Annotated in this window: 46 protein-coding genes and 1 pseudogene (1 of these 47 running past the window's edge); 30 read left to right on the top strand and 17 right to left on the bottom strand. The window is 61.7% G+C overall.

Features of this window, described 5'->3' with window-relative positions:
- The 4 genes from R2855_07205 to R2855_07190 all read left to right on the top strand — a co-directional run.
- A protein-coding gene (locus R2855_07205; GenBank protein ID MEZ4530805.1) for a mechanosensitive ion channel family protein crosses the window boundary here: on the top strand, positions 1-953 show its 3' portion. It extends 172 nt beyond the left edge of the window; 953 of the gene's 1,125 nt are visible here — the last part of the coding sequence; its start codon lies beyond the left edge, outside the window; its stop codon occupies positions 951-953.
- Between the two features lie 242 nt (positions 954-1,195).
- A complete protein-coding gene (locus R2855_07200) occupies positions 1,196-2,848 on the top strand; it encodes a hypothetical protein (GenBank protein ID MEZ4530804.1) in 1,653 nt (550 codons plus the stop codon).
- A gap of 130 nt (positions 2,849-2,978) precedes the next feature.
- Positions 2,979-4,064, top strand: coding sequence for a sugar ABC transporter permease (locus tag R2855_07195; protein ID MEZ4530803.1), 1,086 nt, complete (start codon positions 2,979-2,981; stop codon positions 4,062-4,064).
- A gap of 21 nt (positions 4,065-4,085) precedes the next feature.
- The gene (locus R2855_07190; protein MEZ4530802.1) at positions 4,086-5,015 is read left to right on the top strand and encodes a carbohydrate ABC transporter permease; all 930 of its coding nucleotides are present in this window, start codon (positions 4,086-4,088) and stop codon (positions 5,013-5,015) included.
- Between the two features lie 17 nt (positions 5,016-5,032).
- On the opposite strand, the gene R2855_07185 is transcribed toward R2855_07190, so the two are convergent.
- Positions 5,033-6,466, bottom strand: a complete 1,434-nt coding sequence (locus R2855_07185) for an MFS transporter (GenBank protein MEZ4530801.1) — start codon at positions 6,464-6,466, stop codon at positions 5,033-5,035.
- Positions 6,467-6,560: 94 nt separating this feature from the next.
- Between R2855_07185 and soxR the strand changes: the two genes are divergently transcribed.
- Positions 6,561-7,043 carry a redox-sensitive transcriptional activator SoxR gene (gene soxR, locus R2855_07180; protein ID MEZ4530800.1) on the top strand — a complete coding sequence of 161 codons (483 nt, stop codon included), beginning with the start codon at positions 6,561-6,563 and terminating at the stop codon, positions 7,041-7,043.
- Between the two features lie 35 nt (positions 7,044-7,078).
- On the opposite strand, the gene R2855_07175 is transcribed toward soxR, so the two are convergent.
- From R2855_07175 to R2855_07160, 4 genes are all read right to left on the bottom strand, one after another.
- Positions 7,079-8,263, bottom strand: a complete 1,185-nt coding sequence (locus tag R2855_07175) for an amidohydrolase family protein (GenBank protein MEZ4530799.1) — start codon at positions 8,261-8,263, stop codon at positions 7,079-7,081.
- Between the two features lie 115 nt (positions 8,264-8,378).
- Positions 8,379-9,833 (bottom strand): MFS transporter, encoded by a 1,455-nt coding sequence (locus R2855_07170; GenBank protein MEZ4530798.1) that lies wholly within the window; start codon positions 9,831-9,833, stop codon positions 8,379-8,381.
- A 21-nt stretch (positions 9,834-9,854) separates the two neighbouring features.
- Entirely contained in the window at positions 9,855-10,871 is a 1,017-nt protein-coding gene (locus R2855_07165; GenBank protein ID MEZ4530797.1) for a GNAT family N-acetyltransferase, read from the bottom strand.
- 331 nt (positions 10,872-11,202) lie between these two features.
- Positions 11,203-12,024 carry a GNAT family N-acetyltransferase gene (locus tag R2855_07160; GenBank protein MEZ4530796.1) on the bottom strand — a complete coding sequence of 274 codons (822 nt, stop codon included), beginning with the start codon at positions 12,022-12,024 and terminating at the stop codon, positions 11,203-11,205.
- Between the two features lie 708 nt (positions 12,025-12,732).
- Between R2855_07160 and R2855_07155 the strand changes: the two genes are divergently transcribed.
- From R2855_07155 to R2855_07110, 10 genes are all read left to right on the top strand, one after another.
- A complete protein-coding gene (locus tag R2855_07155; GenBank protein MEZ4530795.1) occupies positions 12,733-13,182 on the top strand; it encodes a PqqD family protein in 450 nt (149 codons plus the stop codon).
- A gap of 110 nt (positions 13,183-13,292) precedes the next feature.
- Positions 13,293-13,613, top strand: coding sequence for a hypothetical protein (locus tag R2855_07150; protein MEZ4530794.1), 321 nt, complete (start codon positions 13,293-13,295; stop codon positions 13,611-13,613).
- A gap of 232 nt (positions 13,614-13,845) precedes the next feature.
- On the top strand, positions 13,846-14,013 hold the full coding sequence (gene rpmH / locus R2855_07145; protein MEZ4530793.1) for a 50S ribosomal protein L34: 168 nt from the start codon (positions 13,846-13,848) through the stop codon (positions 14,011-14,013).
- 124 nt (positions 14,014-14,137) lie between these two features.
- A complete protein-coding gene (gene rnpA / locus R2855_07140; protein MEZ4530792.1) occupies positions 14,138-14,479 on the top strand; it encodes a ribonuclease P protein component in 342 nt (113 codons plus the stop codon).
- 73 nt (positions 14,480-14,552) lie between these two features.
- Positions 14,553-14,774 carry a membrane protein insertion efficiency factor YidD gene (yidD, locus tag R2855_07135; protein MEZ4530791.1) on the top strand — a complete coding sequence of 74 codons (222 nt, stop codon included), beginning with the start codon at positions 14,553-14,555 and terminating at the stop codon, positions 14,772-14,774.
- 402 nt (positions 14,775-15,176) lie between these two features.
- Positions 15,177-16,319 carry a YidC/Oxa1 family membrane protein insertase gene (locus R2855_07130; GenBank protein MEZ4530790.1) on the top strand — a complete coding sequence of 381 codons (1,143 nt, stop codon included), beginning with the start codon at positions 15,177-15,179 and terminating at the stop codon, positions 16,317-16,319.
- 108 nt (positions 16,320-16,427) lie between these two features.
- Positions 16,428-17,234, top strand: coding sequence for an RNA-binding cell elongation regulator Jag/EloR (gene jag / locus R2855_07125; protein ID MEZ4530789.1), 807 nt, complete (start codon positions 16,428-16,430; stop codon positions 17,232-17,234).
- Positions 17,235-17,355: 121 nt separating this feature from the next.
- Positions 17,356-18,339: a PfkB family carbohydrate kinase gene (locus R2855_07120; protein ID MEZ4530788.1), complete on the top strand. Its 984-nt coding sequence runs from the start codon at positions 17,356-17,358 to the stop codon at positions 18,337-18,339.
- Positions 18,340-18,495: 156 nt separating this feature from the next.
- Entirely contained in the window at positions 18,496-19,893 is a 1,398-nt protein-coding gene (gene mnmE / locus R2855_07115) for a tRNA uridine-5-carboxymethylaminomethyl(34) synthesis GTPase MnmE (protein MEZ4530787.1), read from the top strand.
- 66 nt (positions 19,894-19,959) lie between these two features.
- Positions 19,960-20,229, top strand: a complete 270-nt coding sequence (locus R2855_07110) for a hypothetical protein (protein ID MEZ4530786.1) — start codon at positions 19,960-19,962, stop codon at positions 20,227-20,229.
- Positions 20,230-20,381: 152 nt separating this feature from the next.
- On the opposite strand, the gene R2855_07105 is transcribed toward R2855_07110, so the two are convergent.
- The 3 genes from R2855_07105 to R2855_07095 all read right to left on the bottom strand — a co-directional run bounded on the left by R2855_07105 (position 20,382) and on the right by R2855_07095 (position 21,685).
- Positions 20,382-20,666 (bottom strand): hypothetical protein, encoded by a 285-nt coding sequence (locus tag R2855_07105; protein MEZ4530785.1) that lies wholly within the window; start codon positions 20,664-20,666, stop codon positions 20,382-20,384.
- A gap of 161 nt (positions 20,667-20,827) precedes the next feature.
- Positions 20,828-21,259, bottom strand: a complete 432-nt coding sequence (locus R2855_07100; GenBank protein MEZ4530784.1) for a hypothetical protein — start codon at positions 21,257-21,259, stop codon at positions 20,828-20,830.
- A gap of 27 nt (positions 21,260-21,286) precedes the next feature.
- The gene (locus tag R2855_07095) at positions 21,287-21,685 is read right to left on the bottom strand and encodes a VOC family protein (protein MEZ4530783.1); all 399 of its coding nucleotides are present in this window, start codon (positions 21,683-21,685) and stop codon (positions 21,287-21,289) included.
- A 147-nt stretch (positions 21,686-21,832) separates the two neighbouring features.
- Between R2855_07095 and R2855_07090 the strand changes: the two genes are divergently transcribed.
- From R2855_07090 to R2855_07075, 4 genes are all read left to right on the top strand, one after another.
- Positions 21,833-22,639, top strand: coding sequence for a class I SAM-dependent methyltransferase (locus R2855_07090; GenBank protein ID MEZ4530782.1), 807 nt, complete (start codon positions 21,833-21,835; stop codon positions 22,637-22,639).
- A gap of 303 nt (positions 22,640-22,942) precedes the next feature.
- Entirely contained in the window at positions 22,943-24,010 is a 1,068-nt protein-coding gene (locus tag R2855_07085) for a serine hydrolase (protein MEZ4530781.1), read from the top strand.
- A gap of 183 nt (positions 24,011-24,193) precedes the next feature.
- Positions 24,194-25,288: a serine hydrolase gene (locus R2855_07080; GenBank protein ID MEZ4530780.1), complete on the top strand. Its 1,095-nt coding sequence runs from the start codon at positions 24,194-24,196 to the stop codon at positions 25,286-25,288.
- A gap of 39 nt (positions 25,289-25,327) precedes the next feature.
- On the top strand, positions 25,328-26,989 hold the full coding sequence (locus tag R2855_07075) for an ABC-F family ATP-binding cassette domain-containing protein (protein MEZ4530779.1): 1,662 nt from the start codon (positions 25,328-25,330) through the stop codon (positions 26,987-26,989).
- On the opposite strand, the gene R2855_07070 is transcribed toward R2855_07075, so the two are convergent.
- Positions 26,990-27,475 (bottom strand): DinB family protein, encoded by a 486-nt coding sequence (locus tag R2855_07070; protein ID MEZ4530778.1) that lies wholly within the window; start codon positions 27,473-27,475, stop codon positions 26,990-26,992.
- 532 nt (positions 27,476-28,007) lie between these two features.
- On the opposite strand from R2855_07070, the gene R2855_07065 reads away from it, so the two are divergent.
- Positions 28,008-34,133 (top strand): hypothetical protein, encoded by a 6,126-nt coding sequence (locus R2855_07065; protein ID MEZ4530777.1) that lies wholly within the window; start codon positions 28,008-28,010, stop codon positions 34,131-34,133.
- A gap of 109 nt (positions 34,134-34,242) precedes the next feature.
- On the opposite strand, the gene R2855_07060 is transcribed toward R2855_07065, so the two are convergent.
- Complete coding sequence (locus tag R2855_07060; GenBank protein MEZ4530776.1) at positions 34,243-34,587, bottom strand: cupin domain-containing protein; 345 nt, start codon at positions 34,585-34,587, stop codon at positions 34,243-34,245.
- A gap of 112 nt (positions 34,588-34,699) precedes the next feature.
- On the opposite strand from R2855_07060, the gene R2855_07055 reads away from it, so the two are divergent.
- From R2855_07055 to R2855_07035, 5 genes and pseudogenes are all read left to right on the top strand, one after another.
- Entirely contained in the window at positions 34,700-35,509 is an 810-nt protein-coding gene (locus tag R2855_07055) for an endo alpha-1,4 polygalactosaminidase (GenBank protein ID MEZ4530775.1), read from the top strand.
- 97 nt (positions 35,510-35,606) lie between these two features.
- Positions 35,607-36,467, top strand: a pseudogene (locus R2855_07050) (aminotransferase class III-fold pyridoxal phosphate-dependent enzyme).
- 95 nt (positions 36,468-36,562) lie between these two features.
- Positions 36,563-36,991, top strand: a complete 429-nt coding sequence (locus tag R2855_07045; GenBank protein MEZ4530774.1) for an aminotransferase class III-fold pyridoxal phosphate-dependent enzyme — start codon at positions 36,563-36,565, stop codon at positions 36,989-36,991.
- A 400-nt stretch (positions 36,992-37,391) separates the two neighbouring features.
- Positions 37,392-39,317 (top strand): SH3 domain-containing protein, encoded by a 1,926-nt coding sequence (locus R2855_07040; protein ID MEZ4530773.1) that lies wholly within the window; start codon positions 37,392-37,394, stop codon positions 39,315-39,317.
- Positions 39,318-39,525: 208 nt separating this feature from the next.
- The gene (locus R2855_07035) at positions 39,526-40,515 is read left to right on the top strand and encodes an LLM class flavin-dependent oxidoreductase (protein MEZ4530772.1); all 990 of its coding nucleotides are present in this window, start codon (positions 39,526-39,528) and stop codon (positions 40,513-40,515) included.
- Positions 40,516-40,848: 333 nt separating this feature from the next.
- On the opposite strand, the gene R2855_07030 is transcribed toward R2855_07035, so the two are convergent.
- Positions 40,849-41,076, bottom strand: coding sequence for a hypothetical protein (locus R2855_07030; protein MEZ4530771.1), 228 nt, complete (start codon positions 41,074-41,076; stop codon positions 40,849-40,851).
- 296 nt (positions 41,077-41,372) lie between these two features.
- A complete protein-coding gene (locus tag R2855_07025; GenBank protein MEZ4530770.1) occupies positions 41,373-42,191 on the bottom strand; it encodes a hypothetical protein in 819 nt (272 codons plus the stop codon).
- Positions 42,192-42,308: 117 nt separating this feature from the next.
- On the opposite strand from R2855_07025, the gene R2855_07020 reads away from it, so the two are divergent.
- The gene (locus R2855_07020) at positions 42,309-42,908 is read left to right on the top strand and encodes a hypothetical protein (GenBank protein ID MEZ4530769.1); all 600 of its coding nucleotides are present in this window, start codon (positions 42,309-42,311) and stop codon (positions 42,906-42,908) included.
- A gap of 71 nt (positions 42,909-42,979) precedes the next feature.
- On the opposite strand, the gene R2855_07015 is transcribed toward R2855_07020, so the two are convergent.
- On the bottom strand, positions 42,980-43,786 hold the full coding sequence (locus R2855_07015) for an META domain-containing protein (GenBank protein MEZ4530768.1): 807 nt from the start codon (positions 43,784-43,786) through the stop codon (positions 42,980-42,982).
- A 232-nt stretch (positions 43,787-44,018) separates the two neighbouring features.
- Between R2855_07015 and gltX the strand changes: the two genes are divergently transcribed.
- Complete coding sequence (gene gltX / locus R2855_07010; protein MEZ4530767.1) at positions 44,019-45,548, top strand: glutamate--tRNA ligase; 1,530 nt, start codon at positions 44,019-44,021, stop codon at positions 45,546-45,548.
- Between the two features lie 20 nt (positions 45,549-45,568).
- A complete protein-coding gene (locus R2855_07005) occupies positions 45,569-46,465 on the top strand; it encodes a sulfurtransferase (GenBank protein MEZ4530766.1) in 897 nt (298 codons plus the stop codon).
- Between the two features lie 42 nt (positions 46,466-46,507).
- Here R2855_07005 and R2855_07000 read toward each other — a convergent pair whose 3' ends face one another.
- A complete protein-coding gene (locus R2855_07000; GenBank protein ID MEZ4530765.1) occupies positions 46,508-48,595 on the bottom strand; it encodes an APC family permease in 2,088 nt (695 codons plus the stop codon).
- A 454-nt stretch (positions 48,596-49,049) separates the two neighbouring features.
- On the opposite strand from R2855_07000, the gene R2855_06995 reads away from it, so the two are divergent.
- Complete coding sequence (locus R2855_06995; GenBank protein ID MEZ4530764.1) at positions 49,050-51,992, top strand: prealbumin-like fold domain-containing protein; 2,943 nt, start codon at positions 49,050-49,052, stop codon at positions 51,990-51,992.
- Positions 51,993-53,652: 1,660 nt separating this feature from the next.
- Here R2855_06995 and R2855_06990 read toward each other — a convergent pair.
- The 3 genes from R2855_06990 to R2855_06980 form a co-directional block, all read right to left on the bottom strand.
- The gene (locus R2855_06990) at positions 53,653-54,255 is read right to left on the bottom strand and encodes a hypothetical protein (GenBank protein MEZ4530763.1); all 603 of its coding nucleotides are present in this window, start codon (positions 54,253-54,255) and stop codon (positions 53,653-53,655) included.
- 213 nt (positions 54,256-54,468) lie between these two features.
- Positions 54,469-54,948: a hypothetical protein gene (locus R2855_06985; GenBank protein ID MEZ4530762.1), complete on the bottom strand. Its 480-nt coding sequence runs from the start codon at positions 54,946-54,948 to the stop codon at positions 54,469-54,471.
- 334 nt (positions 54,949-55,282) lie between these two features.
- Positions 55,283-56,464 carry a DUF309 domain-containing protein gene (locus tag R2855_06980; GenBank protein ID MEZ4530761.1) on the bottom strand — a complete coding sequence of 394 codons (1,182 nt, stop codon included), beginning with the start codon at positions 56,462-56,464 and terminating at the stop codon, positions 55,283-55,285.
- Positions 56,465-56,657: 193 nt separating this feature from the next.
- Here R2855_06980 and R2855_06975 point away from each other — a divergent pair.
- Positions 56,658-57,671: AAA family ATPase (locus tag R2855_06975; GenBank protein MEZ4530760.1), on the top strand; the 1,014-nt coding region annotated here is incomplete at its 3' end.

Below are 57,671 nucleotides of genomic sequence, written 5' to 3'. Positions count from 1 at the left end.
TCGGTCTCATTGCCGCGCAAGTCGTTTCCGCCCGTATCGCGCATCTGGACGGGACCTGGGTCGACACCTTCGACCATGGACTGAAGATCGGCACGATCGTGTCCCTGGTCTGGCTCGCCATCACGGCGGTGAACGTCGTCGAAGAGCAGATTCTCAAGAACGACGAGAAACGCGAGCGCGACCCGATCGACCGGCGTCGCATCAGGACCCAGATCACGCTACTTCGGCGGCTGATCGTTGCTTCGATTATCGGGATCGGAGTGGTCGCGGTGCTGTTGACCTTTCCAGCGGTGGCGTCGCTCGGCACCACGCTGGTTGCGTCGGCTGGGCTCATCTCCATCGTTGCCGGTCTTGCCGCGCAAACTTCGCTCACCAACGTCTTCGCAGGAATTCAGCTGGCGCTCAGCGACACCGTCCGCGTCGGCGATGTAGTGGTTGTGGGAACGCAGTCGGGGACGATTACCCAGCTCACGCTCACGCATGTCGAAATGCGGCTCTGGGATGGCCGCGTGTTGATCCTGCCCTCGGTCCTCTTCATCAGCCAGCCGTTCGAGAACTGGACCCGCAATCGCAATCAGATCGGCGGCTCAGTCTTCATGGATGTCGATTGGGATACCCCGGTCGACGAAATCCGGCAAGAGGTGACGCGGATTCTCGAAGGAACCGATCTGTGGGACGGCCGGCGCAATTTCGTGCTGATCTCCAACATGACCGGCGCGACGATGCAACTCCAGATCGGCGTGAGCGCCGCGAACCCGGAGAATCTCTTCGCGCTTCAGTCGCTGGTGCGCGAAAAGGTGACGGAGTTCCTGATTCAGCAACATCCCGACAGTATCGTGCGCAATCGCACCCAGGCACTCCAGCAACCAGCGCTTACCCCTGCGCACGGTCCGGTGGAATCCAAACTGGACGACATGGAGCCGGGTGGCGACACCGACCGCATGCATCGATAGTCCGACACCGGGATTCCAGCATCGGCGCACGAAGCCGATTCGCCGTGCGGCATTTGACGTTGCGCCCGGGCTCTGGAACACTATCCCCATCTGGATGAACACAAACGGGGTGAGATGAGCGCCTCGCACAAGATGTGCCTGGCCAGCACCACCCGAGTGTCATCGCGCAGATCGCCCGTCGTCAACGGGCACGACTGTGTTTCCAACGGCGGAGACACGAATATCGACACAAGGAGGCGTGAATGCGACACGACAAGACTGTGAACTCTCCCCTTCGCGTGAACCGGCGAACCGTGCTCAAATCGGCCACGGGCGCCGCGGCCGCCATGTGCGCATGGGGTGTTGCCGGCAAGTCGTACACTCGCGCGCTTGCGCAGGATAGTGTTCGGCAGCAGATCATCGCGATCCCGGGAGCGGGCACCCAGCCGACCGATGCCGATATGCAGAAGGTCGGCGAGCTTTGCCTCGAGGCTACGAAGGCCAATGTCCAGCCCGGTGAATTCCAGGGACAGAAGCTGACCTTCCTGGGCCTCAACAATGCTGGGCTGCACAACCTGGTGTTCCGGCCGCTGTTGGCAGCCTGGGAGGAATACACCGGCGCGGAGATCGAATGGATCGACCTTCCACAGGGCGAAGTGTTCGCGCGGGTGCAGCAGAGTATCGCGTCTGGCACCGTCGATTGGGACATTCTCGAAGGCGGCGCGCCATGGGAAGGTGACATTCTGGGTGGCGGCTGGTCGTCGGTCATGCCCGACTGGGTCAAGACGCAGATCGAAATCGATGACTACGTCAACCTCGTCAAAGCGCCGGTTGGCACCTGGAACGGTGACACCTATCGCATCTCCATCGACGGTGACTGCCACAACTTCAACTATCGCTCCGATATCCTCGGCGATCCTGATCTCGCCAGCCAGTGGACCACGGAAAGCGGTGGAGACGGCGAATGGGGTGTGCCGACCACCTGGCAGCAGGTGCAGAAGCAGTCCCAGTTCCTCAGTGGGAAACAGTTCGAGGGACAGGATACGTATGGGATCCTGGACGAATGCGCGCCATGGGGCGGGTTCGGTTGGTACTTCTTTGCCAGCCGCGCGACGGCTTACGCCAAGCATCCAGACGCCAAGGCATGGTTGTTCGATCCGACAACCATGAAGCCGTATGTGAACAGCCCAGCGTTTGTGCGAGCGGCGCAGGACATCATCGACAACCTTCCGTACGCTCCCGCCGACCAGGTGAACGCCGATGGCAACCGCACCTGGCAAGAGCAGTTCCTGGCGGGAATCGGCGCCTATGTGCACTGGTGGGGTGACGTCGGATCGAACGTCTATACCAACGATGTTTCCGTGGTGCAGGACAAGGTGATGTTCAGCATCCTGCCTGGTTCCGATGACGTCTACAACAATGCGACCGGCGAGTGGGAGACGCTCTCCAGCGGGCCGAACTTCTCGCCGAACGAGGCATATATCGGCTGGGGTCTCTATGTTGCCAAGCGCACCGAAGAGGCGGGCAACAACAAGGCTGCGTGGAGCGCCGCGGCGCATCTCGGCGGCAAGGACATCTCCCTTTGGATGGCCCTCTATCCATCCGGGATGCAGTGCTACCGCAACAGCCAGTTCAACATCGATGAGTGGGCGTCGATCGGACAGCCGATCGAGTTCGTGCAGTCTTATCTCGACTCGCAGCAGAACTCGTACAACCATCCCAATGGCGCGGTCGAGCCGCGCATCCCCGGCATCTTCCAGTACTACAGCCTGGCGGAGACGGAGCTTGCGCAAGCCTACAGCGGCCAGAAGACCGCCCAGGAGGCGCTCGATGCGGCCGCAGCAGCCTGGGAGGATCTCACGGATCAGCTCGGCCGCGAGAACCAGATCCAGCTCTATCAGTCCGCAATCGGCTGAGCTGCGTCGCTATCGATTGTTCTTGCAGTGCGCCCGGCGTCATGTCGGGCGCACGCGCGAATGGGCCGCTGGACCTCCCCCGACCCGCAAGCAACTTCATTGCAGGAAATGACGAGTGCACGAATCAGCGATGGCTGACTATTCGGTCGGCGGTGTCTCGAAAGAGCGCGAACGACTGGGCAAGCTGGTGATCTGGATCGCGACGCTCGTCGCGCTCATTCCGCTTGCGCTGCAGATCGCTCATGAGGTTGGCTGGACGGATCGCGGTCTGTCCAATTGGCGGCCGGTCGCCTACGCGTTCGTCCTCTGGTCGGTCATGCTCTGTGTGGGGTTGGTTCTCAGCCGTGGCCAGAAGGGAGAACAGGCCGTTTTTCTCCTCCCGGCCACGTTACTCACGATCGCGTTCGTCATCTTCCCCACGATCTACGCGTTCTTTATTGCATTTAGTGACTGGAATCTGAGCGCGGTCAGTGATCGCAGTTTCAATGGGCTTGGCAACTTCCGCAAGCTCTTTCACGACAGCGGCTACTGGAACGCCATGCGCAACATGGCGTACTACGTTGCGGCGGTGCTCGCGCAGTATGTCATTGCCTTTGGACTGGCGCTCTTGCTGAATCAGGATATTCGCGGGCGGAAATTCTTTCGTGTCGTGTTTCTGCTGCCCTTCATGCTGAGCCCCGTCGCGGTGAGCTTCATGATCGGCAAGACGATCATGAACAGCCAGTATGGTCCCTATCTTCTCCTGCTCGACGCCCTCGGCATCGACCGATTTCCGCTGTTCGAAAGCGCCTGGAGCGCGCGCCTGATGATCATGATCATGGATGCCTGGTACAGCATCCCGTTCATGCTGGTGCTCCTGCTTGCGGGCCTGCAGGCGATGCCGCGTGAGGTGATCGAGGCGGCGCGCGTCGATGGCTCGTCGAGTTGGCAGACCTTTCGAGACATGACGTTTCCGCTCATGCTGCCGGTCAGCGTAACGGCGGTCATCCTTCGCGTGATCTTCGAGCTCAAATTGCTCGATGTGGTGAAGGTCGTGACCGGTGGCGGTCCGGGAAACTACACCGATACCGTGACCCTGTTCATCTATCGCGAGGGGATCGAGCGGACAAATGTCGGTTACGCCACGGCATTGTCCACCTTCTATCTCTTCGCAATCATTCTTCTGCTGACCTTGCTGCTCTGGCTGGTCAACAAGTGGATGGCGAAGTTCGCCTAAACCAGGCGCGAGGTCGCACGCATGGCAACACAGGTCCCACACGAGATCATCGAGCCGAGACGGGCGAGACCATCGATTGGCCGGCCAGTCGGTCGGTTCCTGACGTATGCCATCCTGATTCTCTGGGCGTTCATCTGCCTGTTCCCCCTCTACTGGACGGCTACCACCGCGTTCAAAGAAGCAAAGGACATCTACGCCTTCAAGCTGATTCCCTGGGTCCAGTTCGAGCCGAGCTGGAAAGGCTATCAATCGCTCGGGCTCTCTCCCGACACGATTCACATTGCATCCACGACCAGGGACCAACTGATCAAGCACTATCAGAATTCAGTGGTCATCTCTCTCAGCGCGGCGTTGCTCACCACCGTGGCGGGTTCACTCGCGGCCTACGGGCTTTCGCGCTTCAGCTACAAGTTCGGGCCATGGCGCAACAAGGACATCTCCTTCTGGTTTCTCTCACAGCTGATTCTTCCGCCAATCGCGCTGGTCATGCCGCTGCTGGTGCTTTATCGAAAGGAATCGCTGGCGCTGCTCGACACACGGGCCGGGCTGATCCTGGTGTACATCATCATGACGCTGCCGATTGTGGTGTGGATCATGCGCGACCAGTTCAATTCCATTCCGAATGAACTGGAGCAGGCTGCCCTGGTGGACGGCGCCGGAATCTGGCAGACATTTCTTCAGATCGTCGTGCCAATTGCGACACCGGGCTTTGTGGCCTCGTTCATCCTGGCGCTGGTGCTCTGCTGGAACGAGTATTTCTTTGCGGTGACGTTCGCTGGCGCGAGAGCCCCGACATTGCCGATCTTGCTGGCGGGACAGACCGGTTCGCAGGGCACCCGTTGGTGGTCGATCGGAGCGCTGGCCACCATCACGATTCTGCCGTTGGTGATCATCGGCATCTTCCTCGAGCGCTATATCGTCAAGGGGCTCACAGCCGGGGCGGTCAAGTAGCCGCAGCGGACAGTTCCTTACGCGTCGCTGGTCGAAATCACGCCCGCGCCGCTCACCCGCACCCGGCCACTCAGGAGCACTGCTCCGAGCGCGAGCGCCCAGGCGATGCCAAAGCAGATGAGATATCCGGCATCGACGTTTCGGCTCTCCATGGCGGCAAAGGCGGTGCCGGTCAACGCGAGCGTTACCGAGACTGCCAACGCCTCGGACACCTGCAATGCCGAGCTGTTCTTTCCCTGTTCCGCTTGTGTCGAGAGCTGCAGCGTCAAGAGCGATAGTGACGAGTAGATCAGGCCCATCCCAAACCCGGAAAAGCCCCAGCCGAAGACGCCGATCAGCACCGGAATCTGTTCCCAGATCAGCAGCGCCACGCTGGCGATCCCGATACAGAGCGAAACCGCGCCCGTTCGCACGAAGGTTGCCGGCGCGATCCGTGTATCCAGTCGCCCACGCAACCACGATCCTGCGAACCAGGTCACTCCCCCGATGGTCAAGATCGATCCGGCCATCGCCGGTGAAAAGCCGCGCTCCCGGTCGAGCAGCAGAGGCAAATAGATCTCCGCGCCGATAAACGCCGAACCCACCAGACCGCGCAAGATGAAGACGGTGGGCAGTCCCCGTTCGGCACGGAAGGTGCCGTCTGGCAGCAAACGCGGACTGCTCAACGCGAGTCCGGCTATCGAGGCGGCAATCAGGGAAATCCCAACGATGTCCCGTCGCTCGCCACCGTAGTGCAATACTGCTGCGCCGATCGCGGCGAGCAACGACCAGCCGATCTTGACGATGGCGCCCCGCTTGTCCCAGTTTGGGTCTGGCACGGTGTCATCGAGCATGCGCAACGCAGGGCGCACCAGAATAGCTGCCGGGATCGCCAGGATTGGCATGCTCAGAAACACCCAACGCCAGTCGAGGTGTTCCACGGTCAACCCGGCGATCGTCGGTCCGACGATGGATGGGACCACCCAGGCCGCCGAAATGGCGACGAACACCCCCGGACGCAGCGACTCCGGATAGGCTCTCCCAATCACCACGTAGAGCGAGACGAGCAACAGGCCTGATCCAAGCCCATGCACCGCGCGTCCGATGACGACCATTTCCATTACCGGCGCGGTGCCGACCAGCAGCATGCCGATGATGAAGAGCGTCACCCCAGCCAGCAACGCGCCTGCCGGTCCGCGCCGGTCGCACCAGATGCCCGCGGCCACCATACCGATCACGCCAGTGGCCATCGGCACCGCGAATGCCATCGCGTACAGCGAAAGACCATCGAGCGCTTCGGCCACTGTCGGCATGGCGGTGGTGACTGCCAGCGATTGGTAGGCGAGCAAGACGACCAACGACACCATGCCAAAGGTCACGGTGCGGAACTGGCGCGCATCGGGAGCGGCGACGGGTTCGGGTTCCCTGGATTGCTCCTCGATCGGGAGCTCGATGGCGATCGCTTCGGACACTGGACGGAGAAACCTCATCGTGCGGTCGCGCCGAGCCACGCTGGCGGCGCGAAGTCTCATCATGCTACAACCTCAATCGTTGTTGAGGTCAAGCATGAGCCAACCGCTCGATCATCGAACCGCGATAACGTCCGAACTGACCGTGGGCCAGCTTGCCGAACGGAGCGGCGTGGCGGTGTCCGCGCTTCACTTCTATGAACGACAGGGACTCATCGCCAGTCGCCGCACGTACGGCAACCAACGACGCTACCGGCGCGACACCCTTCGCCGGGTCGCATTCATCCGCGTGGCGCAACGGGTGGGGATGTCGCTCGCCGAGATCAAGGCTGCCCTGGACGGACTTCCCGAGGGCCGGCCACCGGGGAGAGCCGATTGGCAGCGCCTTTCGAACAGTTGGCGCGCCGAGCTCGATCACCGAATCGCGCAGATGGAGAAACTGCGCGACGAGTTGACCGGCTGCATCGGTTGCGGCTGCTTGTCGCTCGATACCTGCGTGCTTTTCAACCCCGACGACACGCTCTCCGGGGAAGGTCCCGGTCCGCGGCGACTACTTGTGGACACCGACGAGTCCGCGTAGCCTGAAGATCGGGGTACGGCGCTGCAGGCGGGTGGCTACGCCACGTACGCGCCTTCCCGGGCTACCACACGACCACCCTTGAGCACCAGCCATCGCGCTGGTCGTTCGAAGATCGGCTCCAGGTGGTTCTCGCCCTCGACGATCACCAGGTCGGCGTTGCTCCCGACCTCCAAACCGTAGTTCTCTACACCGATCACATTGGCTCCGCCATAGGTGGCGATATCGAGCGCCAACTGGATGTCCGCGTCCCGCCGGAAGTTGTTGCGATAGGCGACCAGGAAGGTGCGTAGCAGCATGTCCGGCATATTGAGCGGTCCCCAGGCGTCGCGAATTCCGTCGTTGCCGGTGCACATGCGCACGCCGGCCTCACGCAGCTTCTTCACTGGCGGGGGGACCCGCGGACCGCTCGGCCCGTGGCTCATGATGGCGATATCGTTTTCCACCAGAAGGTCCACCAGTCCGCGGAACCGATCTTCGTCGACCGTGCCGAGACAGAACGCATGGCTGATGACCACCCGTCCCTGGAACCCGAGCCGTCTGGTCCGTTCGGCGATCTCTTCCACGTCGAACGCGCCCAGCTCGCCCGGTTCGTGCAGGTGGATATCGATGTCGCGGTCGTATTTCTCCGCCAGCGCGAAAATCGCGTCCAGCTGTCCCTTGGGATCGCGGTCGATGGCCGACGGGTCGAGTCCTCCGACCACCTCCGCTCCCATCCGCAATCCTTCTTCGATGAGCTCCAACGTTCCGGGCCGAATGAGCAGACCGCTCTGGGGAAAGGCGCAGATCTGAATCGTGATGGCATGCTTCAGCTCGTCTCGCGTCTGCAGCACTCCTTCGAGTCCGGAAAGCCCGATCTCGGTATCGATATCGACAAAGGTGCGCACATGCGTAGTCCCGGCGGCGATCATCCGTTTGGCGACTGCGGCCGATTGCGCGTGGGAATCGATACCGCGGTCCATGCGCAGTCGCCGCTCGTTGGAGATCATCTCCTCGATGGTCGACCCGACATCGTTCGGATACCAGCCGAGCCCGAGCAGCGTCTTGTCGATATGCGCGTGCGCGTCGACGAACCCGGGAAAGACCAGACGCCCGCCGCAATCGATCACCTCGCCCGAGCTATCGAGCGTGCCGACCAGCCCGACTGCAACGATGACCCCATCTTCGACCAGCAGATCGATGAAGACCCCGTCCGGCGCGCGCAGATTCCGAAGCAGCGTCATTTGCACTCCTGTCGCGATGCAAGATCAACGCATGACCCAACAGGTTCATCGTATGCGATTTCGTGCCATCCCGTTGTAGATGGATATCGGGTTCGCACGATGCCGTTCCTTGTCCCTATTGGGATGACATTGCCGGCTTGCGTGATTTCAAGATGACCCGTACTCCTGCGCTTGCTGGCCGCACCAGCAAGCAGAGCGACAGAACTGCGCCCAGCAGCATTGTCATGCCGGCGATTGTGAGCGCGACGGTCGCCCCTTTCGCAAGCGCCTCGGATTGCGTTTGACCAGAGGCCCGATTCGCTACGCCATGAAAAATGGTCGGCACGATCGCGATGCTCAGCGTCATTGCCGCCATGCGCGCCAGGTTGAGCACGCCCGAGGCACGGCTCGAGAGCTCGGCTGGAACCGATCGCATAGGAATCGTGTTCGCCTGCGAAATGGTCATGCCAACGCCGATGCCGACTATTCCCAGGAGTCCTGCCGTGACTGCGATTCCTCGACCGATCGTGACGCCCGTGACCAACAGCATCGATCCGGTCAACAGGAATCCAACAGCCATCATCCGGGGGGGACCGATGCGTTCCGACCATCGGCCAGCCAGGGGAGCGGAAAGTGTCAGCCCCAGTGCCAGCGGAACCAGTGCCCGCCCCGCCTCGGACGCACTTTCTCCCAGTCCATCCTGCAGATAGACCGAGAGCGGCAGCATGATTCCGCCATAGCCGAGATTGAACACGATCATGCCCATCATGCCACCGACAAAGTGCCGGTCACGAAACACCGAAAGGGGCACCATCGGATTCGCCGTGCGCCGTTCCCACTGGATCAGGGCGATTGCGGCGATAGCGGCAATGCCAACGGCGCCTATTACAGAACCGCTCATCCACGATCGGTGCCCGCTCTCGATAAGGGCGAACGCGCTGGCGCTCAGCGCAATGCCAGAAAAGAGGATGCCTGGCAGATCGACCGGCACATGGCGCGCCGATCTCGGCACGGACGGCAGGTATCGCCTCAGTCCCCACAGCACCCCGATGCCAACTGGCAGGTTGATGAGGAAGACGCTTTCCCAGCCGGCCAGCTCGACCAGAACGCCACCTACAAGCGGACCGGTGAACGCCGCAAGCCCTCCGAGCGCGCTTGCAATGCCAAATGCAGCGGCTCGCCGCTCCGGAGCGAACAACACCACCACGAGTGCCAGCACCTGGGAGAGCATCGCCGCACCTCCGATGCCCTGCAGCACACGCGCAGCGATCAACAGGAACGGACCACCCATCCACCCCGCAAGCGCGCAGAGCGCCGACGAGGAGACGAAGAGCGCGGTGCCAAAGGCAAAGACTCGTCGCTGACCGAATCGGTCGCCAGCCCACCCGAACAGCAGCAGCGGCACGGTAAAGGCGATGAGATAGATATCGATCACCCATTGAACGGCTGTCAGGTCCGTATCGAAATCATCACGAATCGACCGTTGCGCCACATTCAGCACAGTGCCATCGAGCAAGAGCATGAACATGCCGACACAAACGGCAATGAATCCGCGCCACGCGGAAGGGCGCGGTGAGCGCTCCAGTTGCATGAGAGTTCCTTTGCCTACGTGCTAGAAGTCGATGATGTCGAGATAGATCGGTCGCTGTCCGTGTGCGGGAAGATCGGTCAACGGGCGAAGATAGAGATCGCCCTGTATCTGCGCGGACGCGATCTTGCTGGTGGCTTCAGCGAGTTCTGAATCGGTCTCGAATGGAAGCGCGACGTGATCGATGCGGCAGTGACAGGCCAAATTCGAGATGTGCAGCAACAGGCTCCGCAGCGCCCTACTGGAGCGGTAGCCCACCATCGTTACTCCCCACTGTTGGACGACCGTGTTCGGCCGAAGCGTGGGGAAGACCGACGCCGCTTCTGGCGCGATGTGATGCACCAGCACTTTCTGGACATAGGTCCAGTCCCAAATCGCGGCGCACGCCACGATACGACCTTGCTCGCGCTTGACGAACAAGCGGTCGAGCCCGACCGTTGGAATTCGTTCGAGCGCCTGCCGGAGCGATGCAGCAGTCATCGCGGCGTAGAAGTCGTGACCTGCCCAGGTTTCGTTGATGAGCTCGGCAATCTCGTCGAGCTCCCCGCGCCGCGCAGGCGAGACGCCGTTGTCGAGGCGCATATCCGTGTGTTCGACGATCATGAAGTTCACGACGAGCGACGCTCGCTGCCGAAAACCGAACTGTGAGAAGAGTCCGATCGAGGCTTCGTTTTCACGCAGGATGATTGCCGAGGAGAGGTCGGCGCTCGCAGCCAGCAACTCTTCATCGATTCGGGCGCGCAGCTTCCGAGCAACACCGGCTCGACGGAACATTGGCGCAGTGAAGTACTGGAATTCGTACGCCACTCGGCGCAACTGACCGGCAACGAGCAATTCGCGCACGGCAAACGAGGCAGAACCGGCGAGTTGTCCGGCTTCTTCGGCCACCAGCGTGCGCGAGGATTCATAGGCATGAGCGCGGGCGAAGAAATCTGGCTCGTTGACGAACGAGAACTCGATGCCATCGGTTCCCTGCGGGGTGTCCCGCATGTGCTGCTGCAGAATGGGGGCGTCGTCGTAGCGGACATCTCGCGTAATCACTTGAACCTCTTCTCCTGGTGTATCCCATTAGTTCGAACGCTCTGGTCGCCAGGAGACCCCGCATCCAAACCGGGGCCCGACTGGCGCCAACACCGGCTAACCGGCGCACATTCACTGTACGTAAAGAGGGATGGCCTGGAATCGGCAAATGTGCCTAATCAACTTGCGGATCGATACGTATCCGCCAATGTTGAACTCGAACAAATGGCGTAAGTAGCCGGAGTCGGCATTGCGCAGACGTCCCTGGCCCGGAGTTCGACATGAGTACCCGAATTGGCTGAGGAAGTAAGGCACGTTTCAGCCGAAACGGCCGGAGTTGGTGATTCGGACGCTATCCGACCATTCTGTCTCGGAGCGCAGCTGGAAGCTCGAGACTGATCTGACCCGAGCGCCCTGCCCAAACCTGACCGAGATTTTTCCCGTAGCCGATGACGTCCATCCCGCGCCGTTCCGCCATCCAGGCGGTCGGTTGCGCTGTGTCGCTGACGTCCCAGAGATCAGGCGGGTGATTCAGCTCCAGACCGACCTCGGACAGGAGGATGGCCGTGCGTTGCGACGTTGCGCCCCGCTCGATCAGATGGCTCATCAATGCCGCGCCCCATGGCATGTGAGCATGCCGTGCCATGACGATGGTGAACGCCAGATTCCGCTCGGGCGCCAGCAGCCGCGCGCGGTCCATGAACGTATCGAAGAATGCGCCGCCCACACCCTTGCCGCGCGCTTCCGGCGCGACCGCGACGTACCCCAGCTCGACGGCCACACATGGCGCGGTGACCATACCCAGTTCGCGACTGACCAACTCCTCGAACGGCAGCACGAAGATACGCGACCGTTTCGGTTGGCGCGGATTGGGAATGATCGAGAAATAGTGCTGCCGGCGAATCCGATTCCAATGGTAGTAGTGCAGGGTCATCGCGCCGATCGGACGTCCGGTATGGTCATCTTGCCGCCAAACCTCGATGATCGGCCGGGCCGAATGCATGGGGTCCAGCCAATCGACCGATTCCGATCGGCCCAACAACGACCAGGAATCGAGCGCGAACTTGGCAAGACGGTATCCGCTGAAAAAGGAACGGCCGAGGTAGTCCAGGGTACGAACCGCCTCGCCTTCCTCTTCGACACGGGTAACGGTGCGTACCAGCTCGGTAACCATCCGGATCCTCCATCCGAGCGCAGCAGGAGCGTTCGAACAACGCGGGGAACCCGGCGCCGAGCGCCGAGGGCACAGCCGATCGGATGGATTGCGCACAAGCTGGGCGGCCAGGCCCAACTCGGGTCAAACACATCGGGGCTGTGTTCGGGGTGAACGTATGGTAGTGCACGTTCAGACCGTTTGTACAGAGGATTCGATTGCTGAGTGGACCGGAAAACCCCAGTGTTTATGCGGGATTTTGTGCCGTGGTGGCATTTTGCGGTAGGCAGGTCCGTTCGCTGGACGCGAACACACGCGTTCGTACACGGGTACGTACAGAGCGAATGCGTTGGTCCCGTGGGCACAGCGCGTGGCACGCGCTGGTTCCGTTGAGAAAACGTTATCTGCAAACTGCAGGTGCGCAATCGCCCAAGGGTGCGTGTGCGAGCGTCGTCGACACTTCGGGTTGCCCGGTCGCGAGGGCGTGACACGGATTCGGCAACTCAGGCCCGTTTGCGAGTTCCTGTCAGGATGCCAGCGAGTGCTCGATGGTTCGCCGCCAGGCCATTGCTTTGCTCCGCCACCTTGGAAAAGATTGGCCAGACATAGTAGTATCCGCGTCCGGCGAACCCGGAATAGCCGGAAGAACCGGAATAACCGGAACTCGTTCAGCTTCCGGCAACCATCAGTTCGAGCAACCCTCCGTGTGCGGCAGGAGTGAAGTCTCTCGTGAGCGAAAACATCCAGGAAAAGGCAACAACACCCGGCGATATCTATCAAGCAATACCGGCGGCGCGTCCGTTGAGCGATTTTGCGGTCGAACGGGTAGGCGATGACCTCGTCATTCTCGATGGCGAGTCGATGCAGTACCACACGCTGAACCTGGCGGCGGCCCAGATTTGGCAGGCATGTGACGGCGTCAATTCGACGAATCGCATTGCGAGTGAGTTGGGATTGCCCATCGAGTTGGTGGAATCCACCGTGAGTGAATTGGGTGAGGCGGGGCTGTTGCAGTCGCCGAGCGCTCAGTGGGACTCGACGCTCAACCGCCGGCGCGCGTCCAAGTTGATTGCTGCTGGGCTTGTTGGCGCGTCGGACTGCCTGTGTCAAGTCCATAACTGTACCCGATGCTGCCTCAGCCTTACGCTATTGGCCAGTGTGCCTGGGTTCATGCGGTAGTGGCATTCGCGTCTTGTGCCGCTTCAACTTGTCATTGAGACCGTCACTGGCGGGTCAGGCTATGCTGCATAAGCGGCGGTACCGGCCGCAGGAGATGCTGTGTCTGCTTCGTGGTTCTTTGCGGTCAAAAGGCACAAGATGAACTCTGTGATAACGGTTCCACTGCAACTGGAGGAGTCGATTCAGACGACCCATATCTCGCCACCGACGAGGAAGGCAACGTCGACCTCGAAGCCATCGACGCCCTGGAGCAGGAAGCAGCGCCCGAGACCGAAGCTATTGAGCCGATAGTCGAAGAGGTGGCTCCAGTCGAGGTCGTCGAGAGCCAGCCAGCCCCTGTGGAAGTCGTCGAATCTCAACCCGAGCCGACTGAGATCGTGGACACCAGCAGTGAGGGCGAGCAGGAGATCACCGAAGAGCAATCCAGCTGATATCGTCGCTGGAGAGCTGACAAACGCTACGAGAGCGCGAGCGAGGCGGGCCGTTCGGTCCGCCTCGTTCATCGTTCTGGCGGAATCGGCCTTGACGCTTTTGGGCGACTTTCGTAAACTTCCACGCTGCCGCTGCGTCATCGCAGCGGCGCGTTTTTGTGACCATCGACGCTCGATACCAGCACGAACCAAGAGATCGCTCAGCTAATCGGGCGACGGGAGCACGGAGACCATGACCAAGCGAACCTATCAGCCGAAGCGAATCCCTCGGTTGCGCGAGCACGGCTTCCTGGCCCGCATGTCCAGCAAGGGTGGCCGGGCTGTACTGCAGCGCCGCCGCGCCAAGGGCCGCTGGAAGCTCACCGTCCGCGACGAGAAGAAATTCACGCAGAACAAGTAGGAGAGCGGAAATAGGAAATCGGAAATAGGAAATAGCGCACGCCGCACGGCCAACTAGCGTAGCCCGAGACGGGGCAGTTGTTTCTACCATTTCCCATTTCCTATCTCCCATTTCCGCGCACGTCATGGACCGCTCGCTCCGCCTTCGCGAAGACTGGGAGGTCCGCAATGCCCGATCACGAGGCAGGGCCCAGGCGTTGGGTCCCCTCGTGATTCGTGTTTTCGCCCATCCCGACGATCCGCGCCCGAACCGGTATGCGGTCATCGCCGGCAAGAAGGTGGGCAAAGCGCACGAGCGCAACCGATGCAAACGCCTCGTGCGCGAAGTCCTGCGCGAGCTGCATCCAACGTTGAAACCGGGGCACGATATCGTGGTCATCGTGCGGGGCGGCCCGGACGAGCTGACCGGCCTCGAGGTCGCGCGAGAGACCCTCACCACATTGTTTCAGCGCGCGCGCCTTCTCTAGCGGGTCCCGGTGACGTATTCTCTGGAACGGACCATGGCAGGCGCCTGAGCGCACGCACTATCATCCCCACATTATGAAGATCACCACCGTCATTCCCCTGGCGTTGCTCCGTTTCTACAAGATCTTTCTTTCGCCGTTCTTCCCTTCGGCGTGCCGATTCCAGCCGACCTGCTCGGTCTACGCTTACGAAGCCATCGAGAAGCACGGCGCCATCAAAGGTTCCTGGCTCGGCTTGAAGCGTCTTCTCCGCTGCGGCCCCTGGACCCCAGGCGGCTACGACCCCGTCCCAGACTAGCAGGCGGCACGCGGCAGACAGCAGGCAGAGGCGTCGAAGATCGGTTGTGCTCAGATGAGGCGTCGCCCATGAGCACAATTCGCCTATCGTTCTCCGCGTGCTGCGTGCTGCGTGCTGCGTGCTGCGTGCTGCGTGCCGCGTGCCGCGTGCCGTGCCGCTGGACCAAAACCCCGTGGTTCTTTATGCTTACCGCTTAGCCGCTGGATCGGCGGATCGGCTGCGCATGCGCGCCGGTTCGGTTCGCCCGGGAGCAGTGGTGGGTAGGTAATCGCCGAATCCGGCATTCCGACGGTGTGACAACCATGTGTCGACTCGCTTCATGGCAGCGGTTTGCCGTGCGCGCGCCGGTGCTCGCTTCGGCGCCAGGTTCCAAGAACTCGTCCTCGACCGCGCGGAGGCTTCGTGCTCGAATCGTTTGACCTAGTAAGCGGCATCCTGCAGCCGTTGCTGTCCATACCGTCGTTTCCTTCGCCTCCCGGTTGGAATGCGTTCGTCGATCTTCTGGAACGCGCGCTCAATTTCCTCGCGGTTCATCTGCATAGCGCCGGACTGGCGGTGATCGTCTTCACGATCATCATCAAGACCCTGCTGCTGCCGCTGACCATCAAGGCGACGCGTTCGAGCCGCGCGATGCAGGAGCTGCAGCCGAAGATCAAGGAACTGCAGAAGAAATACGCCAAGGACAAGCAGAAGCTCTATCAGGAGACGACCAAGCTCTACAGCCAGTATCAGGCCAACCCCATGGCCGGCTGTCTCCCGATGCTCATCCAGATGCCGATCTTCCTCGGTCTCTATCGGGCCATCCTGCATCTGTCCAATGGCAACGTGGATTTCCCGATCTCAGATCTCTGGGCTGGCGGCTTCCTCTGGTTGCCCAGTCTCGCCGAGCCAGATCCGTACCACATCCTCCCGATCATGGCGGGTGTCTTCCAGTTCATCCAGACCAAGATGATGCGTCCGGCCGGGATGGGGAAATCGTCCGATCCCCAGCAGGCCATGATGAACACGATGATGAATTTCCTGCCCATTACCGTGGTGCTCTTCGGATGGAGCTTCGCTTCCGGCCCGGTCATCTACTGGGTCACGCAGAGCGTCTATTCCGTCGTGCAGCAGTGGCTCATCACCGGCTGGGGCTCCATGAAGGACTGGTTCCCCTGGTTGCCCGAGCTGCCAGAGCATCGTCGGCTGGGCTATCGGCCACCGCGTGACCCATCGGAATTCGTGGTCCTGAGTGAGGACGGCACGCCGATCCGCCCGAAGGGTGTCATGGGTTGGTTCCAGGCCAAGATGGAAGAAGCGCAGGCCCAGCAGGCAGCCCGCCAGGGCGCAGTGACCGTCGACGAGGAGATCGAGGAAACCCCGGTCAAGACCGCGCGGGTTACCACCACCTCCAGGAAGGGAAACAAGCGGCAACAGCACGAACGCAATGTCCAGGCGCAAGCCGCAGCCGACGGCGCGGATGATGAAGCGCCGGCCACCAGGTCCAATGGGCATTCGGCCAAGGGCGCTCCGAAACGGACACGCTCGACACGCAAGACCTCCTAGCGGGGGTTGCGGAGACCAGGAACGCTTACACCCCTCGAGGTCGAGACGTGATCGGCCGCAGAGGGAAATCCGAAAGATCGAGGGAGCTCGAAGCAAATGGCGAACCGGATGACAAGTGTCGAAATTCAGGCCCTGTCGGTCGATGAGGCGATCCGCCTCGCGCTCGAACAGCTCGACCTCGACGAAAGCGATGTCGATATCGAGGTCCTCTCAGACGCTGGTCCAGATGAGGATGCCGAAGCGCTCGTGCGTGTGACCGCCAAGGGGATGGCCTCTCAGCCAATCCCCAGCGGCAAACCGAGTCAGAAAGAGACGGGACGTCCCAAGTCCCAGCGGCGCGCGCCCGGCGATCGACCCTCACAGCGGGGCGAAGGACACCGGCGCGATCGCCAGCCGGCTCCTCCTCCGCGTGTCTACGATCCAAACCGCGCCGACACCGAGGACGAGGCGATTGCCAAGGAAATCGTTGCCGAGCTGCTTGGGCATATGGGCATCGTGGCCGAGGTCGTCGCCACGGACAATCCGTCGTCGATGGATTCCGGCGAGGAGGATCCCCCCACGATTTTCATCGATGTGCTGGGGCAAGATCTTGGCTTGCTGATCGGCCGACGGGGCGAGCATCTGGCGCATCTGCAATACATCGTGAATCTCATTGCCAACAAGCGCCTGGGTGACTACACCCGGGTCATCGTCGATGTCGAGGCCTATCGCACCCGGCGCGAGGAGTCGCTCATCGCGCTGGCCGAGCGGGTCGCACGCCAGGTTTCGCGCAGTGGACGTCCAATCGTGCTCGAGCCAATGCCGCCCAACGAACGGCGTGTGGTGCATATGACCCTGCGGGAGCATCCCGAGGTGGCCACCGAGAGCAACGGCGAGGGCCAGGACCGGCGCATCACAGTCATGCCGCGCGGCTGATCGGACCCCGGTCGTCGCGGCCTACCCCTTTCGAAGCAATTCAGAGCGCGGTTCGGCGTTGTTCATGGACAACGCCGGGCCGCGCCTTCACAATGGCGCAACGAAGCAGGAAGCGAGGGCCATGGTGTCAGAGACGAACGGTGAACGACGAGCGGCCAAACCGGCGACGCAAAAACGGCAGCCGTTGACCGGCGACCGATCGCTGTCCGGCATGCAAACGTCCCGCACGCCCGAATATCTGGTAATTGGCCATATCTGCGGCGATATCCATCCCAATGGCAAGGTGGTCCTGGGCGGCACGGCGCTTTATTCGGCGCTGACGGCTGCCCGGCTCGGGTGGCGAACCGCGGTGCTCACCCGCGGCGTCTACGGTCGTGAGGTGGAGGGATACGAGATCCCTTCGCTGGAGGAGTACGCCGGAGAGCTGCAGATCATCGTGCAGGATGCCGACACCACAACGATGTTCGTCAATGAATACACGGGTGGCCGCCGCACGCAGAAGCTGCCGCATTGGGCAGGACCAATCGACCTGCGGGGACTACCACCCCACTGGCGCAACGCCAAGATCATTCACCTTGGCCCGATCGCGCAGGAGATCGACCCCAAGCAAACCGGATCGCTCACGCCGTTCTTTCTTGGGGCAACCCCGCAAGGATGGATGCGCGACTGGCCGAAACCAGGGGGTGGCAAGGTGACCCAGGGGCATCTGCGCTTGCCGAAAGAGCTGGTCAGCCGGCTCGACTGCATCATCGTCAGCCAGGAGGAGATCGCGCTGTGCCGTGACACCGTCGAGGCGGTTGGTGCAAACCGATTGGGCGTCATCACCATGGGCCAGGATGGCGCCAAGGTGATCTATGGCGGTCAGCGGGCCAACATCCCGGCGTTCAAAGTCGATGTCGCCGACCACACCGGCGCGGGTGACACATTTGCTGCGTCGTTCTTCATCGGCGCTACCGATCGGACCATCTCGGCAGTGAAGGCGGCCCGCTTCGCCTCCGCGGTATCCGGCATGAGCCTGCGCGAGATTGGGATGCACAGTATTCCCACCCGCGCCGAAGTCGAGGCCTTTATGCGCACTGCCGAAGAATTGCCGATCAGGAGTTAGTTCATTCGGCTACAGGCAAGAGGCAACAGTCAGCAGACGCCACGCAAGACCAGCCACTTCGCCAACCAAGTCCTGCAACAATCCAAGCGCCTTTTGCCCGTTGCCTCTTGCCTTTTGCCCTTTGCCTTTTGCCCGTTGCCTCTTGCCTCGAACCCCATGCTCGATTCCGCCACCATCGCCGCCATCAGCACGCCGCCCGGTCTGGGCGCGCTTGGGGTGATCCGCATCAGCGGTCCCGACGCCGCGGAGATCGCCGCTCGGGTCTTTCGTTCGGCGCGAGGCACATCGCTCCACCTGACGGCCAAGCAATCGCATCGCGTTTTCTATGGTCAGGTCGTCGATCCAGCCACCGATGCGCTCATCGACGATGTGCTCCTGACCTGGATGGCGCACCCGCACAGCTACACGACGGAAGATACGGTCGAAATCTCGTGTCATGGCGGACGCCTGCCGCTGCAAGAAACGTTGCGTGTGGTCATAGCCGCCGGAGCGCGGCATGCCGAACCGGGTGAATTCACGCTCCGGGCATTCGTCAATGGCCGGCTCGACCTGGCCCAGGCCGAAGCAGTGCTCGATGTCATCTCCGCCCGTACCGCGGAGGGGCTGCAACTGGCGCTCGGCGACTTACGGGGCGATCTGACCCGCCGATTGATCCCGGCTCGCGACGCGATCGTCTCCCTGTTGGCCTATCTCGATGCCGCGGCCGATTTCCCGGATGACGAGATTCCCGCCACCGACATCGACGCCGATCTCGCCGTGGCGATCGAGGCGCTCTCGGCGGTGATCGCCGGCTCGCGTGCCGGCCAGCTTATACGGGACGGTGCGCAGATCGCTCTCGTGGGACGGCCGAATGTGGGCAAGAGCAGTTTGCTCAACCTGCTGCTGCGTCACGACCGGGCGATCGTCACGCCCATCGCCGGCACCACCCGCGACGTGGTTGCCGAAAGCGCGGTCATCGACGGAATCCCGGTGACGTTGCTCGATACGGCCGGTATCGCCGAGACGGTCGATTTGGTCGAGCAACTCGGTATCGAGCGAACCCGCCGGGCGCTCGCAACTGCGGCTGCGGCGATCCTGGTGCTCGACGGGTCGGATGCGCCGAACGAGTCCGATCTGGAAATCGCGCGCACACTCGCCGAGCGTGTGTCTGCGTCGGGAGCCAGCGTCGCCATCGTGATCAACAAGACCGATCTGCCGGTCCAGGCGTCTCAGGCTGACGTGCTGGCGCTCTTGCCGGATGCTCCCGTGGTTCCGCTCTCTTGCGCCACGGGTGATGGCTTGCCCGCCCTGGAAACGGCCATCGGCGCGTTGTTGCGATCAGATCTGTCCGAGCATGCGCAGCCCGCGTTGCTCAACGCTCGCCAGCAATGGGCGATCGAGCGCGCGCTCGAGCATCTTCAGCTGGCATCCGATACCCGCTCAGCCGGTTTCCCGCTCGATCTGATGGCCTCAGACGTTCGTGCTGCTCTGCATGCGATCGGCGAGGTCACTGGCGAAGCTGTCGACGACGCGGTGCTTGCCGAGATCTTCAGCCGCTTCTGCATTGGGAAATAGCTCCACCAGACTACACTTCACCCGATCGGCGACTGACAGCGCGCCGGCGTCACAGGGAGCGAAACGGTGTCGGATCAGCGCGAGATCATCGAGGTCGAGGACTATCGTGTCATCGATGTGCGCGAGCAGCCGATCGACGATGCCGAGCCGCCCCCGTCGCAATCCATGCCGCCGCCGCAGTTCACCGGGCGCGTCTACACGTCTTCTGGTGGAGGCGGGTGTTGCCTCGGGCTCTCCGCCACGCTATTGATCGTCGGGATCATCTTCGTTCTCGGGCTGTGCGCCTTTGTCATGCTGATCGCGCGTCTGGTCGGCTGGGCGATTCCAGGACTATGAGTCAGACGCTCGCCACCATTCGCCGATTTCGGCCGGACGATCAGGTTGCCGCCCGCGCGCTCATCCTTGCCGGGTTGGGCGAGCATTGGGGTTTCATCGACGAAACACTCAACCCAGATGTGGACGATATTGCCGCCCACTATCCTCCCGAGTCAGCCGATTTCTTTGTTGCCGAAGACCCTGTTGGCGTCATCGTCGGCACAGCCGGATTGCTGCGGGAAGATGCCGAAACGGGCCGCATCGTCCGCATGAGCGTCGCCAAGTCCGCACGTGGCCAGGGACTCGGCAAACGCCTGGTCGCGCAACTCGAAGCTGCTGCCCGTGCTCGCGGCTATTGCCGACTCGTCTGCGAAACCACCCACGATTGGACCGACGCCATCGCGCTCTATCTCGCCACTGGTTTCACCGAGCTCGGCGTCTGGGACGACGACCGGCATTTCGAAAAACACCTGAGCTCGCTCCCGAATCCTGAACAACTCATCCCTTGCCGTCGCGAACAGCTGAGCATATTGACTCAGCCTGACACACCCACATTCTCACGGCCTCACGCCTGCAAACGTTCTCCGGACTCCGGACTCCGGCCCCCAGCACCCCGCCCTCACCCCATCCCAGCCGGCTGCGGCCGGTTCAAGACCAGATCGAATGCGGTGCGGGCGATTTCTTCGCCTTCGCAGCGCACGATCACGGCAAACCGTCCTTCCCGTTCGAGTGTGGCTGGACCAAGGCGCAGCGCAAGCGGCACCACCTGATCGGTGCCATCTTTCAAGGATGCTGGGCGCCCGACGCGGATTTCCGCTTTTACGGGTTGCTCCAGCAACGCCTGACCGTCTTCGTTCTCCAGTTGAAGTTCCAACGCATGCGGCCGGTTGGTTTCCGTCCAGGGAACCACGACCCGAATGGCCGTCTCGAAGCTGCGCGTGACGGGCGCCTGCGTGGTCGTCAAGCGAGCCCAGCCACCGCCAAGAATGTAGAGTTTGCCATTGGCAACCTGCGCCGAATCGACGAGCAACAAACAATCGACGCGCGGCACAGATCCCCTCGAATCGTTCGGGCTCGACTACCCGATTGGCGTGCATATCTCGATCAATACACCGTGCGGATCGCGCACCCAGGCGACCGTTTGTCCCCACGGCTTCAGTTCCGCGGGAACCAGGAGATGCGCGCCGGCATCCAGTGCCGCGGCAACCGTGGCATCGACGTCCGGCGTCGTAAAGGCAAGTTCGGTGCCAAATGGCGGATTTGCCAAAGAATGACGCAGGAAGCCATGGGCGAAATGGGACGCTCCAAGCGCTTCCGAGGCAAACGAAAGCGTGGTCGACCCGGTCTGCAGTTCGCCGTAGGAGCCATCCGGCGATACAAAGCCGGGCTCGAATCCAAATGCGCGCGCATAGAAGTCGAGCGCGGCCTGAACCTCGGGAACATAGACGATCGTATAGCCGAATCGGACGTCACTCATGGTGTCTCCAGTCTACCAATCTCGGCGGGACGCGCATTGTGGAGCAACCGTAGAACTGATGTTCGCGTCTGTCAAGCGTTTCCGGTGCGCCGCTCTCTGCTACATTGACCGAATCGAAATCGATTCTCGGCCGGGAGGCCCGTTACGGTGAACCAGAACCCGACTCAGCTTGCCACTGCCGGCGAAGCGTATGAGCCATTGACCGGACGATGGAGCCGCATGGTGGCGCCTCGTTTTCTCGATTGGCTCGATGCTGGGAAGAACGGTCGTTGGCTCGATGTCGGGTGTGGTACCGGCGCGTTGATCCAGGCGGTGCTCGATGTCGAGCAGCCGAAGGAGATTGTGGGAGTCGATCCCTCTTCGACCTATATCGCCTATGCCCGGCGACAGATCGAGGATGCGCGCGTGCGTTATGAAGTTGGGGACGCGCGCGCGCTTCCGGTCGCTTCCAATCAATACGACGCCGTCGTCTCCGGCCTGGTCATCAACGTCTTGCCCGCGGCTGGCCAGTTGAGCGCGGTTCGGGAGATGCTGCGTGCCGCTCGCCGTGGCGGCGCGGTGGGAGCCTATGTCTGGGACTATGCGGGTGGGTTCGCGCCCCGCGCGAAGTTCTGGGAAGCAGCTTCCGCCATCGATCCAGATGGAGCAGCTTCCGTCGACGAACGCACGGTCTATCCCATCTGCGATCCCGTTCGACTCTTGCGGCTCTTCCAGTCCGCCGAGCTCAACGCCGTCGAAACGGGCGCCATCGAATTCGACGCCGAGTTCGTCGACTTCGACGATTACTGGACCCCATTCCTGGCGGGCTACGGACCCGCCAGCAGGTTCCTGCTCGGGCTGCCGCACGAGGCCCAGGCTCGGCTGCGGGAGCGGCTGCGCGCCGAGCTCGCCCCGGTCGAGAGCGCGGCATTCCGTCTCCCCATCCGGGCGCTCACCGTGCGTGGCGTCAAATAGCCAGCGGCTGCGGCATTCCCAGGAGTCACCCCGCGAGCGATCTGCAACTGGAGGATCGCTGATTCACTGCGTACGAACGCTGGTTGTCAGCGTGTCCCAAGTGACGCATCGTCACGATTTCGAGGGCGCATTTCTGTCGTTCGTCCGGTATAATCGAATCAGAATTTGTTCGACGATGGACCCCGAATGCCATCCGCCGAGCGCGGCCCCGAAACCGCGCGCGCTGAGGCATCGGGCCGATGCGACAGCGCAATGCTCGGTGTCCCGCGCCGGCGTATATGCCAGCAAGCAAACCCATGGTTGGTGACCTCAGTGGCGATCCTGCTGCTGAGCTTGGTGTTGTCTGCGTGCTCGCGTTCTGATGCGCCTGATTCGGGTGATGTCATCGCTGCTGCGCCGGCGTATGAATCGCCCACTATGCCCGCGATCGTCACTCCCATCATCACCCCAATTCCCACTGCCACCAATACTCCGACTCCGCTTCCCACGCCAACGCCGAATGGCTATTGGCCAGAGTCCGCCGAACAGGCGGCCGCGAATGACCTTCTCTCCGGCCAGGAGGGTGTCTACGGCTTCGTCGTGATGGAAGCCGATGGCTACATCGTGTCGTCGTACAACAGCCGCACCCCATTCGTGACGGCCAGCACGTACAAAGTCGTGCTCATGGCAGACATCCTGAAGCGGGTCGAGCAGGGCGAGCTTTCGCTCGATCAGGAGGTCTATCTCGATCCGGCGCTCTTCGACAAGAGCGGGGGAGACATGTACTTCCTCTGGGGCGATGCCGGAAGCTACAAACCGATCAGCGAACTCTTGTTCGCGGTCGGCGCCTGGTCCAGCAATGTCAGCGCGCTCACGTTGCTGACGCTCACCACGCCAGACGCGCTCAACCAGACCGCGCATGAGATCGGTATGACCCAAACCTATCTCTTCGCGAATCCCTACGAGCTGCCCTATTGGCCGCCGCAGGTCGGCGTCGATTCCTCCCAGGAGGACATCGATGTTGTGATGTCCTACATCATCGAGTCGTACGAGGAAGAGGGATGGGTCAACATCACGACCCCGTATGACATGGCGGTCTATCAGGTGGGACTGATCAACGGCACGGTGGTTTCGCATTGGGTGAGCGAGCAGATCGTGGATATCTTGCTCAACAACACGATTCGCGACCGGCTGCCGGCGTACCTGTGGGACATTCCGGTGGCGGACAAACCAGGCAATCTGACCGGCGCGGTCAACGACACCGGGATCCTCTTCCTCGATTCCGGACCCCGCGCGGTGGCGGCCTATTCCGCGGGCATCATCGATGAAGGCCATGCGACCGAGATTCTCGCGTTGCTCGGCCTGATCGCCGCCGGCAGCACCGATTTCTAGCAGCTTCCGGCTGCATTCGACCGAAGAACCGCAAAGCCTGAACGAAAGCTGGGACGTTGCGCACGAATTGCGCCGGTTGCGGCGCGTACAATCGGGGCATCGAACCGATTGCAGTCGGGCAGACGTGTGGCAACCCAAACGACGAGTTCAGCAACCCGGCATCCTTCGGCGCTTCGGCGCTTCATGGCTGCAGCGCTGGTCCTGGCGATTCCGGGTGCGCTCCTTGCAGCTTGCGGCAGTGAAGGCGAACCGGTGAACGAGGAGCCCACCGCGACGGCAACCACCGAGGTTGCTCAGGTGGTCACGCCAATCTTCACAGTCCCACCGACGAACACCCCCACGATTCCGCCCACGCCCGAATTCATCGACGGGATCCCGACCTCGCCGGAACAGGCGGCAACCACCGCGCTGCTTCAGGGGGAGCAGGGGGTGTACGGGGTCGTGGTGCTCGGCCCAGACGACAAGATCATCGTCACCCGGAATGCGCATGTGCCCTTCGTGGCTGCGTCGACCTACAAACTCATTCTCATGGCCGACATCCTGCGCAAGGTCGAGGCGGGCGAGCTTTCACTTCAGCAGACCTACACCCTGGCGTCGGAGTTGTTCGAGGCTGGAGGCGGCGACATGTATTTTGCCAATGACGAAGCAGGCGCCCAGGTCACTCTGGAAGATCTGCTCTTCGCGGCCGGAGCCTACTCCAGCAATGTCGCTGGATTGACAATGCTCGAGCTCACCTCGCCCGAATCGCTGCGTGAGACTGCTGAGATCATCGGCATGAACGAGACCTGGCTGCAAGGTGATCCGACTACCCTGCCGATTTGGCCCCCGCAAACCGCTTCGGATGCCACCCAGGCCGATGTCGACGCTGCCAGAGCCTATATCGAAGCCGCGGCACAACTTGGTCCGGTCAATATCACCACTCCCTTCGACATGGCGACGTATATGCAGAAGCTCTCGACCAATACACTGATCTCCCCCTTTGTGTCCGAGCACATCAGAGGCATCCTGGAAGAGCAACTCATCGGAGATCGAATCCCGCTTCTGCTGCCAGAGGGCTATACAGCCATCGACAAGCCAGGAAATCTGGAAGACGTGGTCAACGATGTTGGGTTCATCGTATTGCCATCTGGCGACGTTCGCGCTGTCGCGCTTCTGTCGCTTGGGTTGCCCGACGACGACCGCGCCACCGAAGTCGAGCAACGCCTGGCCCTGATCGCGGCGGGCGTATTCGATCTCCCCGCATTCGACGACACAACCGAGGCAACACCGGCGGCCTGACCGCGCAGCACTCCCGCTCCGTCGTGCTACGCTGCGCATATGGCGCTTCTGTTACAGGCAAACGGTATTAGCTATGCCCACGGCGGGCACCAAGTCTTCGAGAACGTTTCGTTCGAGATCAAGTCCGGCGACCGGCTCGCGCTCCTGGGCCCGAACGGGGCAGGAAAGTCGACCCTCTTTCGCCTGCTGTCAGGAGAGCTGACACCGCAATCGGGCGCGGTGACGGCACGCCGCGGGTTGCATATCGGGTACCTGCATCAGGAGACGGCAATCGACCCCGAAATGACCGTGCTGGAAACGGTTGCTTTGGCAGCGGGCGATCCGGACGCGCTCGATTTGCATCTCACTCGGCTCGAACTCCGCATGGGTGAACCGCTCGACGATGAGCAGCTCACTGCGGTCATGGACGAATACACCCACACACTTGCGCGCATCGAAGAGGTGCGTGACGATCGGGTGCCGTTGCCGGGCGCCGACATTCTTTCTGGATTGCGAGTGCCCGAAGCCGATTGGGGAAAACCGGTTGGGCAGCTATCCGGTGGGGAGAAGAAGATCGTCGCGCTGGCCGGCTTGCTGGCGGCGCAGCCAGATGTGCTCTTGCTCGACGAACCCGACAACCACCTCGACCTGGAAGCCAAGGCGTGGCTGGAACGGTTGCTCAGCAGGTCGGACGGCGCCGTTGCGACGATCACCCATGACCGCTATTTCGTCGATCGCATCTCGAACCGCATCTTCGAGCTCACTCACGGCAAGATCACCGTCTATCACGGGAACTACAGCTATTACCGCGCGGAGCGGCAATCTCGTCATGAGCGGGCCACCGAGCTGCGCGAGCTCCAGGAGCGCGAGTTCAAGAAGCTCAAAGCCAGCGCCGAGCAGCTCACCCAATGGGCGCGCCAAAACCCGAAGTTCGCCCCGCGTGCTGAAAACATGCGGCGCAAGCTCGAAGAAGAACGCGAAAAGCTGGAGGCGACCCGAATACCCAATCTCGATCGTCGCCCGGCCAACTTCTCGTTCTCGACCGAGCGCGGCGCGACCGTCGTGCTGGATGCACACGCCGCTTCGTTCGCCTACCCGCATCGCGACATCGCCAGGCCGTTCGATTTGGAGATCCGTATTGGCGAGCGCATTGGTTTGGTGGGTCCGAATGGAGCGGGAAAGACGTCCCTCTTGCGTGTCCTGGCAGGTCAGGTTGCGCCGACGAGTGGTTCTGTACGGCTGGGGCCGGCGGTCGTGCTCGGTTGGTATGCCCAGGAGCAGGAGAATCTGCCCGCCAAACTCACCGCGATCGAGTACATCCGACGATTGCAGCCGTACAACGAGCAACAGGCAATCAGCTTCCTTGGTTCGTTGCAGCTCGATCGGGAAGTCGGCATGACGCAGATCGGACGGCTTTCCGGCGGTGAGAAAGCACGCCTGCAGATTGCTGGTCTCATCCTTGGCGGCGCGAACTTCCTCGTGCTGGACGAACCGACGAACAATCTCGACCTCCAGGCGATCGAGGCGCTGGAAACTGCGCTCGGCGACTTTCCGGGAACCATCCTGTCGGTCTCGCACGACCGCTACTTTCTCGAACGCATCTGTACACGAACGCTCGAGTTGCGGGACGGCATCCTCACAGACTACCCAGGCAACTTCGCCTGGTATGACGAGCACCCCGAGAACGGTGTGATTTTGACGACCGCCACCGCGGTTCGATAGCTAGCCGGAAACGCCCGCTCGCTGGCGGTACGCCGCACGCGATCGTCGAATTTGGTCAGCGTGGTCGTGCGCGTGGTCGGCGTAGTACTCAAGCCAACCGATCACGGTGAATGGCCCGGGGAACTCCGAGTGGGTCCCAAAACGCTCCCAGTCGCTCTCCTGAAACTCCGCAAGGAAGTCGGCAGTCGACATGCGGGCGCCCGCGAGCGCCAAAAGCGAACCCGCGATCGGACGCCCGTAGTAGAGCCTGCGGGCGAATTCCTCCTGATCGTACCCAACGATCAGCGGCTCCTTCTCAGCAATCAGCCGGCGGATGCGGATAGCCGACGTCATTTCGCTGTCCGCCAGGTGATGCACGACTTCACGCGGGGTCCATTCCCCGTCGGCGATGCGGAAATCGAGCTCGTCCTCGGTGATTCCGGCAAGCGCGCGGTCGACCTCAGCAGGGCCCTCTCGATAGCGTTCGATCAATTGATTACGTAGCACCGAATCCATATTGCTCCTGTCTTGCGTGTGTTCCAGCTTCGATTTTCATAGTTGAGTAGTTCTATGCGAACCCCATGATGGAGACAGAGGATGTCGTTCGCATCACACGTCAGCGCTTCGTGGTTCGACGCGGGAGAGCATACGTGACGTGTCGCCTGACGGCACGGTTGCGTGAGCCGTGTCAGAACGTACGCGGAAGGACGGAAAGGAGGGATGTCAATCTCGTACGGTCGAAAACGGAGCGCATTCGATACCCGTGTGGGCCGATTTCGGCGGACTTTGGAGGTGTCCGCGCGCGGTGGCCTCGGGGACGGTCGAACCATTGCGGGATATTCCCAATCTTCCCGAAATGAAGCCAATGGCCGCGAACAACCGGACCGAACGGAGCGCTGCGGAAACATGTGCAAACGTGGGGAAATCCAGCGTAGGTGGTTGATTTCTCACGAAAGAGGAATAAGATGATTGGAGCTACCTAACACATTGGACGTTCTCCCCAGACCCAATTGCGTGCTTATTTCGGAGGATGGACATCATGTCATCGGCACATCGACTTCTTGCGCGGTCTGTCGTGCTCATACTTTTCTTTGGCATGCTCCCCGCGCTTCAATCGACGCAGGTGGTCGCGCAAGACACCGGTTCCTATACCGCTGTCAAGTATGACTGCCCCCCGGGATACGACCCGGGCAGCGGAGATGCCAACGCGGCATTCAGCAACTGTACGACTCCCGCAGGCGGCGTCTCCTTCACCCTGCAGTCTGGTGACGGTTCGTACGGGGGAGGGACGCAGCAGACCAATGGCAGTGGTTCCGTTTCCTGGAACGGCATCCCATTGGGTGTTGGCTATGCTGTCTCGGAAACGGTTCCCCAGGGCTATGGAACCCCCTGGGTCTATTGCGAAGTCACCGGTGATCCCAACAACCCCGGTGACGTGCAGCAAAGCTACTTTGCCGCCAACGGCGGCAACATGGATGTCGGCTATACCGCCCCGCAGCTAGCCTCCTACACCCAAACCACCTGCTACTGGTTCAATTCTCCCCCGGCCCAGAACGGCCAAACCCAGCAGTATCAGGGTGGCGGCACGGCTATTGTCAAGATCCAGAAGTTCCTCTGCGATGACAGTAGCTACGACTACGATTCGTTCACGGTCGGCGACTATTTCGACAACTGCCCAGATTTCCACAACGGTGTGAAGTTCTCCGTCAACGGCGGGTCTCAGACTGCCACCGGCAATGGCAACGGGACGGTCGAATTCGGATCGCTGGGAGCAGGACAGGTCGATATCCGCTTACATGAAGTGAGCGGTTATCTGCCAAAGGCGGTGTACTGCGTCGAGTTCCCCAACGGCGGTAGCGCTGCAAACATCGACGAGTCGAACAAGCAGCCGCTCGCCGACGAAGGCAACGGCACGTATCGCCTTTCGCACACCATGGTGGATGGCTATACCTACTATTGCTACTGGTTCGACTACGTCGAAGCACACCCCAACGTCCACATCTACAAGTACTACTGCGATCCAAGTTTCGACTGGCAGAGCGGCGGGTACGACTATCTCCTTTCCGGCTGCACCACTCCGCAGTCCGGGGTCTACTTCGAGGTTCACAACGGCGGCTATTCCCAAGGGCAGTCCACCGATAGCAGTGGGCATGCGTGGTGGTCCGATGTGCCATCGGGCAACCTGGGGATGGTCGAACAACCCCCAAGCGGGTATCAGGTTGGCCGCATCTTCTGCGGCGTCGCGGCGCAAAACGACGCCACCCTGCCTAGCTCATGGCAGGAGTACAGCTATTCCGATGGCTGGAACGTCGACCTGCCGGACGGGCAGTATCTGCATTGCTACGTCTTCGACGTTCCGTCTGACTACGGAACGATCTACCTCTACAAGTTCTACTGCGATCCAAGTTACGACTGGCAGAGCGGCGGGTACGACTACCTGCTCTCCGGGTGCACGACTCCGCATGAGGGCGTCTATTTCGAAGTCCACAATGGGAGCTACTCCGAAGGGCAGACCACGGATAGCGGAGGGACGGCCGCCTGGTCCAACGTGCCAGGAGGCACGCTCGACATCGTCGAGCAGACGCCTTCGGGCTACACCGTGGGACGAGTCTTCTGCGGATATTCGTCCGATGGAAGCACGCTGCCCAGCTCGTGGGACGAGTACAGCTACAACCAGGGGATCCAGGTCGATCTGCAGAGCGGCCAGTATCTCTTCTGCGTCTACTTCAACATCCCATCCGAGTACGGCACCGTCTACCTGTACAAGTACTACTGCGATCCCGAGTTCGACTGGCAGAGCGGTGGGTACGACTATCTGCTCTCCGGGTGCACGAATCCGCAACCGGGCGTCCCGTTCCAGGTAGCATCGGGTAGTTATTCGCAGAGCCAATCAACCGATAGCTCCGGAGCCGCCACCTGGACCGGGGTTCCATCCGGAGATCTCGGGTTCTTCGAGGATGCGCCTGACGGATACACGGTCGGCCGCATCTTCTGCGGCTACTCCGACACGCAGGGAACGCCACCATCCTCGTGGGACGAGTACAGCTACTCGGGCGGTTGGAGCGTTCCGTACGATTCCGGCCAGTACCTGTACTGCTACGTCTTCGACGTGCCGTACAACTACGGAACCGTCTACTTCTACAAGTACTACTGCGATCCAGACTTCGACTGGCAGAGCAACGGGTACGACTATCTGCTCTCGAGCTGCACCACCCCGCATGAGGGCGTCTACTTCGAGACGTATAGCGGCAGCTACACCCAGGGACAGACGACCGATAGCAGCGGCATGGCCACCTGGACCGATGTTCCGTGGGGCGACCTGTCGTTCTGGGAAGACGTTCCGGATGGCTATCAGGTCGGCCGTATCTTCTGCGGCTATTCCGACACGGACGGGACACTACCCACGTCATGGGACGAGTACAGCTACTCGGATGGCTGGAACGTGCCGACCCCGCCGGGCAAGTACCTGTACTGCTACATCTTCGACGTGCCGTACGACTATGGCACGGTGTACATCTACAAGTACTACTGCGAGCCTGGCTACGAATGGTCGAGCAGCAGCTACGACGATTTGTACGCCGAATGCACCTCATGGCAGCCGGATGTCTACTTCGAGATCCACAACGGCGGCTATTCGCAGGGACAAACCACTGACAGCTCAGGAGCCGCCACCTGGGAGGATGTTCCTGGCGGAGATCTCGAAATCGTCGAGACGGCGCCTGATGGCTACAAGGTTGGCAAGGTTTTCTGCGGCGTCACCGCCCAGAACAGTGGCACGCTGCCATCGAGCTGGACCGAATACCCCTACTCGGACAGCTGGCATGTCGACATGCCCGAAGGCGAGTACGTCCACTGCTTTGTCTTCGACGTGCCGTACGACTACGGGAAGATCTACTTCTACAAGTACTATTGCGCTCCCGAATTCGATTGGGAAAGCAATGGGTACGACTATCTGCTCTCGAGCTGCACGACTCCGCACGAGAACGTCTATTTCGAGACGTACAGCGGCAGCTACACCCAGGGGCAGACAACCGATAGCAGCGGCATGGCAACCTGGACCGATGTCCCGTGGGGTCCGCTCTCGTTCTACGAGGAGGTGCCAGACGGGTATCAGGTCGGCCGTATCTTCTGCGGCTATTCCGACACGGACGGGACACTACCCACGTCATGGGACGAGTACAGCTACTCGGATGGCTGGAACGTGCCCACGCCACCAGGGAAGTACCTCTACTGCTACATCTTCGACGTGCCGTATGAGTACGGAACGGTCTATTTCTACAAGTACTACTGCGCTCCCGAGTTCGATTGGGAGAATGGCGGGTACGACTATCTGCTTTCCGGCTGCACGACTCCGCACGAGAACGTCTACTTCGAGACGTACAGCGGCAGCTACACCCAGGGGCAGACGACCGACACTTCCGGCGCGGCAACGTGGACCGATGTTCCGTGGGGCGACCTGTCGTTCTGGGAGGATGTCCCGGATGGCTATCAGGTCGGCCGCATCTTCTGCGGCTATTCCGACACGGATGGTGTGCCGCCGACGTCATGGGATGAGTACAGCTACTTCGACGGTTGGGATGTGCCCAAGCCGCCGGGCAAGTACCTGTACTGCTACATCTTCGATGTGCCGTACGACTATGGCACGATCTACATCTACAAGTACTACTGCGAGCCGGACTTCGACTGGCAGGGTGGCGGGTATGACTACCTGTATGCCGAGTGCACCTCGCCTCACGAGAACGTCTACTTCGAAGTCCACAACGGCGGCTATTCGCAGGGACAAACCACCGACAGCTCAGGTGCGGCAACCTGGTCGGATGTGCCGCTTGGCGATCTGCAGATCGTGGAGGACATTCCCGACGGCTATCTTGTTGGCCGGGTCTACTGCGGGTACTCGGATCAGGACGGCGTGCCTCCCACCTCATGGGATGAGTACGACTACTTCAACGGGTACAACGTCTCGATCGAGGAGGGCGAGTACCTCTACTGCTACATCTTCGATGTGCCGTACGACTACGGGACGGTGTACATCTACAAGTACTACTGCGAACCAGGTTTCGACTGGTATGACGGTAGCTACGACTACCTGTACTCCGAATGCACGTCGTGGCAGCCGGACGTCTACTTCGAGATCCAATCGGGCGGCTATTCCAGCGGGAAGACGACCGACAGCTCTGGAGCCGCGTCCTGGGAGGATGTCCCGGCAGGATCGCTCACGATCTATGAGCAGCCGCCTGACGGATATCAGGTCGGCAAGATCTTCTGCGGCGTGGTCGCCCAGAATGCGGGAACGCTCCCGAGCTCGTGGGACGAGTACGACTACACCGATGGCTGGCATGTCGATCTGCCGGAAGGCCAGTATCTCCATTGCTTCGTCTTCGATGTGCCGACCGAGTATGGTTGGGTAACGATCTGGAAGTACACCTGCCCGCAGGACTTCGACTACGGATCGTCCGATCTGTCGTACTACGAGTCGAGCTGCACCGAGCGCCCGGAGGGCGTGGAATTCGACCTCTACAACCAGCCGTATGGCTATGAGGAATCGCAGTCGACCGATGCAAGCGGAGAAGCGAGCTGGAGCGACGTGCCTTCCGGAGGTGATCTCTACTTCTGGGAGGTTCCCAACGGGTACACCCCGATTGCCGTCTACTGTGGTTTCTCGTCCGATGGCTCCGAACCCAGCACCTGGGACGAGTACTTCCTGGATAGCGACGGCGCGCTGAGCGGGATCTGGGTCGAACCGAACCAGTATCTCTACTGCAAGTGGTTCAACAAGCCGTACGACTACCCGCAGGTCTGGATCTACAAGTACAACTGCGATCAGACCGCGCACTGGAACTGGTCTTACCACCAGCTTCTGGCGCAATGCACCACGCCGGGTCCAGGCGTCGAATACGGCTGGGGTCCGCAAGGCGAATCGCCGTCGTCGTCCACCATGGACGATCAGGGCAAGTGGCTCTATGAGGATCTCCAACCGGGCGTCTGGTATTGGACGGAAACCTACCCGAGCGGCTATTCCGGCGCAGTGGTCTACTGCCAGTGGGTTGGCCCCTATGGATCTGGTGACTACCAGAAGGCCGACCTCGACGGCTCCACCCTCTGGCTGGAGGTCGACTGGGGCCAGGTCATTACCTGCTACTGGTTCGACTTCCCGACCGGCTATGAACCGCCGAGCTCGGGTGGATCGAGCGGATCCGGCGGCTCGGGTTCGTCTGGCGGTTCAGGTACGTCCGGTGGAACGTCTGGCGGCGGGACTGCTGGCGGCGGAACGTCTGGTGGCGGAACTGCGGGCGGTGGAACGTCTGGCGGCGGTGGGAGCGCCGGTGGTGGAGCTGCTGGTGGCGGGACCGGTGGTCCTCCGCCGCTGACATCCAATGCTCCAACTGGACCCAAGCCGGGCGGACCGGTTGGCGGCGGAACGACTTCGCAGCAGGGAAGCCCGAACGCTCCAGTCACACTGATCATCGTCAAGCACACCTGCCCCGAAGGATTCGACCTCTACGGCGAGGATGCCGATGTCGAGCAGGATTGCACCGATTTGACCGGTGAGATCGACTACAGCTTGACCGACCTCTCCACCGCGGATGCGGATCCGGTCGATCAGACCACCGGCGACGATGGCAAGGCGACCTGGACCAACCTGAAGGCAGGACCGTACCTGATCGTCGAATCCTTGCCGGATGACACGTACTCGGCGTTCATCTGGACGTGCAAGAGCGACAAGCGGCAGTTCCAGCTTCAGTACCCGTTCACACCGTTCTCCTATGCAGGACCGAACGGCGAGATCGGCATCACGTTGATTGCGGGCGAGAAGCTCGAATGCGCCTGGTATGACGTTCCTTCGGCGCCGGTCGAGGTAACGGTCCTGAAGTTCGAATGCCCGTCCTCACCGGTCATCGTCGCGCAGTGCACCCCGGCCGGAGCTGGTGTGAATTTCAATCTGACGCCGGCCGGTGGCGCCGTGGGCGCGATCATCCAAATGACGACCGATGCCAACGGTTCAGCAACCGGCTCGGGAGTGGCTGGGCCCTACACCCTGGCCGAGCAAGGGGGAACCCCCTGCCTGATCGATTCAGAATCGCTCGACCAGCAAGGGCACGTCGTGCTCGAGCCGGGAGATCCGGCGGAAATCAGGGTCTACAACTGTGGAGGTGGCGGAAGCTGACCTCATGCGGAAACGCCGCTCCGGCAACGGAGCGGCGTTTTCCATGCAATTCACGTTTTGACCGCTGTGGCCGAGCGTTGGAAGCGAGAATCGGCGCATCCCTCTTGCGTTATTCCAGTTCGACCTGCACCATCCTGTCGGTGATGTGAATGTCCACCTGTTTCAGGGGCACATCTCCCTGGCTGACGAACTTGTGCGGCGTATTCGCTGGCACGATCACGATGTCGCCAGCCCGCACCACCTGTTGCTCGTCCCCATGCGTCATCAATGCCTCACCTTCGAGCGTGATAAAGATCTCGGGATAGGGATGGGTGTGCAAACCTGGTCCGGTGCCTGGTTGCAGGTAGTGGATGATGAAGAACGATGCATCCAACCCTCCGTGCTGATATCCCTCGAAGCGAAACGAGCGGATCTCCCCCTCGAGCAGATGTCGAAAATCGATCGTGTCAGGCATGGCATGCTCCAGTCGAATGGTGGCGAATCGTCACGACAGTGAAACGCGTTCGGCGCGGAGATGATAGACAGGTTTCGATGCTGCTCGGCGAGCCGCAAGGGAAGGATGAACGATGCTGCCTCGGTGGATGAACGGAATGGCCATCGTTGCCATTGTGTTCGCGCTTTCGGCACCGGCGAGGACAGGCGCGGATGCCGTTTGGGAACCGAGTGCCGGGGCGACATGGCAGATCCAGCTCAGCGAACCGTTGCAGGGCGATCCGCTCGCGGTGCAGGTCTACGATCTGGACGGTTTCGAGACGAGCGCGGAGACCGTGGCGGCCTTGCACGCGAGAGGAATTCGCGTGTTGTGCTACATGAGCATGGGGACGTGGGAAGATTGGCGCCCCGACGCCGGCGCCTATCCCGCGGAAGTGCTCGGCAATGCCTGGGACGAATGGCCGGGCGAGCGTTTCGTGGATATTCGCCGCATCGATCTGCTGGCTCCGATTCTCTCAGCGCGGCTCGATCTCTGCGCGGAGAAAGGATTCGATGCGGTCGAGCCGGACAACATCGATATCTATGGCAACGACGCCGAGGTCACCGGGTTTCCCTTGACCGAGCAGGACCAGCTTGCATTCAATCGTTGGTTGGCCGATGCGGCCCATGCGCGTGGTCTTGCGATCGGCCAGAAGAATGCCCCGGAACTCACCGACCACTTGGTGGTGCGCTATGACTTTGCCGTGACCGAGGATTGTCTGGCCGACGACTGGTGCGATGAGGTCATTCCCTACTTGGAGGCGGGCAAGCCGGTCTTTGCCATCGAGTACACCGATCGCCTGGCGGCCGACGAGTTCCTGGCGGCCTGCACAGCGACCACGCAACCCTACTCGTTCATCCTCAAGCATCGCGAACTCGATGCCTGGCGCCTCGACTGTGGGTAGCGGAACGACGTCAGGTTGTTCGCTATCTGTTTCGGGTCGTGCAGACAACGGCGGTTCCGGCGATCGTGGCACAATCCAATCAGCAACTTGGCAATAAATGGCAAAGGAGCAGAGCTGGGCAATGACTGCAACACAAACCTGGAACACCACCGAGCTGGTCGCCAAGGACAAGGCGCACCTGCTGCACCCCGTTTCCAACCTCAAGGACATGCGAGAGCATGGGCCGCTGATTCTCGCCCAGGGTGAGGGTGTCTATCTCTGGGACACGGATGGCAAGCAATACATCGACGCCTTCGCCGGCCTGTGGAATGTCAACGTCGGGCACGGGCGCAAGGTGCTGGCCGATGCTGCCGCGGAACAGATCATGACGGCCGATTTCGTGCCCAATTTCTTTGGCCTGGCTTCGCCGCCGTCGATCGAGCTGGCCGCGAAGCTGGCCGAGATCTTTCCCGGGCATCTGAATCACTTCCAGTTCACCTCTGGCGGCGCGGAATCGAACGAAACGTCGCTCAAGATCGCCCGCTACTACTGGTGGCTCAAGGGCAAGCCGGAGAAGACCAAGATCATCGCTCGCCGGCAGGGCTATCACGGGATCGCCATGGGCGCGCTTGCGGCCACTGGTATCCCGACGTATCACGAAGGATTCGGCCCGATGGTGCCCGGTTACGTGCATGTCAGCCCGCCCTACGCGTATCGGCTGGGCGAAGGACTCTCGGACGAGGAGTTCGTCGCCAAGCTGGTCAAGGAGTTGGAAGACATGATCGCCGCCGAAGGGGCGGATACGATCGCGGCCATGATTGCCGAGCCCGTACAGGGCGCCGGCGGGGTGACGGTTCCGCCAGACGGCTATTGGCCGGCGGTTCGAAAGACCCTCGACAAGCACGGCATTCTGCTCATCGCCGATGAGGTCATCAACGGGTTCGGCCGGACGGGCAAGATGTTTGGCCAGGAGACGTTCGGGTTCGTGGCCGATATTGCCTCGTTCGCCAAGGGCATCACCTCGGGCTACATCCCCTGGGCGGGTCGGCGGTTTCGGACGAGATCTTCGACACCATGTCCAGCGCGGATCGCATGTTCATGCATGGATTCACGTACTCCGGACACCCGGTTGCGTGCAACGTCGCGCTGCGCAACATCCAGATCCTCGAAGAGGAAGATCTCGCCACCAATGCCAAGGTCGGTGGCGATGCGTTGCGCGCCGAACTGCATCGGCTGCTCGATGACCACGCGCATGTCGGCGATATTCGCGGAATTGGCCAGATGACGCTGGTCGAAATGGTCGAGAACAAGGAGACCAAAGCCAAGTACGACCCGGCGCTGAAGATGGGCGACAAGCTGACGATGGAAACGCGCAAGAACGGGATCATCGTGCGCTGCACCAATGACGGCGTCGCCGTCGCGCCGCCGCTGACCCTGACGACGGAGCAGGCGAAGACCGTCGCAGAGGCGGTTGCTGCGTCGATCGAGACGATCCTGGTCTAGCGGGAACGTCACACGAAGTCGGAGGGAATGGACGCTGGTGTACGCCGCCAGCGTCCATTTTTCTCTCAGGTTTCGTTGTCACTCTGGCAAATTCGATCGGGTCGCTTTGAGTCGTCGATGGCTGCGGATCGCCAACGCGAACGGTTTCGATGCGAATGTTCGCAATAATTGGTCGATCGGCAGGTTTTGCGCCGGAATTTCGCGAACCGTCTGGATTGACTGAAAGTCCGCCCTCGCTTTGGACGGCGAAAGGATTCTCAGGCGTACGGTTGCGTACGCCGCCAACGAACGGTAGTCTGTTGCCAGACATGTTCGTACCCGCTCGCGCGACTCGCACCGCGCGTATGCTGTTCCGCTCATTGCAGTGACGGAAACGGCTAAATCGAAGAGGGAAGTCCCGATGCTCCGCTCCCCGCTCCGGGCCAGTCGTTGGCTCACGACCATTCTGGTGCTCTGCCTGGTTTCCAGCGCCATCGTGTTCCAACCGCACGCGAGAGCGGCCACTGACCTGGAGTTGGGCGCAGATGCCGAAGTGGCCGACGCGCAGGGTGACAATGTCAACCTGCGGGATTCTCCGTCCTACACCGGTAATGTGTTGACCAGCGTGCCCGAGGGCTGGCTGGTGAACGTGCTCGACGGGCCGTTCACCGACGACCTGGATGGCACCGTCTGGTATCAGGTCGTGGCGCGGGGGCAGACCGGATACATGCTGTCCGACTATCTGCGCACCCCTGATGGCGATGTCGCTCCCGCTGCGGCGGCGACTACGACCGCCAATGTCAATCTGCGTTCTGGGCCAGGCACGAGCTATGGCGTATTGCTTGTCATTCCCAATGGCGCCACTGTCAATACCACCGGTTCGGTTCAGAATGGCTTTACGCAGCTGACCTACAACGGCGTCACCGGCTGGTCGGCGAGCCAATACATCTCCACTGGCAGCGGCAGCACAACCGCCACAGTGATCGACGGCGCCCTCAACCTCCGCTCCGGCCCTGGAACGAACTATTCCGTCGTGACCGTCATGCCGGGCGGGGCTACGGTGACCATTACCGGTTCGCTGACCAACGGGTTCTATCCGGTTCGCTATGGCACGTATACCGGCTACGCGTACGCGGCCTATCTGCAGATCGGCTCCAATCCCACCCCGGTTCCGACGACACCCTCGGGTCAGACGGCAACGGTGATCGACGGAGCCCTCAATCTCCGATCAGGTCCAGGGACTAGTTACTCGGTCATCCTGGTGATGCCCGGCGGATCGACGGTCACGATCACCGGCGCGCTGCAGAACGGCTTCTACCCGGTTCGCTACGGGTCGACCAATGGCTATGCCTCTGCGACGTATCTGCAAATCGGTGGCACGCCGTCATCGCCAACGCCGACCGCTCCGGCGATCGACACGGCCACCGTGATCGATGGGTCGCTCAATCTGCGCTCAGGCCCAGGCACGAACTACTCCATCCTGACGGTCATGCCGGACGGCGCCACGGTGAGCATCACCGGCAGCCTGGTGAACGGTTTCTACCCGGTTCGCTACAACGGCATCAATGGATACGCCTCGGCGACCTACCTGGCGCTCAGTTCGCAACCGACCCCGACTTCGGTCCCGAACACACCGACCCAACAGCCGACCGAGCCTGCCTGGACGACCGCCAATGTCAACTTGCGTTCCGGTCCTGGCATGAACTACAGCGTCATCCAGGTCGTGCCGAGTGGCTCCGCTGTCACCGTCACCGGCAGCGCAACCAACAACTACTATCCGGTGACCTATTCCGGCGTGGCTGGGTACATCTCGGCAGACTACCTGACCTTCGATGAGCCCACGACGCCGGGCCCCGGTGATGGACTGCTGATCTGGCCGGTTTCCGGCGGTAGCTGGACGATCATCCAGGGATACAACGGGGGCACGCACAACGGTCAGACCTACATGTACTCCTTCGACCTGCAGCGCACCGATGGGGAGCAAGCAACGATCGGCCAGCCAGTCTACGCCCCGGCCTCTGGCACCGTGCTCTGGACCAGCGGCGGGCTCCTGATCGGTATGGGGAATGGCTACGGCATCGCCCTCTTCCATATCACCCTGAGTCCGGGGATCACGTCGGGGACGGTCGTCACGCAGGGGCAGCAGGTCGGCACGATCTCTGGTCCGGGCGGCACCGGCTACCAGGTCACGCCGCATGTCGATATGACCCTCTGGGAACTTCCGAACGGCGGTGGCACTCCGCGCATCTCCACCCCATACACCGGTCAGTTCGCGATTTCCGGGCGAGAGTTCCCACCGGGCGCGCTCGAATTCAACACCTGGGGCGGCACGGTCTTCAATCCGTAACGAGCCGGGATGTCAGTCGTCAGTTTCCAGTCGTGAGAACGAGGGCGGTCCAGTTGGGCCGCCCTCGTTGCTTCGTTTCGGCCCAATGTCCCGTTTCTGACGACCATCGACTGACGTCTGAATGCTGAACCCCCGGCTGGACATCGAACGACGTCTCGGTCATTCTGCCGAGAGTATGTAGCGAGGATCGAGAAGGAAAGAGGTTGCAATGGCTCGACATCCATGGGTCGCCAAAGCTGACGACGGGGTCCGCTGGGGTATGCAAGTGGTGGTGCCTGCACGGAGGGATGCGTTGCCGCAGCTGATGGACGTTGCCCGGCAAATGGAAGCGTTGGGGTTCGATTCGCTCTTCATCATGGATCACCCCGCGCTGCATGCCGATCCGTACATTGCGCTCTCAGGCGCGGCCGCGGTAACTGAACGGCTCTATCTCGGGCAGCTCGTGATGGCCGCCACCTATCGCCATCCCGCGTTCGTTGCCCGCATGCAGGCCGACCTGGACAACCTCTCTGGTGGGCGCTCGATCCTCGGCGTGGGGTCTGGCTGGTTCCAGGCCGAGTACGCCATGATGAACCTCGACTTTCCCGGAATCGGTCGTCGCCAGAAAGACCTGGATGAGCTGATCGAGGTCGTCGATGGGCTGTGGTCGGGCGCTCCGTACACGCATCATGGCGAGACGTTTGATATCGACGGCATGCAGATCGATCCGCCACCCGCGCGACGGCCGCCTGTGCTGGTTGGCGGCAGCGGAAAGAAAGGCACGTTGCGTCAGGTTGCTACCTGGGGCGATGCCTGCAATGTCAACGAGGCGGCGAAGTTGAATGTGCCTGGCGCGACCGATGCCGAGCGGTTCGCCCAGGTGGCGGAAATCTACGCAGCGCTCGACGGGCATCTCGACGATCTGGGACGCCCGCGCAACGAGGTGCTGAAATCGCACTTCACGTCCATGCTCGTGCTTGCGCCCACACAGGCGGAAGCCGATGCGCGCGCCGATGCCATCGATACGTCGAAATCGACCTCTGCCGGCGCACGCAGCAATGGGCGCTCATTTCTGGCGTCGGCTTCGGTCGACCGCGCCGTTGCCTACTATCAGGGGCTGCGGAACGCCGGCGCGCAGTACTTCGTCGTCCAGGTCGAGCAAGACGACACCGAAACCATGTTCCTCCTCGCCAACGCGGTCATGCCAAACGTAAGTTAGGAACCACCCAACAGTCAGCAAGAACGAATCGACCACTGTTGCTCGGCTGGCTCGGAACCGTACACTTGCCAGTTGCCAGTTGCCAGTTGCCAGTTGCCAGTTGCCAGTTGCCAGTTGCCAGTTACCAGTTGCAAAAAACGAGCGGCTGCAATTGCAACCGCTCGTCATGCATTCGATACCCTGGCCATGTCGACTACTCGTACGACACGTCTGGCCAGCTTTCTTCGACCGATCTTGCCCGGTCCAGCAGGGGCGTGATCCCCAAAAGAATTGCAATCAGCATCAACACCAGTATCAGTTCCATTATCTCCGTCCTCTCACGCTACCGGCGGTTTAGCCGCGGGCCTCGGTCATGCGTCGCTGTGCGAACCCTGCGCGAACCGCATCGGACAGGAAACGTGCCGTTGCCTTGATGCCACCGAACCAGCTCAGTTCGCTGATCTGGCCGGTTGCCTGCTCCCGAGCCATCATGCGGTGATGATGCAGCATCATCTTGCGCTCCCGCTCGAGACCGATCTCCCGCGCCACCATCGACGCCCGCAAAATATCGTGACCACCCATTTTCGTTTCTCCTTATCTCCTTTGCGCCGGTTTCAAATACTCGGCGCGCTCACCTTAGGTTTGGAGTTGGGACCCGGCGTGTCTCGCGTCATCTAGTGGATTCAGCTCCGGCCTGCCTTATCTGCCGGTTCTGTTTCCGTGCGAGCCCCGTGTCCGCTCTCACACCACCATCATCCGCCATTTCCAGCGTGATGACATCGGCAGAATTGCGGATTCCTTGCGTAGATCGGTATGTACGACCTACGTAGATTGGCGTGGAGAGCCCACGCAGAATGGTGTAGGTACTGCGTCTGGCGCTATCGCTCCCGATACCAGAACGACCCCCGCAGAATCGGGACGAACCCCAATCGTTCGTAGACGGAGCGGCCTTCGTCGCTGGAGAACAGCACCGCGGGCCATCCCAGCTCTGGCCGCGCTGCCGCCTGGGTGACGGTCAGCCCGAGCCCCTTGCGCCGTGCCTGGGGCAGCGTTGCCACCATGATCACATCGACCACCCCCTCATCGGCCATACTCCCGGCCCCGGCCACTGGCTCGCCGTCGAGGTAGCCAAGCCAGGCCCGAAAACGGGAGTCATCGATGATCCTCTGGGGAAAGAGCGAATGGTCCGGCATCCTGCGCATGTCGTCCATGTCGAAACCTTCGATCATGACGCGCTCGAACTGGATCAATTGCTCGATCGACGAAACCTGTTCCACGTGAAGATGCCCGGTGTCGATCACCGGGGTAAAGGGGCTCCGCAGCTGTAGCGGGGGATGGCCAGAAAGCGTCCAACCCCACGGACTCAGGTCAGCCGTCGGCAGCGGGGAATAGACCACGGCATAGCCAGTCGCTCCCGGCGTGCCAAAGACCGCTTCCAGCTCATCCATGGTCTTGGCAAGCTCCGTGCCGAAGAGCGGTTTCCGCAACAGCGCAAGATTCACGAACGTGGCTGGCCGGCCGGTATCGACTGCCAGAAAGCGATCGGTAGAAACGATGGTTGCGCCGTGCAACTCGCCGAGGAGCTGCTGAAACGCGCTTTGGGAACGCAAGAACTGTCGGAGAATGGTGTCGTGCGGCGGGGCGTCGGCTTCCCATCCGGTGAGCGGACCCAGGGAAGCACCGGTGGATTCGGACATCGAGGCGGCTCCTGTCGATGTTGCTGACGTGACGAGTTGCGCTTGCCAACATCCTAGCGTGTTCTGCTGTAATTGAGAGCGGGCGTACGGTCGAAGCGGGCCGCGCCGGAGGAATCTATGCGCATTCGTTGTTGGTTGATGACGTTGACTGTGCTTGCCGCGCTGTTGGCTGTCCCGGTGAGCGGGCAGGAGGCGACACCTACCGTTGCCGTTCCTGACCCTGCGCTCTGCACCCTAAACCCGCTCACGCCTGCGGACTTGCAGCGCATCGAGGACGCCGAGCTCGGACCGTTTCCAACGACAACGCCAATCACGGGAAACATCACGTTGCCCGATGGCGAGGAGCTCTTTTCTTCCGAACGGGAAGAAGTCGAGAAGGATCTCATCCGGGCGATTGCCTGCGTCAACACCGGTGAGCCGCTCAAGGCGCTGGCCGCCTATACCGATACCTGGATTGCAGCGTTCTTGCTCCAACAGGGTGGACTCGACGATGAGTTGATCGCCGGGTTGCAGGTCGATCGATCGCTGCAACCCGAGAACTATCTCCAGATCCAGTTCTTCGGCGATGCAGCTCGCCTCGGCGATGGCCGGGTGGCCATCGTGGTCGTGGGCGAAGATCCGACTGACGGCGCCGGCCCGCGGCCGCGCCTCTTCATCATGTCTGAAGTGAAGCCGGGACGATTCCTGATCGACGAAGTGGTTCCAATCGAAGTCTGAATCGAGATGCGAAACGTGGGCGGCCAGAACGGCCGACCACGCTCAAGGTCGATACGAGTTGGCGCCGTCGGCTAGTCGAGAACCGGCTCGTAGATAACGATACCAGCGTCCATCGGCATCGCCAGCGCCAGCTTGCCATCGCGGATCACAAAGCTGGTGACCTGGGCGAGATTCAGGGCATACGCCGTGTCCTGGGAATCGTCGCCACAGTGCATGCGTGTGGTTGCCAGCATCATGGTGATCTGGCTGCCATCGGTGGTGTAGCTGCCGAACGCGCGGTTGCAGTCGATCTGCCCAACAACGGAGCCGTCCGGTGAAAAGCTGAGGTAGTAGTCCTCCGGATTGTTCGGCGTGACGACCGTGTCATCGCTCATCTGGGTTTCAGACCACTGCCACACGACACCGGTGATCGCGGCATCGAAGGTCAGATTCGTTCCATCAGCCGTGGTCAGCACCAGCATATCGCTCGCGCCGCTCTGGTCGATTTCCCAACTGGTGACCGATGTCAGCGCGTCGATGAACTCGCCGCCCCGGCCACCGTCCGGGCAGAGCATGAGCGTGGTCCCGAGCGGGCCGAGCGTCACGCTGGAGCCATCCATTTCATAGCTGCCGAAGCCACCATTGCAATCCGCGCGGAAACTGAAGCCGCCGTCCGGAAGGAACTGCACCCAATATTCGCTTCCCAGCGTGATCGCATCTGCTCCGGGTGTGCCGGAACTGACCGTGGGCAGGAAGTCGTTCGACTCCCACACGATCGGCGGAATTCCACCGGCTGCCGCGGGCGATGCGACCGGCGATGCATCTTGCGCCATCGCGCCACCGAATGTGCTCACCGCGGCCATCAGGGCCAACCCGAGCGTTGCAACCAATCGTTTCATGCAATGAACCCCCTTGTGTCACCTATCCAGTTTCGAGAGCGCGGGCATCTGCCGTGTCTCCGCGCTCATCTGATAGAACGCCAGAACGGGATCGACGGTTCCTCCAGTATGACGGGTTCGCATCCGCGTCGGCAGCTTGGCCCAGAACGTTCCGCTCGTGCGGTCGCTACAATTCGCGATTGTGTTTGTTCGGACCGGACGATCTGTTCGGCTGCCCTGTTCTCGAGGCCCCATGACCAATCCGACCATTGCCATCGACCGCCCCGTTCGCGTGCGTTACGCCCCCAGCCCGACCGGGCTGCTTCATGTCGGCGGCGCCCGCACCACGCTCTTCAATTGGCTCTTCGCCAAGGGAGAAGCGGAACGGCTCGGGTTTGGCGGAACCATGATCCTCCGTATCGAGGATACCGATCGCAACCGGCTGGTCGAGGGCGCCACCGAGGGCATTCTGGAAATCCTGCACTGGTTCGGCGTCGATTGGGACGAAGGCCCCGATGTCGGCGGCCCACACGGACCCTATGTACAGAGCGAGCGGTTGGCGCTCTACCAGCAGGGCGCGCAGCAGTTGATCGATTCGGGAAACGCGTATCGGTGCTTCTGCAGCCCGGAGCGACTGCAACAGCTGCGCGACGAGCAACGCGAGAAGGGGCTTCCGCCTGGATACGATCGCCATTGCCGCCATCTTTCCCAGGCGGAGATCGACGAGAAGCTCGCTGCGGGCGCGACCTTTGTCGTCCGCTTTGCTATGCCGCGTGAGGGCACGACCCAGGTCTACGATCTGATCCGCGGCGAATCGACCTTTCAAAATGTCAACCTGGAAGACCTCGTGCTGCTCAAGTCCGACGGCTATCCGACCTATCACCTGGCCAACGTCATCGACGATCATGACATGGAGATCACCCACATCATGCGCGGCGAGGAGTGGATTCCGACCGCGCCCGTGCACATTCGCCTCTATGCCGCCTTTGGGTGGGACCCGCCGGCGATCGCGCACATGCCGCTGATCCTGGCGCCTGGCGGCGGCAAGCTGTCGAAACGGCATGGCTCGACCGCCATGGAGGAGTTCCGCTCCCAGGGATATCTGCCCGAAGCGCTGATGAACTACCTGGCGCTGCTCGGTTGGAGTCTCGACGGCACGACCGAGATTTTCTCGCGGGACGAACTGCTCGAGAAATGGTCGCTGGAGCGAGTCAGCCCGTCACCTGCGACGTTCGACTATGACAAGCTCCGCTGGTTCAACCAGCAGTACATCAACCATGTTCTCGATCTGGACGATCTGACCGCGCGGGTCGTTCCATTCCTCATCGAGGCCGGGCTCGTGACCGACACCGCGCTCGATCCGGCCAGCGGCGAGTATGCCCGGGTGCGCGAGGTGACTGCTGTGCTCAAGGACCGGCTCGTGCTGTTGAGCGACGCGCCAGAACTCATGTCGTTCTTCGTCAGGGATGAACTCGATCCCTACGACCCCGCGCTGCTGATTCCCAAGAAGACCGATGCCGCGCAGGCGCTGGCCGCGTTGCAGGGATCGCTGGCGGTGTTCGACGCTGGCACGGTAACGGACGAAGCTGCCACCGAATCGTCGCTCCGCGCGTTGGCCGACCAGCTTGGGCTCAAGGCCGGGCAGCTCTTCATGCCGATCCGCGTTGCGGTCACCGGCCGCACCGAATCGCCAGGACTGTTCGAGACATTGCGCGTCATCGGCGATGATCGGGTCCGGGCTCGGGTGCGCGCTGCCATCGCTGCCCTCGAGGCAAGCCAGTAGCCCTGGAAATGGAGGCGCTGGTGAATCGACGCGCATTCCTTGCTGGCGCACTGACCGTTGGATTTGCGTCGCGCATGACTGTGGCGGTGGCGGCCACGCCAGTCGCCACTCCAAGCGGATACGCGCATGCGGAATGGCTGGCGGATCCCGCCTGGCTTGCTGCCCATCTCGGTGAGGAGTCGCTGGCGGTCATTGCGCTTGCTCCACCGGACGAGTTCGAGCAGGGGCACATTCCGGGCGCGGTGCAGGTCGATTGGCCCGACCTCGCATTGACCGAATCGGCGCGAATCGACGATTGGCGCGACCAGATGGAAATGCTCGTGACGAAACTCGGGATCGAGCGTTCCGACACGGTGGTCATCTACGACGGCGGAACGATCTACGCTCCTCGACTTTGGTGGATTCTGTATCAGTTGGGCCATGCGGACATCCGCATCCTGAACGGCGGTCTGCCTGCCTGGACGTCGTTCGGTGGAGAACTGGAGACTGGCGCCACGACGCCGATTGCCGCGCCGGAGCCATACGTCGGTCAGCCCGATGACGCGGCGATTGCCACGGTCGATCAAGTGGTTGCCGCCCTCGACGACCCTGACACTGTGCTCGTCGATGCTCGGACACCGGACGAATACGCCGTAGGGCACATTCCCGGCGCGGTCCTCTTTCCCTTTACCGATGTTGTCGTGGACAAGCAACCACCTCTATGGAAACCGGCCGAGGAGTTGCGCGCCGCGTTTGCGGCCCTCGACGTCACGCCGGACAAGCGCGTAATTCCGTATTGCTCGACCGGTGTTCGCTCCGCCGCGCTCTATTTCACGCTGCGCCTCATCGGGTACGAGGAGGTCGCGCTCTTTAGCGGGTCCTACGCCGAGTGGACCGCCGACCCGACACGTCCTGTGGAGCAAGGCGCGGGAAGCTAGCTCTCGGGACGAGGGAGCGGGAACGTCCACTGACCCAACGGGTCACTCTACCGCCGCAACATCGCTATCGAGATGGTATGGCACGCTGGTGACGACCGTGCCAGGGCGGAAGAGGAGCGCGGCTTTCAAGCGCAGCGCCGTCTGATTGTGCAGGATGTGCTCCCAGAGGTGATGAGCCACAAACTCCGGCAAGACCACCGTGATGGTGTCTCCCGGGCGTTGCCGTTCGACTTCGTCCAGATAGCTCATGAGTGGACCGATCAGCGCGCGATAGGGCGATTCGATCAGGATGAGCGGAATATCGGTGCCGATCTGTTCCCATTTCTTCTGGAACTCGTCCAGTTCCTCGCTGTTGTCGCTGACATGCACCGCCGTCACGTTGTCCGAGATCGAGCGGGCGTAGGCAAGCGTTTGCCGCGCCACGCGGTTGAGCTGTGAAACTGGCACGATGACGGTGTGGTGGATGTCGCGCGGATCGAGCGGAGTGGAAACGGCGAGCTCGGCCGCAGCCCGGTTGTAGTGCTTGTGGATCCCCCGCATCAGCAGAATGAGCATGGGGATGATGATGCAGATGATCCAGGCCCCGTGGGTGAACTTCGTGAAGACAACGATCACGGCCACGATACCGGTGACGGTTGCTCCGACCATGTTCACAGCCAGACCCATTTGCCAGCCTGGCTCCTTCTTGCGCACCCAGCGGACGCACATACCTGTTTGTGAAATCGTGAAGGAGAGGAAGACGCCGAGCGCATAGAGCGGAATCAACCGCTCGGTTTCGCCGCCGAAGATCGAGAGCACCAGACTCGCCATCAGGCCAAGGGTCACGATGCCGGTGGTGTACGCCAGGCGGTCGCCACGATATGTGTACTGGCGCGGGATGTACGAATCGCGCGCCAGGAAGTACGCCAACCGGGGAAAGTCGGAATAGGCCGTGTTTGCCGCCAGCACCAGAATTGCCATCGTGGTGAACTGAAGATAGTAGTACGCGGCGTTCGTGCCACCGAAGACCTGCCGGGCAATCTGGGAAACGACCGTTTGGTAGTTCGGTTCGGCTTGATCGAGCGGCACCGCGCCATATTGATGGGCCAGAAACGTGATGCCGGCAAAGGTGATCGCCAAAATGGCGATCATGACGGTCAGGGTCTTGCGTGCGTTGACATATTCGGGTTTGCGGAAGGCGGGCACCCCGTCCGAGATGGCCTCTACGCCAGTCAGCGCGGCGCTCCCGGAGGCGAATGCGCGCAACATGACCAATGCGCCCACAGCGCCTAGCCCAGCGCCTTCGGCTTCCGTCAGGACGGGGTCGTGTACGGGGAACCCCGCCGCGGCGTTCCGCACGAACCCGATGCCGAGCATGGCAAAGATGCCCAAGAGGAAGAGATACGTAGGAATCGAGAAGATGGTGCCTGATTCGCTCAGGCCGCGCAAATTCACCGTCGTGACGAACAGGATCAGCAGGACACCAATCAGCACCCGATGCTCGTTGAGTTCGGGCAGCGCGGAGGACATGGCTGCGACTGCGGCTGCGATGCTCACGGCAACGGTGAGGACGTAGTCCGTGAGCAGCGCTGCTCCCGCCGTGAGCGATGGAAGCTCACCCAGGTTGTCCTTCGCGACGATGTATGCGCCGCCGCCTTGTGGATACGCCTTGATCGTCTGTCGGTACGAGATGCCCACGACGATCAGCAACGCGACGATGGCCGCGCCGATGGGAAGACTCTTCGAGAGCGCCAGCAAGCCACCGGCGACGAAAAGCACGCGCAGGATTTCCTCGGTGGCGTAGGCGACGGACGAGAGCGCGTCCGACGAGAGGACGGCCAGTGCTTTGGCATTGGACAGCCGCTGGTGCTCGGCCGAGGCGGTCGTCATCGGCGCGCCGATCAGGACGCGCTTGATGCGACGCCAGCCGCGACCTACCGGGCCGCGCGCTTCGGATGCATCCTCGGTGGCGACCAGGTGCCCTGGACCTGCTCGATCGAAATCTTCCGTCTTCTGCCGGACGACGCGCACATAACGGTCGCCGATGTGGGAGCCGAGCACCTGTTGCTTGCCGGTGAAATCGCCCTGGAGGCGCGATTCCGGCTTGCGGAACGCCGGTTCTGGCCGGTACGGATCCGCAGGAAGGTTCAACCCGGCTGGTTCTCGTCCGGGATCTCCTGAGGGCGACTGTCGCTTTGGTTTGTAGACGGTTGGGCGTCTTGGCGGCTGCTTGCCGTCCGTGGCGTCGGAACCCGCCGGTGATGAGTTGGGGGAAGTCGGATCGGCGCCCGACGGCATAGTCTGTTCCTTCGGCGCGCGGATAATGAAACGTTCAGCTTCGGCGCCGGTGCGGAATGATAGGGGATAGCCCGGTTGGACGTGGTATGCTCGGGATGCCCCGCGCGGATCCTTGTTGCATTCCCCGTTCGCGCCCGCCACGCCCTGGCCTTCTGGCACTCCCGGACTGCGTTGCGAAACGATCTGCGCGCTGCGGCGTTCATACAAAGAGAGGTCGGTTTCCCGGTTGCAGCCGGGCTACTGAATGGACGGCACGCGAGCTGGCGCGGCCGATTCCCCCTCGACCAAACCCCGCGGGAGGTTCCATATGAGGCTGGTTGCGTTCGGACAAGCGCGCATGCTTCGATTGCTCATTGTGCTGGTGGCCGTGCTGGCGACGCTGCCATCGCTAACGAACGCCCCTCCCGCGTCTGCGCAAGGCACCGCCACCATCGAAATCACCAATATCGACGCCGGCACCGGACTTCCCGCGCCCTTCACTCGTTTCCAGGTCACAAGTGAGAGCGGCGTGATCTACGGCCCTTTGGAAACCGACCTGAACGGCTATGTCGCCTTTGCCGTTGACGTCGACCCGCAAGGCAGCAGCTTCACGGTGATCGAAGAAACACCGCCTGCCTGCGCTACGGCCCCCGAACCGCAAATCACCGATCCACTCCTGGCTGGCGAGACGGTCTCGCTCTCCTTCAGTACCCAGGACAATCCAGACTGTGGGCTCGGGGCCATTGCGCTCTACGCCATGTCCTGCCCCGACGGATTCACTGGCCCGGCTGATGACTACGGTCCCTGGCGGGACGGTTGCACCGGCGTCGATGACGGCACTGGTTTCACGATCACCTCGATCGCTACTGGCCAATCGTGGAATCCTGTCGCCAGCATGTATGGCATCCCCGGACGCGCCCCGGTGGTCGGGTTGCCGGCCGGGGACTACACCATTCAACAAGACGACAACGCCGCATCGTCGGTGTTCTGCCTCGTGTACGACACCGCCAACTACCCGACCAGCCCGGAACCGTCGTCGGTCGTTCCAATAACACTGTCGAATGGCGTCGGGACGATTTCGCTCAACGGAAACCGCGTTTCGTGCGATTTCTTCACCGCGCCGGGCGGCCCTGTCCAAGCGGAGCCGACTATGGAAGCGGTGGAACCCGCGGCCACTTCGACCCTGGATATCCACATTGCCGAGTGTCCCGCCGGGTATGTGCCGGCCGAGACGATCTATGACGATTGCCATGGCAATGGCGTGGCGGGCATCCCGGTCCAGCTCAGCTCGACCAACGGATTCAGCGGCACGATTGCAACGTCGCTGCCGGTCTTGCCAGGACCAGGCGTCGCCAGCTTCACCAGCTTGGCGAACGGGGCCTACACTGTCGGCGCCAGTCTTGCCGATCGCTCCACGATCAGCGCCTATTGCTCCGACGATGCTTTCGTCGAGGTTCCTTCCGCGTTCGATGACGCGACCGGCACGCTGGCGCTCGACCTGACCGGCGGCCAGGTGGTGACGTGCGATTGGTACGTCACGCCGATTCCCGTAGAGCCGGCGGCCGACGACGCTTCCATCGAAGTCCACACGCTCTTCTGCCCGCCCGGTTCCAATCTCGACGCGCTCTATGACACCTGCCACGGTGACGGGATCGGAGGGATCACCGTGCAGATCCGGTCCGAAGGCGGTCTTGCCGGCGAAGGGCAAACAGTGGTGCCCCAGGTTCCTGGCCCCGGGGTGATCGATTTTTCAGACCTGGCCGCGGGAAGCTATTCGATCGAGGCGTTCTATTCGCCGGTGGCCGATCTGTCGAGCGCTGCGGTGGTGGTCTATTGCTCGATGGCCGATTCTGATGAACCCGTCCCGGTGAGTTTGCAAGACAACGCCATTGCCTACGTCGAGCTTGCCGCGGGGATGGGCATCGTCTGCGATTGGTACGTCGTTCCACAACTGGATGCGTCCACCACGTTGCAGGTCACCAGCTACCAGTGCGCGTTCAACATGGTCGCGGACGAAACGACTCCGAGAAACGCGTTCCTGAACGCCTGTGTGCCCAGTACCGGGACGACACAATTCACTCTGACGCCGGTCGGCGCGGAGAGCGTGACCCTCACAACAGGATCGGCCGGGGTTGGGACTGTGCTCTTCGAGTCGTTGCCGAGCAATACCTACGGTCTCGTCTCCAGCATTCCGGGCGACTTCAACGATGCCTACGTCTTTTGCGGTGTCGAAGGTGGCGAGCTGCCCTACGCCGGTCACAACAGCGTGCAGCTTGCCATCGATGCGAATCAGCCCTCGTACCTCTGTCAGTGGTTCAACGTTCCCTACAATGCCAGTGGGTATTCGGACACCCTCACGGTGACGAACTACCTTTGCCCCCCTGGAACGACAACCAACTACGCCGCTCGTTGCGGCAACGCTCCCCTGGCGGGGGCGACCGTGCTGGTCGATCGCAACGGTTGGGACGAACTGGATGCGTTGACCGATGCGCAGGGATTCGCTGCGTTCGAAGGGCTGATTCCGGGAACCTACACGATCACCAATCTTCCTCCCTCCGGGACCAATGTGGCTGTCTACGTCGTTTCCTGCGTAGCCGGGGGACAAGCCTTCGCTTTCGCCTATCAGGACCAGCAGAGTATGAGCGTCGTGCTCGAGTTGCCGGGTGGCGTCGATGTCGATTGCGCCTGGTACAACATTCCCCCAGGGTCCCCGACGGTAACGCCCGGCCAGAACTCCGGCTCGATCACGGTGCACAAGTTCCTCTGCCAGGGCAAATCGATCTCCCAATACAACTGGGAAACAGACTGCGTGGCGGAATCCGCGCCGGTCGGGTTCTCGCTGGCGACGGCGTCCGGAGCGCCGATCGCGGTGGGATCGACCAACGCCAGCGGCGTACTGACCTTTACCCATCTCGCCAATGGCGCGTACAACCTGGACGAAACGACCGGTGACTGGTGTCATGCCGAAGCGGACCGGGTCGATTCGGCTGGCAATGTACTGGTCCAGAGCGGTGGCGAGAACCACGTCTACATTTACAACTGTTCGTTGCAGAGCGTCGACAATTTGCCCAGCACCGGGACAGGGCAGACAGGCGTTGCTTCGCGCGTGCCGTTCGACGATGACAAGGCGTGGCAACTGCTCTTTGCCGCGATTGCGACATTGGGTATTGCGCTGGTCGTGCGGCATGGGCTGCATCAGGCGGCTGTTCAGCACAGAGAGGCCACGGACGACGCAGCCAGATCACGCAGAGGGGACGAGCCTGCGCGTTGACCGGCCTGGCTGGTCGCAGGCGGACGCGGGCAGCAGAGTCGTTTCGATGGGCCGGTTCAGTCGAGAGAACGCGAATGCGAGCTGGGATCATCCCAGCTCGTTTCTTTTCGGTTGGGGAACTGGAGCCCTGGCTGCAGACGATCGGTGACCTCCGAAGAGTGGGTTCGCCGCAGATGGTGTGGTACTCGAGGATTCTGACCGGAAACTGGGTGTTGTAACAACTGCGCCTCGGCGTAAAGCGCGCATGCGGCTATTGCGCGGCCAGAACGTACATGCCAAGCAATACGCAATGTGGCGGAAAACATTGCAAAGGTCATTTCCGCTGCAGGTAGATGGTTGATGGTGGCCGAGTTCGTTGCAATCGGTAACCAATATCGAATTTTCGGATTTGTGTATACAACTGCTTGCAATTTCGCGTAGAGCCTGCTAAAGTGCGCAGCTAGCCGAGAATTTGCCACTGGTCCGTACCAGTGGCTGAGAGCAGCATACCGCCTCCTGCGTGATTTTCCGGAATGACGCGGGGTGGCCGGACCGGCCTGCTTGTGCCGCGTGGCTGGTGTTGCAAATTCGAACGACTGCCGGGAAGCATGTGTATGAAGACGCCGAAACTCACATTCACAAGAGTCATTCCGCTCTTGTTCGTCCTCATTGCGCTCGCGGCTCCCGTCGCTGGGCCGGTGATCACGGGGACGAATGGCGCCAGCACGAGCGTGCTCGCTCAGGACACGCAGGATCGCGATGGGGACACGATCGTCGACAAGGACGATCTCTGTCCCGACGACGCGTCCAATCAATGCGAAGCTGCGCTGGCGAGTCAGCAAACGACTGACTCGCAGATTCAGGTTCAGGAAGACGTGCCCCAGGTGGTCGATTCCGATGGAGACGGCATTGCCGACGGAATCGACGAATGCCCCAACGATCCGACCAATCAGTGCACTGCGCCGGCCGATACCGATGGCGACGGAATTGCTGACGATATCGACGAATGCCTCAATGATCCGACGAATCAGTGCAACGTACCGCCTCCGCCGGCCGATACCGATGGCGACGGAATTGCTGACGATATCGACGAATGCCTGAATGATCCAACGAATCAGTGCAACGTGCCGCCTCCACCGGTCGACTCCGATGCAGACGGGATAGCCGACATCGATGACAACTGCCCGGCCGTGGCAAATCCGGACCAGGCCGATTCGAACAGCAATGGCACTGGCGACGCCTGCGATACTCCGGATCCGACAGCTGTTCCAAACGATTCCGACCTCGACTCTGTTCCGGACGATATCGACAACTGCCCCAATATCTCGAATATCGACCAGGCCGACTCCGATGGGGACGGTGTGGGCGATCTCTGTTCGGAAGAGCCACCCGTGGGCACGTCGACCTCGGGCGATCTGAATACGACGACGCCAACCGCCACCTCCACCCCGACTCCGGATGAGATCGTGCAGGCGGCCGACACTGCGCCGCCGCCGGCGAACTCCGTGCAGATCGGATGCGCAGTGAGCCTGTCGGATCCGAACAGTCGCCGCGTCTCGGCACTCGTGCAACCAGCGGCCGGATGGACTGTCGATCGCATCCAGGTCACCGTCTATGCGCTCGACAACGTGACCATAGTCGATACCGTCAACTTGACCGCTCCGCCACCTATTCCGTTGCCCTATTCGCAGGCTTGGGGATATGGCGCGTATGGCGGAATTGGCGTTTCGGCTCGATACGTGGCCAACGATGGAACCACACCGAGCGTGACGTTCAACCTGCGAGGCACCTGCGCTCCGGAGCCGACCGCGACGCCAACCGCCTCGGCTACCAGGACGGCTACCAGCACGCCGACGAATACCCGCACGGCAACGCGCACGGCAACTGCCACGCCGACGGCGTCGAACACACGGACCATTACGCCGACCCCGTCGATTACCAATACGCCGACGGCCTCCAATACCAGGACAGCGACTCGAACCAGGACCGCGACTCGAACGAGGACCGCGACGCGGACCATCACGCCGACCCCGTCGATCACGCAGACGCGCACCATCACGCCGACCCCGTCGATTACGAACACCCCGACCCCATCGCGCACGCATACCGCGACGCGCACCGCGACGGCAACGCGCACCATCACGCCGACCCCGTCGATTACGAATACCCCGACCCCCTCGAACACACGGACCGCCACCGCGACGGCAACGTCGACCGCGACGAGCACGCCGACCAAGACCTTTACGCCAACGGTGACGCCGACCGCATCACTGCCAGATGGCACGCTCGAAGTCTTCTGCGGCACTGATGTCGGTGGGTTCAACTACAGCGTGATCGCGCAGGTGGTTGGGTCGACAAGCGCGCCAGACATCTATGTGACCAAGCTCACCTTCGACGGTAATTACGAGTACTCGTTCCTGAACGATACATACCTGTATCAGTTCAGCGGACCGTACGAGACCGTTTGGGCGCTAGCTGTCTACTACGACAACCAGGGTCAAATTTTCGGCACCGCCTGGGGCATGCTCATCTGTAACGCGACACCGGGTCCGACCTGGACGCCGACGAACACGCCAACGGTGACGAATACGCCGTCTCCGACAAGTACACCTTCGAACACGCCGACGAATACGCCGACGAACACGCCGACGAACACGCCGACCAACACGCCGACGAATACGCCGACCAACACGCCGACGAATACGCCGACGAACACGCCGACGAATACGCCGACGAACACGCCGACGAACACGCCGACGAATACGCCGACGAATACGCCGACCAATACGCCGACAACGCCGACGAACACGCCGACGAATACGCCGACGAACACGCCGACGAACACGCCGACGAACACGCCGACGAACACGCCGACGAACACGCCGACGAACACGCCGACCAACACGGCCACGAACACCCCGACGAATACGCCGGAGATTGTTCCGCCGACGTTGACGCCGTCGCGCACGGCCACCAAGACACCGGTCGTTCACAAGTCGCCGACTCCGTGGAAGACCCACACACCGGGTCCGCGACCGACAGGTACGGTCTCGCCAACGTTGCCAGGCACCGGTTCTGGAGGTGGCATGTTCGGCGGAACCAGCGCGCTGCTCCTCGTCATCCTCACCAGTGCGATCGCGCTCTTCGGACTGCACCTCCGCAAGATGCCGAAGCGCCGGAACTAACCGGCCACAGCACTGACCTTCGAGAAGGGCCGTTCCGACTATCGGAACGGCCCTTTTCGTTTACTTCCTGGCGCGCGGGTTCGATGTGGCGTCGTGGAATGTGTTGCGCAGCGGTTGGCTGCTGGCTTACGTCAGTTGAATCGAGGGGAAAACGAGAACGAGTGGAGATGGAGACTTGGTTGCCAGTCGGCGCTCGATATCTGCGAGCAGCGCGGCGCTGGCATCCCAGAGCGCCTGTGTATCGATTCCCATGCAGGCCGGCAGGAATCGTCCGAGCTTGTCCAGCCCATCCGTGAGCAAGAGCCGGGCGCCACGAAGGTTGCCATTGCTGGCATGGTGGAACCCCACACCGATCTGCAAGATACCCTGGTAGAGATCGCGGATGGGGCCGGTCTCCGCGTGCCACTCGTGCTCGATCTCTTCATGGCACTCGTAATAGAGACCCTCGTTGAAGAGCCGAATACCCTCCAGCACTCCCGGCGGGGGACTGGATGCGCAGGAAGCAAGACCAGCATCGATTTGGGCGATGAGCGGATCGAGCAGCGCGCGGGCTCGCGCCACGCTCTGCGCGGGATCTGGCTGCAAGGCCGACTCCAGAATCAACGGACCGTCAAACCCGGCTCCTCGCACCGCGCGCAGGATTGCTGACCAGGGTAGCGTGCCATCACCCGGCAGGAGATTGCCCGGACGTTTTCCGTCCTCATCGATGTCCCGCAGGTGAACGTCGAAGAGCCGTCCCTGCATCTGACGCAGCAGCAGCATTGGGTTTGCATGACTGGCAGCCGCATGGTGCGGATCGAATGCGAACCCCACGGACGGCGGCAACCGCGGACCGATTTCGATGAAGTCGCGCACCGTCGAGAGCACACCGGGCTCGGCATTTTCCAACGCCAACCGCAATCCTGCTGTCTGACAGCGCCGGTCGAGCTCGAACACCACCTCCAGCATCGGCTCGACCCCGGATTCGATTGGATACTCCTCGCGGATCGGACCCTGCCAGACGATCGTCTGCGCACCAAGCGTCACTGCGCCGTCGATAGCTGTGTCGAAGTTGCGCCAGGCGTCTGATACGACTGCTGGCTCGGGATCGAATGGAAGATGCATATCGGGTTCGAGATGGAGCGCCACGATCTCCACACCGGCGTCGCGGGCCGCCTGCCTGTAGGCGTGAAACGCATCGTCCGTGTATTGCCGCTGGTGATAGAGCATGACTTCAGCGTGGGTGAAGCCGAGCGCGCCGATCTCTGCCAGCGCCGCGGCGACCCCGAGCTGTGGATAAAACCCGTTCGTGGAACAGCCAATGAACATCCGGCTCTCTGTCCATTCCGCCGTGACCGCAACCCAATCGCCGCAGACCCGAGTTTGGTCAACGTGACCCGGTGTCGCCGAGGCGATTCTTGGAGATTGCGCAAATGCTACATATTGTGACGCACAGGCAATGGATGGTACCATCGCCCTTCGACTATTCGACCCGTCGACCCGTACCCGAGCGCCCTGGAAGATGACAGCAGACGCAAAGGCATTGCCGCGCCTCACTCGGCTCGAGCTGCACGGGTTCAAGAGCTTCGCCAACCGCACGACATTTCTTTTCGAACCGGGGATCACCGCGGTCATCGGACCAAACGGCAGCGGGAAGTCGAATATTTCGGACGGTGTTCGCTGGGTGCTGGGCGAGCAAAGTCACTCGCTGTTGCGCAGCAAGAAGACCGAAGACGTCATCTTCGCCGGGGGCAATGGACGCGCTCCGGGTGGATTCGCTGAAGTCACGGTGACATTCGACAACAGCACTGGCTGGTTGCCGATCGAGTTCTCAGAAGTTACCGTCACGCGCCGCTCGTTGCGCTCAGGCGAGAATCAGTTTCTCATCAACGGCCGCAAGGTCCGGCTGAAAGACATCCACCAACTCACTGCGTCGCTCGGGCAATCCTATACCGTCGTTGGCCAGGGCCTCGTCGATGCGGCGCTCAGCCAACGAGCCGAAGAGCGGCGCGGGCTCTTCGAGCATGCGGCCGATTTGGCTGGTCTTCAGATGAAAGCCAACGAGGCAGAGCGCAACCTCAACGATGCCCGAAACAACGCCGACCGCATCGCCGACCTGCTGGCCGAGGTCGAGCCCCGCTTGCGCACTCTGGAGCGCGCGGCGAAACAGGCGCGTGAATGGCAAGGCGTCCATGACCGGCTGAAATCGATCGAGCGAGCGTACTTCCAGGGCCTGTTGATCGAGATCGGAGAGCGCCTGGAGCGTGCCGAAACGGCTACCCAGATGGAGTCGACTCGTCTGGACACGGCACAAGCGAACGTCGATACCGCGCTCGAGCAGCTCGAAGATGCCCGCGAGTGCGCCCGTGTGGCCCAGGCCGCTTTCTCGCGCCAGAGCGCGCACCTACGATCTGTCTCCGAGCAAGCCCAACAACTCGCGCATGAGCGCGACCTGGCCGCAGAGCGGATCGCCGCTATCGATCGACGCCGGGAGGACCTGATCGAGGGCCAGCGCAATCTCGAAGAACGCGCCGCT

The organism is Thermomicrobiales bacterium (assembly GCA_041390825.1).
In the GTDB taxonomy this organism is placed as follows: Bacteria; Chloroflexota; Chloroflexia; order Thermomicrobiales; family UBA6265; genus JAMLHN01.
This window is presented reverse-complemented; position numbering and strand designations above follow the sequence as displayed.

Excerpts from the sequence above, each read along its gene's own strand:
- R2855_07200 (MEZ4530804.1), top strand. The coding sequence starts at position 1,196 with ATGCGACACGACAAGACTGTGAACTCTCCCCTTCGCGTGAACCGGCGA.
- R2855_07195 (MEZ4530803.1), top strand. The coding sequence starts at position 2,979 with ATGGCTGACTATTCGGTCGGCGGTGTCTCGAAAGAGCGCGAACGACTG.
- R2855_07190 (MEZ4530802.1), top strand. The coding sequence starts at position 4,086 with ATGGCAACACAGGTCCCACACGAGATCATCGAGCCGAGACGGGCGAGA.
- soxR (MEZ4530800.1), top strand. The coding sequence starts at position 6,561 with ATGAGCCAACCGCTCGATCATCGAACCGCGATAACGTCCGAACTGACC.
- R2855_07175 (MEZ4530799.1), bottom strand. The coding sequence starts at position 8,263 with ATGACGCTGCTTCGGAATCTGCGCGCGCCGGACGGGGTCTTCATCGAT.
- R2855_07170 (MEZ4530798.1), bottom strand. The coding sequence starts at position 9,833 with ATGCAACTGGAGCGCTCACCGCGCCCTTCCGCGTGGCGCGGATTCATT.
- R2855_07160 (MEZ4530796.1), bottom strand. The coding sequence starts at position 12,024 with ATGGTTACCGAGCTGGTACGCACCGTTACCCGTGTCGAAGAGGAAGGC.
- rpmH (MEZ4530793.1), top strand. The coding sequence starts at position 13,846 with ATGACCAAGCGAACCTATCAGCCGAAGCGAATCCCTCGGTTGCGCGAG.
- rnpA (MEZ4530792.1), top strand. The coding sequence starts at position 14,138 with ATGGACCGCTCGCTCCGCCTTCGCGAAGACTGGGAGGTCCGCAATGCC.
- yidD (MEZ4530791.1), top strand. The coding sequence starts at position 14,553 with ATGAAGATCACCACCGTCATTCCCCTGGCGTTGCTCCGTTTCTACAAG.
- jag (MEZ4530789.1), top strand. The coding sequence starts at position 16,428 with ATGACAAGTGTCGAAATTCAGGCCCTGTCGGTCGATGAGGCGATCCGC.
- R2855_07120 (MEZ4530788.1), top strand. The coding sequence starts at position 17,356 with ATGGTGTCAGAGACGAACGGTGAACGACGAGCGGCCAAACCGGCGACG.
- mnmE (MEZ4530787.1), top strand. The coding sequence starts at position 18,496 with ATGCTCGATTCCGCCACCATCGCCGCCATCAGCACGCCGCCCGGTCTG.
- R2855_07105 (MEZ4530785.1), bottom strand. The coding sequence starts at position 20,666 with ATGCCGGTCGTCGTCCCAGACGCCGAGCTCGGTGAAACCAGTGGCGAG.
- R2855_07095 (MEZ4530783.1), bottom strand. The coding sequence starts at position 21,685 with ATGAGTGACGTCCGATTCGGCTATACGATCGTCTATGTTCCCGAGGTT.
- R2855_07080 (MEZ4530780.1), top strand. The coding sequence starts at position 24,194 with ATGGCTGCAGCGCTGGTCCTGGCGATTCCGGGTGCGCTCCTTGCAGCT.
- R2855_07075 (MEZ4530779.1), top strand. The coding sequence starts at position 25,328 with ATGGCGCTTCTGTTACAGGCAAACGGTATTAGCTATGCCCACGGCGGG.
- R2855_07065 (MEZ4530777.1), top strand. The coding sequence starts at position 28,008 with ATGTCATCGGCACATCGACTTCTTGCGCGGTCTGTCGTGCTCATACTT.
- R2855_07060 (MEZ4530776.1), bottom strand. The coding sequence starts at position 34,587 with ATGCCTGACACGATCGATTTTCGACATCTGCTCGAGGGGGAGATCCGC.
- R2855_07055 (MEZ4530775.1), top strand. The coding sequence starts at position 34,700 with ATGCTGCCTCGGTGGATGAACGGAATGGCCATCGTTGCCATTGTGTTC.
- R2855_07045 (MEZ4530774.1), top strand. The coding sequence starts at position 36,563 with ATGTCCAGCGCGGATCGCATGTTCATGCATGGATTCACGTACTCCGGA.
- R2855_07040 (MEZ4530773.1), top strand. The coding sequence starts at position 37,392 with ATGCTCCGCTCCCCGCTCCGGGCCAGTCGTTGGCTCACGACCATTCTG.
- R2855_07035 (MEZ4530772.1), top strand. The coding sequence starts at position 39,526 with ATGGCTCGACATCCATGGGTCGCCAAAGCTGACGACGGGGTCCGCTGG.
- R2855_07030 (MEZ4530771.1), bottom strand. The coding sequence starts at position 41,076 with ATGGGTGGTCACGATATTTTGCGGGCGTCGATGGTGGCGCGGGAGATC.
- R2855_07025 (MEZ4530770.1), bottom strand. The coding sequence starts at position 42,191 with ATGTCCGAATCCACCGGTGCTTCCCTGGGTCCGCTCACCGGATGGGAA.
- R2855_07020 (MEZ4530769.1), top strand. The coding sequence starts at position 42,309 with ATGCGCATTCGTTGTTGGTTGATGACGTTGACTGTGCTTGCCGCGCTG.
- R2855_07015 (MEZ4530768.1), bottom strand. The coding sequence starts at position 43,786 with ATGAAACGATTGGTTGCAACGCTCGGGTTGGCCCTGATGGCCGCGGTG.
- gltX (MEZ4530767.1), top strand. The coding sequence starts at position 44,019 with ATGACCAATCCGACCATTGCCATCGACCGCCCCGTTCGCGTGCGTTAC.
- R2855_06995 (MEZ4530764.1), top strand. The coding sequence starts at position 49,050 with ATGAGGCTGGTTGCGTTCGGACAAGCGCGCATGCTTCGATTGCTCATT.
- R2855_06980 (MEZ4530761.1), bottom strand. The coding sequence starts at position 56,464 with ATGTTCATTGGCTGTTCCACGAACGGGTTTTATCCACAGCTCGGGGTC.